Source organism: Arthrobacter sp. 05T410, assembly GCF_056396505.1.
Genome location: NZ_JBFTLP010000019.1, coordinates 1 through 55,722, shown reverse-complemented (window position 1 = coordinate 55,722; position 55,722 = coordinate 1). Strand labels below are relative to the sequence as shown.

Here is a 55,722-nt window from a genome sequence, read left to right as displayed (position 1 = left end):
GATCGTCGAAGAACCGCCGGAACACATCAAGTTCATCTTCGCCACCACGGAGCCGGACAAGGTCATCGGCACCATCCGTTCCCGCACGCACCACTACCCTTTCCGCTTGGTGCCGCCGGAGCCTCTCATGGCGTATCTGGAGCTGCTCTGCACCCAGGAGAACGTCCCCGTGGCACCCGGGGTGCTCTCGCTCGTCATCCGCGCGGGCGGCGGTTCGGTCCGCGACTCCCTCTCCGTGCTCGACCAGCTCATGGCCGGCGCCGGACCAAACGGACTGGACTACGAACTCGCGGTCGCCCTCCTGGGCTACACGCACGCCTCCCTGCTCGATGACGTCGTCGAAGCCGTCGCGGCGTCGGATGCCGCCACGGTGTTCCGCGCTGTGGACCGCGTCATCCAGACCGGGCACGATCCCCGGCGCTTCGTCGAGGACCTGCTGGAACGCTTCCGCGACCTCATCATCGTCCAGGCCATGCCCGAAAGCGCCCAGTCCATCCTCCGCGGCATGCCGGCGGACCAGATCGCCCGGCTACAGAACCAGGCGCACAACCTCGGGGCGGCCGAGCTCTCCCGCGCCGCTGACGTGACCAATACCGCGCTCACGGACATGACCGGGGCCACCTCTCCGCGCCTGCACCTGGAACTGCTGTGCGCCCGCATCCTGCTGCCCAGCTCCGAGCAGACCGAGCGCGGCATTGCGGCCCGGATCGACCGCGTCGAGCGGCGGTTGAACTACGCCGGGAACGACGTCTGGGCTCCCCTCGCCAGCGCCCCCGCACCTGCCACCGTTCCCCCTGCACGCACGGAGCAGGCAGCCGCGCCACAGTTGCCGGCAGCGCACGTGCCCGCCGCACCTTCGCACGCCGCGCCGGCTGCCACGACCACCACCCCCTCCGGCCCGCGTCAGGGCGAGCAGCCGCCGGCCACAGTCTCCGCGCCCGCCCGGCAGGACGAACCCGTCCGAGAACCGCTGACGGCACCACGGGTCAGCACCAGCGACTGGCCTGTGGACGAACCCGCGGCGGCCAGCCGGCCCGCCCCTGCCGCAGGTCCCGCCGCCGCGCCTCCGTCCCTGCCCGCGTCGGCGAATGCCCCAACGGTTGCCCCATCCGCCCCCGCACCCTCCGCCCCTGCACCGTCTGCCCCGGCGGCATCTACCCCAGCATCCTCCGTCCCCGCGCGTCCCGAGCCGGCCGAGCCCGGCCGGGCGCCTGCCGCTGTTCCCAGCCCCGCTCCCGGCTCCGCCGCCGGACCCGGAGCCGACGTGGAGGTTTTGCGCCGCGCCTGGCCCGAGATCCTGCAAACGCTCACCAAGATCAAACGCAGCACTTGGGCGCTGGTGGAACCCAACGCCCAGGTCGGCCACTTCGAAGACCACGTCCTGACCCTCGCGTTCACCACCGCCGGGCTGGCGGGCGCCTTCGGCCGGGCCGACCACGCCGAGAACCTCCGGCAGGCGATCCACAAGACCATCGGCATCGATTGCCAGATCCGGGCCGTGGCCGGCAGCAGCAACAGCCCAGCGAGCTCTGAGCCAAACCCAAAAGCGCCGCCGGCTAGCCCGGAGACCCCGGCATCGTCCGCAAGCCAGGCGACGTCGGCCGACGTCGCCTGGGGCCTGAGCCCGGCTCCCCAGCAGGCCCCATCTCCGGCCAACGATGCCGCTGAAGCCGTCCCCTCGCGGGTGGCCCAGGCGCACGTTCCCGCCGCCTCAATGCCTTCGACACAACCCACTCCGGCCCCCGCGGCCCCGGCTCAGGTCCGTGCCGCCGCGCCGGCAGCGGAACCGCAGGCGCCTGCCCCCGCGATCCAAACTCAGGTCCGCGCAGCCGAGCCAGCAGCCGAATCGGACGGCCCTTCGGAGCCTTCCGGGTCCTACGCCGACGCCGATGACGACTGGGGACCGCCCCGGGACGAGGACGCCCCTCCGCTGGACGAGGAACCACCAATGGATTGGGACCCCTCGCCCGTAGCCACGCCGCGCCGCCCCGAGCCCGCGGCTGCCGCTACCGCTCCGGCCCGCAAGTCCCCTGCCGCGCCGGCATCCAAAACTGCCGGCTCCCCGGCCCGGACACCGGGCGCAGACCCGGACGCGTCGGATGACGCGTGGGCCCGCGCCGTCGAGCAGTCACCCGGCGTCTGGACGGTCGGCACAGATTCGAACCTCGGCCGGTACACGAGCCCGGATGTCGAGCCCGCTGCGCCCGAGCCCGAGCCGAAGCCTGTGCACTACGAGCCGGCGGCGGCACAGATCCCGGAGTACGCGGGTGTCGTGTCCGCGCCGTCCGGACTGACCTCGGACCACCCGGCCCGGGCCGAAGTGGCTCCGGCGCCGGCGGTCGCGGAGTCTGTTGCGCCGCGTGTGGCCGCCGCTGCCGTAGCTGCCGTCGCGGAGGCTGTTGCGGTCACTGCCGTTCCCGAGGCCGCCGCCCCGGCAGGCCGGCAAAGCCTGTACCAGCGGCTGTCGAACAGTCCCGAGGCCGAGGCCGGGCGGGCGAAGGCCCCCACCCGAGCTGCCGCCGCGACCACCGTCTACGTACAGGACATCCCCAGCGCCGACGACGAAACGATCGAGGAATCGGGCGTCTTCGGCCGGGCCGCCGTCGAGCGTATTCTGGGCGGGAAACTGGTGGAGGAGCGCTCCCTGGATGGAAGCCCCCTGCCGCCCCGCTTCTAGCAGACCCCTGCCGGCTGGCCCCGGCCCCACTCCAAACGAACGAGGACATTGTGTACGAAGGCGCAGTTCAAGAGCTGATCGACGAGCTCGGACGCCTTCCCGGAGTGGGGCCTAAGTCCGCCCAGCGGCTGGCCTTCCACATCCTCGAGGCCGATCCCCAGGACATGAAGCGGCTTGTCGATGCCATCACCACAGTGAAGGAACGGGTCAAGTTCTGCACGGTTTGCGGGAACGTGACCGAGCAGGAACTGTGCAACATCTGCCGCGACCCGCGCCGGGACCCCACGGTGATCTGCGTCGTCGAAGAATCCAAGGACGTCCTGGCGGTGGAGCGCACGCGGTCCTTCCGCGGCAGGTACCACGTCCTGGGCGGCGCGATTAATCCGATCGCCGGGATCGGTCCGGAACAGCTCCGGATCCGTGAGCTGCTGACCCGGCTCAACGACGGCGCCATTCAGGAAATCATCATCGCCACCGACCCCAACCTCGAGGGCGAGGCCACGGCAACGTATCTGGCCCGGATGCTCAAGTCGATTGGCATCGCCGTCACCCGGCTGGCGTCCGGCCTGCCCGTGGGCGGGGACCTGGAATACGCCGACGAAGTCACGCTCGGCAGGGCCTTCGAGGGCCGCCGCAACGCCCTGAGCTGAGCTGACGGATTCGTGGCAACCACCGGCAGCGGCACCCCGGCGCCGCTCCTCACCGGGCGCTTGCTGTTGCGTCCGTTGACAGCGGACGACGCCGGCGCCCTGCTCCGGTTCCGGGCCCATCCGGCGGCCACGCGGTACCTGTCCCATGGTCCGCTCACCCCCGCGCAGAACAGCGCCCGGCTTGAGCAGACACTGTCCGCGGCGGCATCCTCCACGGCCGAGTGGTTTCACTTCGGCTGGGCGATCGAGCTCCGGGCCACCGGTGAAGTCGTTGGCGACGCCCGGACCTGGAACACGCAGGAACCCCCGGCGCCCGGCCGGATTCCCGCAGACTCAGCCAGCCTGGGCTACGTTCTTCACCCGGAGCACCACGGGCTCGGTCTCGGCCGGGAGGCCGCCGGCGCCCTGGTCGACTGGCTTTTCGGCGCCCGCGGCAGCGAGACCATTTTCGCGGGAGTCTACGAGCCCAATCTCCCGTCCCGAAGGCTGCTCGAGGGCCTGGGCTTCCGGAAGGACCGCTTCTTCCCCGTCGCCGAGGACACAGCGGGAAAACAGCTCCCGTCCTGGCGCTACCGGCTGGACCGCGGCTAGCGGACATGCCCCGCGCCCACGCCCACGCCCACGCCCACGCCCAGCGGACATGCCCCGCGCCCGCACCCAACAATGGACACAATGCCCTCACGCCCACTCCTGCCCGCCAAGAATGAGCATGTCCCACGGAACGGGAGAGCATGCCCGCTCCTGGCCCGAGCTCCCCCACCTTGCCCGGCGGACATGTCCAGCGCCCCTGCCCGGGAATGGACACAATGCCCTCATGCCCGCTCCAGGCCGCCAAGAATGAGCATGTCCCGCGGAACGGGAGAGCATGTCCACTCCTTGCCCGCAGCGCTGGGCATGTCCGGTGGAGACAAAACCCGGAGTGTCTGCCATTCGGTCACAATTCAACGGCGCGGGCGGCACGGCGATAAACTGGGGTGAGAAGTTACGCCGTCGCGCCGTTTGGTTGCCTGGCCCAGAACCCCGATGATCCAGTGAGGGTGCGCGAATGAGTTTGCCCACTACCGAAGTCCAGCCCGGATCGCAGACGTTGCCCGTCTCGGCCGCCGCCACCAAGCACCTTGTCGTGAAGAAATTTGGCGGTTCCTCGGTGGCTGACGCAGAAGGCATCAAGCGCGTCGCCCGGCGGGTCGTGGATGCCCAAAACGCCGGCGACGAGGTCGTCGTGGTGGTTTCCGCCATGGGCGACACCACCGATGAGCTCCTTGACCTCGCCGGCCAGGTCACCGATTCCGCGCCCGCCCGCGAAATGGACATGCTCCTCTCCGCCGGCGAACGAATCTCCATGGCGCTGCTGGCCATGGCCATCAACAAGTTCGGCGCCTCGGCCCAGTCTTTCACCGGGTCCCAGGCCGGCATGATCACCGACGGCATCCACGGCAAGGCCCGGATCATCGACGTCGACCCGCACCGCATCCGCACCGCCCTGGACAAGGGGCACATCGCGATCGTGGCCGGGTTCCAGGGCATGAGCCACACGACGAACGAGATCACGACGCTCGGGCGCGGCGGGTCGGACACGACGGCGGTGGCCCTCGCCGCGGCGCTCGACGCCGATGTCTGCGAGATCTTCACCGACGTCGACGGCGTGTACACGGCCGATCCGCGCGTGGTCGCGTCCGCCCGGAAGATCGACCGCATCTCCAGCGAGGAAATGCTGGAACTGGCCGCGTCCGGCGCTAAGATTCTGCACCTGCGCTGTGTTGAATACGCCCGCCGCTTTGGGGTGCCCCTGCACGTCCGTTCCTCATTCAGCCAGAACGAAGGCACCTGGGTTCTGCCCGGCGCCGACGACAAGATCACGACTCAAGAGGGAGTTGCCTTGGAGCAGCCAATCATCTCCGGTGTTGCACACGATCGGTCCGAAGCCAAGGTCACGGTTGTCGGCGTACCTGACATCCCCGGCAAGGCAGCGGCGATCTTCCAGGTCATCGCGGACGCCCACTCGAACATCGACATGATCGTCCAGAACGTGTCCACCCACGGCACGGGCCGGACCGATATCTCCTTCACCCTCCCGATCGTCGAAGGCGCCGAGGCCCTGGCCGCCCTGCACGCCGCGCAGGACCGGATCGGCTTTGAGAGCATCGAATATAACGAGAAGATCGGCAAGCTTTCGCTGATCGGCGCCGGCATGCGCTCGCACCCGGGTGTGTCCGCCCGCTTCTTCGCGGCCCTCTCCGAGGCCGGCATCAACATCAACATGATCTCCACCTCGGAGATCCGGATCTCCGTGGTCACCCACGCGGATCTGCTCGACGACGCCGTCCGCGCCATCCACAGGGCCTTTGACCTCGACAGCGAGGACGAGGCCACGGTCTACGGCGGCACCGGCCGCTAGCCGCACCTGCGCATCCGGGCGGACCCGGACCGCATAAAGACGGGGAAGGGAGCGGCACCTGCCGCTCCCTTCCCCGTCTCCGCCCGTCGTCGGCCGCTTCCCCACAACTCCGGCCGCGTACCACGCGGCCGCCCGGGACGCCCCCGGCACCCGGAACCGGCGAAGCGGGCCTCGTCAGACCTCTTCTTTCCCGAGATCCGTTTTCCGGACAGCGTAGTGGTGTCCGTGGTCGTCCGTCTCGACTTCGAAACCTGCCAGGTCGTCTTCCGAGGCGTGCTCGAAGTCGTCGTGCTTGTGAACTACAGGCGCCGCGGTGTCGCCTCGATTTGCGGGCCCGAACAGCAGCCTCAGCTTGTCGGTCTTTTCCATGAAAGCTCTGACAGCACGTGTCACTAGTCCCACCCCCTTTCCTCGTCCCGGATGGTTCAGGATGCTGCACAGCGGTGTGTCAGTGCCCTCATTTTACGCCCGGCAGCGGGAAATGGCCCGGGTGGGGTGGCGCTAAAAGGGACCTAGCGCAGGGATTTGTCGTCAGGGTTTCGGGGCACCACATAAGTGCTGCCGTCGGGCCGGTGCAAGGTCTCCCACTGTTCAGTTTCAGCCTGCCGCGCCGCCAGCAGCCGCCTGTTCTGGTCGGTCATCTCGTGGCCGAGTGAACTGCGGTTTGCCGGCCCGAACACCGCCCGGAACTTCCCGGTGGCCCGCATGAACCTCTCGACGGCGTTTTCCTTGGCCATGGCTATCCTTTCCTGGGAGCAAGACAATGCTCCCAGTGTACGCTAATCATTAGTGCACTAATCATTCGAAGGAGTCGGTGTGACCCAAGGAACCCCAGCAATTCAGGGCGGCCACGCCACGAACGGCCTGCCGGACGCCCAGGCAGCGCAGGACGACCTCCTGCTGGAACAGCAGCTCTGCTTCGCCCTGACGGTGGCCTCCCGCAGCGTCGTGGGCGCTTACAAGCCCGTCCTGGACAGGCTCGGCCTGACCCACCCGCAGTACCTCGTGATGTTGTGCCTGTGGGAAGCGAGCCCGCGGTCGGTCCGCGACATCAGCGACGCCCTGGCCCAGGAGCCGGCAACCATCTCGCCGCTGCTGCGCCGGCTCGAGACGGCCGGCTTCATCACCCGCCAGCGGATGGAAGGCAACGAGCGCACCCTGGATGTCCGGCTGACGCCGCGCGGCGCCGCCCTTCGGGAGCAGGCCACCGAAGTCCCGGGCATCATGATGGCCCGGCTGGGCCTGACCCGTGAACAGGTCGGCCAGCTGCACGCCACCATGATGGACCTGATCGCCGCCACACGGCCCGGCCCGGAGGACGCGCCCCGGCGGTAGACTGGGCAAAACAGAGGAGGACTGCTGATGCGCACGCAATCGGGCCGCCCGGCACTTGTCCTGGCGGCCGTCCTGGTGGCCGTGGCCGGACTGGCCGCCTGCACGCCGAACGGCGGGCCCACACCTTCTCCCTCCCCCAGCACGACGTCGGGCACCCCCTCCAGCCCGTCACCCACAGCGCCGTCGGGCTCGCCGTCGCCGGAGACGGAGACGACCTCGCCGGCACCGTCCCCCTCCGCCGTCCCGCTGCCGTCCGGACCGGGCAAGGGCAACGCCGAACTCGCCATCATGGTCAAGCCGAACGAAACCGGCACCGCGGCCAACTTCACGCTGGTGTGCCAAAACGGGGTTCCGGCGGCCGAAAGCCAGCACCCCAACGCCGCCGCCGCGTGCATCGCCATCAAGAACAACCCGGCCATCCTCAGCCCCGCCCCGCCCGCCAAGAACCAGACCTGCACCCAGCAGTACGGCGGCCCGCAGGTGGCCACAGTCACCGGCGTCGTGGATGGCAGGGCGGTTCAGGCGAGCTTCAGCCTGACAAACGGCTGTGAAATCGCCGCCTGGAACGCCGCCAAAGATGTTCTGGGCTCATCCGGCGGGGCGAGCTAAGCCCTTGCACCTCCAGCAGGAAGAATGGCTGCCGCGCCAGACCGCCCACGTCCAACATGTCCGCCGCTACGCGGACCCCTACCTCGAGCGGCGCTCCGCCGGCCGGAAGCACCCGGTGGAGGACTTCCTCTTCACCTACTACACCCAGAAGCCCGGTCAGCTGCTGCGCTGGCACCCGGGCGCCGGCGTCGTGCTCTCCGGCCCCGAGGCTGAGGCGCGGACCGGGTGGAAGTATTACCGCGCGGCCGACGCCGCAGAACTCGCGGCCGCCGGGCTGCCGGCGGAGTCGCCGGCGGTGACGGTCGACGTCGACGCCTTCCTGAGGGAGCGCCGGGAGGCACTGCAGTTCGCAGGGATCATCCTGGCCGGGACTGCCGCGCGGCCGGCCCAGTTCGGCTGCTTCGGGCTGCACGAGTGGGCCATGGTCTACCGGCAGGACAAGTTCGATCTCCGGCACGAGTACCTGCAGCTGCGGCTAGGGTCCGGGCGCACCGACGAGGTGGTGGAGGAGAACCGGATCCGGTGCTCGCACTTCGACGCCTTCCGCTTCTACACCCCGGACGCAGTTCCGCTGAACAGCATGGTTCCCAGCCGGGAGAACCAGCGCGCCATGGAGCAGCCGGGCTGCCTGCACGCCAACATGGACCTTTACAAGTGGGCCTACAAGCTGTCCCCGTTGCTGCCCAGCGAGCTCGTCATGGACTGTTTCGAACTCTCGTGGCGGATCCGGGCCATGGACATGCGGGCGTCGCCGTACGACTTGCAGGAGTGGGGCTATCCCGCCATCAGGATCGAAACGCCCGAGGGCAAAGCTGCGTACGTTGAGCACCAGCGGGCTTTTTCAGCCGAATCACAAGTACTGCGGCAGCGGCTGTTGCAGGAGCTCGCTCCCCTGCTCCAGTCGATGGGTTCCGGCCCTGCCCCCGAACACACGGAAGGACAGCAATGACCGCCGCCCACGAGCGTCACAGCCACCACGAGATCGATCTCACCGTCCGGCTGACGGAGGCCCCGGAAGCGCCGGAGTACACCTTCCGACTGGCGGTCGACGGCGGCAGCGTCGCCCCGGCGTCCACGCTGCCGGATTCGGCGGCCGCCCTCGCGGCGGTCACGCAGCACGGCGAGGCGATCTTCTTTCCCAAGCCGGGGCCGCCGAAGATGTGCACGCAGCAGTACGGGGGTCCGCAGGTCGCCGTGGTGACCGGCTGGTTCCTGGGCCGGGAAGTCCACAGCACGTTCAGCCGCACCGATGGCTGCGAGATCGCCCGCTGGCGGGCGATGGCGCCGCTGCTGGGCGGGGTTGCGGGATCCACCGGGGCAATCTGAGCCTTCACGGCACGGACGCCCGCGGCCCCTGGGCTCTCCCGGCTCCGCCGGCCGGCCCGGGACCGGGTCCGCCCCGACCTTTCCCGCGCGCTCGGCTCTCCCGGCTCCGCCCCCGGCGGATTAAACGGCAACGGCCGGCGGTGTGAGCCGCCGGCCGATGCCGTATTTTGGTGCCGTTTCTGCCTAGATGGCGTAGTTCGGGGCGAAGGACTGATCGCTGTTCTGCATCTTGCCCTGCTCCTCCTTCACCTTCTTGCCCTTGTCCTTCTTGTCCTTGTGGGAGTTGTCGCCATCGGCGTCGTCACCCGGACCGTCATTGGAATCCTGGTCCTCGGAGGTCGGCGGGACCACGACGGTCCCGGCCGGGGTCACCAGGACTGAGACGAACGTGGGATCGCTGGCGCCGGCGAAGGTGACCCGGCCGATGTACGAACCGACCTGAAGCCCATCCCAGCTCAGCGTGACCTTGCCGGCCTTGCCGTTGGCGAGCCGGAGCGGGTTCGGGCTCAGCGAGGCCTTGCCCTCGACCTTGCCGAGCACGGCGGCGTCGACCGAGGCCTTGGTGGCCTGGTTGTTCGGGCTGGCGTACAGGTTGGCGTAGATCGTGTACTTACCCGGGGTCGGGTTGGGGATGGACACCGATTCGCTGGCCGACGACGTCGCGACCGTCAGCGGACCGTTCGGGGTCATGACGTACATGTCGAAGTCAGCCTTCGGATCCGCGGAAATGACCGAGAACTTGGCCAGCGGGGAGCCGGCCACGACTGTGACGTCCTTGACTACGTTGGAGGCATCCGGGCCGCCGGTGAACGGACCCGGGACGAGCTCGACGGCCGTGGAGTCGGCCTTCGAAAGACCGTCGAGGGTCATGTTGGTCGGCGCGTTCGTGCCGGAGACCACCTTGATGGCACCGGAACCGCTGCCACCCTCGGAGGTGAAGGCGACGTCGGACAAGGCCACGACCGACTGCGGACGGACCGCGATCGGCGACGCCACATTCTTATTGGCGCCCTGCCAGGTCAGCGAACCGGTCGCGAACTTGCCCAGGGGCGCGCCCTGGTTCTCAAAGGAGACCTTGAACGTGCGCTTCTCGCCGGCGGTGCGGAAGTTCAGAACAGCCGGGGTCACGCTGACCTTGATGCCGGGAACGTTGAACTGGGCCTTGTAGACCCCCGGGGTCAGGGCGGTCAGCGTGCGGGTGACCTCGATCTTCCCGGCCAGGTTGCCGAGGGCGAAGGAGGGCAGGTTCATGTCCCGCGCCTTGGCGGTTCCGTGGATGAACTCCAGGTAGTCTGCCTCGCTGGCGTCGTAGACGAGGCCCGGATCCAGCACGCGGGCCGGGTCCACCTGGCCTGCGCCGGTGGCAAAGACATCGGTGTTCTTGGATCCGTCGGCGTTCTTGACGTCGCTAGTGGTGGTCATCATCGCGGATTTGACCGCCGCCGGGGACCACGTGGGCTTCATGGCCAGGATCAGCGCGCCGAAGCCGGCTACGTGCGGGGAGGCCATTGAGGTGCCGGAAAGGAAACCGAAGTTGTCGCCTCCGGTGCCGATCGGCGAAACGCCGGCCAGCACGGCCACGCCGGGCGCCGCGACGTCGGGCTTGAGGAGGTCGGAGCCTTCAGCGAGCAGCGGGCCGCGGGAAGAGAACCCGGCGATCTGCGGCTGCGCCTCGAGGGGCAGTCCGGTGGTGTCCTTGTTGACCAGGGAAACCGTGATGGCCGGATTGGCCGTGACCTTGGCCTTGATGGCTTCGGTGGCGGGCGGGTTCACGTGGACGGTGGGGACTGAGTGTTTGTCCGTGTCCAGTGAGGAGACGGACAGGTTCACGAGGATCATGCCGACGCCGCCTCCGCGCTTGACTTCGGCGCTCTTTGCGACGCGGTCCACGACGCCGCGGTCACAGACCACAACCTTGCCGGTGATTTTGGCCGGGTCCAGCGAATCGGGGCCGCACAGATTCGGGCTGGCTTTCCCGGCGGCTCCTGCGTTGGCTGCCAGCACGACGCCGGCATTGGAAACCTGGCCGTTCATGATGCTGGCGCCGCGGTATTTGCTGCCGTCGGAGAACTCGACCGTGCCCTGCAGTTCCTGCGAGAAGCTGGTGGCCGCGACCGTGGTCAGCCAGGGCGCGCCGTGGTTGACGGTGCTGGCGGTCGGGCCGGAGTTGCCGGCGGAGACCGCGACGAAGATCCCGGCCGAGGCGGCGGACAGGAATGCCAGGGAGACCGGATCGGTGGTGGTATCCGTGGCGCCGGAGATGGAGTAGTTCAGGACGTCCACGCCGTCCTCGATGGCCTTGTTGATGGCCTCGACGGACGCGGACGAGTAGCACCCACCGGAGTTGGGATCGTTGTCTTCCCAGCAGACCTTGTAAACGGAGAGCTTGGCGGCCGGCGCGATGCCGCTGGTCAGCCCGAAGCTCCTGCCGTCAACCATGGCCTCGACATTGGCGTTGCCGGCAGCCGTGCTGGCGGTGTGGGTTCCGTGGCTGGCGGCGTCGATCGGGGACAGCCGTTCGCCCGGAGCCCAGTCTTCCGGCGGGACAGTGGCCGCGAAGTCCTCGCCAAAGTAGCGGGCGCTCAGGACCTTGGAGTTGCAGGCGGTGCCGTCGAAGTCGGTGCCGACCTGGCATTCGCCCTTGAAGGTTTCGCCGTCGGCTTTGAGCATCGCGATCTTGCCGTCCGGGGTGCGGTACGGCACGCCGACGACGGGATTTCCGGTGAGGGGCTTGACCTCCTGGCCGGCAAAGTAGGCGCTGGAGGGGGTGTAGCCGGTGTCAATGACGCCGACCACGACGCCCTTGCCGGCCGCGTCCTGGCCGCCGAACTTGGTGTTCCACGTGCCGTTGGGCCCGCTGAGCTTCAGGAAGTCGGCGGTGGAGTAATCGGGTGCGTTCTCCGTGTCCGGCGCGACGACGAGGACCGACGGGTCCCGGGCCAGTTTCACGGCCTGGTCCGCGGTCAGCTTGGCGCTGAAGCCGTTGAGGGCTGCGGTGAACTGGCGCTGCATCTTGACGCCCTGCTGGCCGGCCACCTGGGCCTGCTTCTGTTCCAGGTGGGCCTTGTACTGCTTGACTTCGGCCTTGGTGGCATCCAGTTTCTTGCCGGAGGCAGGCTTGGTGGCCGGCAGGCCGGCCGTCCCGCCGTCGTAAGTCGCGGAAGGCTTCTCCGCCATGACCACTATGTAGCGGCCGTCCTTGTAGTTGTTCGGATCAATATTCTTCTGTGCGACGCCGGCTACGCCCGGGCCTTGCGCCGGGGCCGCATTGGCGGGGGCGATCGCGATGCTGGACAGAAGAACCGGCAAGCCCAGGGTCAGTGCCGCGGCCCTCCGGAGTCCCCCGCTTCGAAGGAAGCTCTTTCCTGGTGATGTCACGAGTGTTTGAACCTTTCGTAAAGGAACGGCCCGACTCCAACGCCGGGCCCAACGGACTGGCGGGAACTCACCGGGCGGTCGCCCGGCCCGCCCCCACGGATACCAGCCGATTCATACAGTACAGACCGAGAGCGAGATATGACATAGACCACAAGGAGGTATTTAAAATTTGTCACGCAATACGACACGATGCGATGGCGAGGATGCTGAACTGCGTCAATTGGACTCCGGCGGGCACAGTGCCTACGCCAGCATGCGCCGGCTCAGCGCCGGAGGCCGCGACGACTTACGATCTTCGGGCCCGCCGCCGGCCCGCTCGTGATCCGCCGGCCTATTTTCGGGGAGTCCGGACCACGTCGCTGATCCATGCGCGGGTCTTCTCATCCAGGGGGCCGGCCACCTTGGTCGCCTTCGCCGCACGGTCAGCCTTGATCTTCTGCAGAACCATCCGGCCCAGCCCGGCGAACACTGCGACGGCCACAACAGACAACACCACGGATTTCGGTTTCTCAGCCATGCGCACATCCTACTGACCCGCGGCAGCCCCGACCATAGGGCGCAGCCGCCCCCGCGACGCCATCTCCCCAGCTCAAGGACCTGCCGGGGAGGCCGCGTTCACACTCCCCGCCCGAATACGGCCGGACGCACGGTGGCCGGTAGAATGGGCATGCAAGCTCGCGGAGCGCCCTTTCACGCTGTATTCACCAGTCCAACACACAGCGGATCGGCGTGAGACGGCACCACTCCGCTGCGCCCTTACCCAACGCTCACGCACAGGAGTTACCGGATGCCCCGGATCGTTGTCGACGTCATGCCCAAGCCCGAGATTCTGGACCCGCAGGGGAAGGCCATCGTCGGTGCTCTGCCCCGGCTGGGCTTCACCGCTTTCAGCTCTGTCCGCCAGGGCAAGCGCTTTGAACTCACGGTCGACGGCGAGGTGACCGAGGAGATCCTGGCCCAGGCCCGCGACGCCGCGGAGACCCTGCTGTCCAACCCGGTCATCGAGGACGTCGTCAACGTCGAGGTCGTTGAGGCCTGAAATGACTGAACTCCCCCTGATCGGCGAGGCCGTCGCCGTCGCCGCCAACCCCCGGCTCGCGGGTGCGAAGATCGGCGTCGTCACCTTCCCCGGCACCCTGGACGACCGCGACGCCGCCCGTGCGGTCCGTCTGGCCGGCGCCACCCCGGTGGAGCTCTGGCACGCCGACACCACCCTGGGTGACGTTGACGCCGTCGTGATTCCCGGCGGGTTCTCGTACGGCGATTACCTCCGCGCCGGCGCGATCGCCCGCTTCGCGCCGCTGATGTCCAGGATCATCGACGCCGCCAATTCCGAGGCCAAGCTGCCCGTGCTGGGCATCTGCAACGGCTTCCAGATCCTGACCGAGTCGCACCTGCTGCCCGGTTCCATGATCAAGAACGACCACCTGAAGTTCATGTGCCGCGACCAGGTCCTGCGCGTGGAAAACAACACCACCGCCTGGACCGGGGACTACGCCGCCGGCCAGGAAATCACCGTGCCGCTGAAGAACCAGGACGGCCAGTACATCGCCGACGAGAAGACCCTGGACGCGCTCGAGGCCGAAGGCCGCGTTGTGTTCCGCTACGTCGGCTTCAACCCGAACGGCTCTCGGCGCGACATCGCCGGCATTTCCAACGCCGCGGGCAACGTGGTGGGCCTCATGCCGCACCCCGAGCACGCTGTGGAGGCCGGCTTCGGTCCCGAGCTCGGCTCCGGCACCGAGGGCCTCGGGTTCTTCACCTCTGTCCTGAACAAGATCGTGGGAGACAACAAATGACGGAGACACCCGCAGTGGCGGCACCCGCGGAGACCGCCCGGAAGTTCAACATCGACACCGTCGAGAACGCGGCCAAGACCCCGGACACCGAACTCCCCTGGGCCGAACTGGGCCTGAAGCAGAACGAGTTCGACGAGGTGGTCAAGGTCCTGGGCCGCCGCCCCACCGGCGCGGAACTGGCCATGTACTCGGTGATGTGGAGCGAACACTGCTCCTACAAGTCCTCGAAAAACCACCTGCGCCAGTTCGGCGACAAGGTGACCGAGGAAATGAAGAAGGACATGCTCGTGGGAATCGGCGAAAACGCCGGTGTCACCAACCTGGGCGACGGCTGGGCCGTGACGTTCAAGATTGAGTCCCACAACTCGCCGTCGTTCGTGGAGCCCTACCAGGGCGCCGCAACCGGCATCGGCGGCATTGTCCGCGACATCATCTCCATGGGCGCCCGCCCGGTAGCGGTGATGGATCCGCTGCGCTTCGGCGCCATTGACCACCCGGACACCGCCCGCGTCATGCACGGCGCCGTGGCAGGGATCGGCGGCTACGGCAACTCGCTGGGCCTGCCCAACATCGGCGGCGAAATGGTCTTCGACTCCGTGTACCAGGGCAACCCGCTGGTGAACGCGCTGGCCGTCGGCGTGATGCGCCACGAGGACATCCGCCTCGCGAACGCCTCCGGCAAGGGCAACAAGGTGGTGCTGTTCGGTGCCCGCACCGGCGGCGACGGCATCGGCGGCGCCTCCGTGCTGGCCTCGGAGTCCTTCGATGACACCAAGCCGTCCAAGCGCCCCGCGGTCCAGGTGGGCGACCCGTTCGCCGAGAAGGTCCTGATCGAGTGCTGCCTCGAGCTGTTCAAGGGATCCCTGGTGGAGGGCATCCAGGACCTCGGCGCCGCCGGCATTTCCTGCGCCACCTCCGAGCTTGCCTCGAACGGCGACGGCGGCATGGAAGTCGAGCTGACCTCCGTGCTGCTCCGCGACCCCACCCTGACCCCGGGCGAAATACTGATGTCCGAGTCGCAGGAACGCATGATGGCCGTGGTCACCCCGGAAAACATCGCCGCGTTTGAAGCGGTCATGGACAAGTGGGCGGTGGAGTACTCCTGGCTGGGCGAGGTGACCGACACCGGCCGCCTCATCATCACGTGGGAAGGCGAGGTCATTGTCGACGTCGACCCGCGCACCGTGGCCCACGACGGCCCGGTCTACGACCGACCGTATGCCCGCCCCGAATGGCAGGACGCCGTCCAGGCCGACTCCTTCACCGGGTCCGTGCAGGACGCCGGCCGTCCCTCCGCCCCGGCGGACCTGGCCGCCGCCATCACCGAGCTCGTCGCCTCCCCGAACATGTGCGACAAGTCCTGGATCACCAAGCAGTACGACCGCTACGTCGGCGGCAACACCGCCATGGCGTTCCCGGACGACGCCGGCGTGGTCCGGGTGGACGAGGAAACCGGCCTCGGCGTGGCCCTGGCCACCGACGCCAACGGCCGCTACACCTACCTGGACCCGTACCACGGCGCTCAGCTGGCCCTGGCCGAGGCCTACCGCAACGTCGCCACCTCAGGTGCCGTGCCGATGGCCGTCAGCGACTGCCTGAACTTCGGCTCCCCCGAGGACCCCGACGTCATGTGGCAGCTCGCCGAAGCCATCCGCGGCCTGTCCGACGCCTGCATGGTCCTCGGCATCCCGGTCACCGGCGGCAACGTCTCGCTGTACAACCAGACCGGGACCACCCCCATCCACCCCTCCCCCGTGGTGGCAGTGCTGGGCAAGTTCGACGACGTCGCCCGCCGCACGCCGTCGGGCTGGAAGGAAGACGGCCAGGCCATCTACCTGCTGGGCACGACGGCGGCAGAGCTGGACGGTTCGGAATGGTCGAACATGCGCGGACACCTGGGCGGCCTGCCGCCGAAGGTTGACCTCGACGCCGAGCGCGAACTGGGACAGATCCTGATCAACGCCTCCCGCGACGGCATGGTGGATTCCGCCCACGACCTCTCCGAAGGCGGCCTCGCCGCGGCCCTCGTGGAGTCGTCCCTGCGTTACGGCGTGGGCGCCCGAATCGCCCTGCAGGACGTCCTGGACCGCGACGGCGTGGACCTGTTCACGGCGCTGTTCTCCGAAACCCAGGGCCGCGCCGTCGTCGCTGTGCCCCGCTCGGAGGAAATCCGCTTCACGGACATGTGCACCGCCCGCGGCTTCGCGCACGTCCGGATCGGTGTGGTGGACGCCGAGGGCGGCACGCTGGAGATCAACGGTGTCGAGACCATGAGCCTCGACGCGCTCCGCGAAGCCCACGAGGCGACCCTGCCGAAGTACTTCGGCTAAGCCCCACCGCTCAAAGCAACGCGGGGTCACTTACCGCCCATAAATCCCCTCGGGATGGGCGCTAAGTGACCCCGCGATGTTTAATCGTCGCTGCGGAGCTCCCGTTGCCGTGCGCTGAGGAGTTCGAGTTCGGGCCGGGCCGCCACGAAGCGTTCGACGCCGGTCAGCACCTCCACGACGTGTGCCCGGTCTGCTGCCACCAAGCCGGCGCCCAACTGCGTGCGCCGGTGCTGCTCATGATCCCCGACCTCGGCCACGGAGACATCAAAGCGGCGCTTCAGCTCCGCAAGCAGCGGCCGCACCATGGAACGTTTCTCCTTCAGGCTGTGAACGTCGCCCAGAAGGATGTCGAATTCAATCCAGCCGATCCACATGCCATAAGCGTATCCATTGCCGGTTAGATGGTGAGCTCGCCCATCCGGTCCCAGCCGTCGCCGTCGAGCTGCCGGCTGATGATCCGGGGCGTCTCGGCCAGCGCCTGAGGCATGTCCGCCATAGCCTGCTTGAAGTGGGCGCTGTTCACGTGGGCCCCGGCGGCGTCATCCTTGAAGGCCTCAACCAGGACGAATTCATTGGGGTCCTCCACACTGCGGGACCAGTCGAACCACAGGTTGCCGGGCTCCTGGCGGGTGGCCTGGGTGAAATCGTTCACGAGTCCCAGCCAGCGCTCCGACCAGTCCGGCTTGACCTTGAATTTGACGACGATGAAGATCATGGGCTGAAGCCTTTCATTGGTTTTCCGGAGGTTCCATTCTTCCAGAATGACAATGCCGGGTCACATGGCCAGTTGGCGGGTCAACAGGCCTTGATGGCCTCGCGGGCCAGTTCCTGCTGCCGCGGGGTGCCGATCCGGTCGGCCCACTGTTCGGCGAGCTGGAACTCCACCATGGCCTCGGTGCACCGGCCAGCGTCATGCAGCGTCCAGCCGAGGTTGTTGTGCAGCGAAACCACCCACCGTTTGGTCCGCTCATCGTGAACCGTGGACGCGTACTCCAGGGCGCTCCGGATCCAGGTCTCGGCGTGGGCGGAGTCGGCAATGGCGAGCATGTGCAGCGCGTCCACGGCCAGGAATTCCTCGACCAGGTAGTCAGCCAGTTCGGCCGCCTGTTCAAACAGCGGCACGGCCATCTCGGGGTGGCCGCTGGAATTGAGCACCCGGCCGCGTTCCAGCAGCACCCGCACCGCGACTGTGGGCTCGTCGGCATCGACCGCATCCAGCAGGGCGTCGGCTTCCTCGTAGCGGCCCTGCAGCCCGATGGCCCGGCCCAGCTGGGTGGTGAGTTCGGCGCGTTCGTCGGCGTCGTAGCGTTCATCTGCGGCCGCCGCCCGGAACCGGGCTTCGGACCCGGCGGGGTCGTCGAAGTTCCACAATTGGTCAAGGGTTTTCTGTTCCAGCATCCATCTGCTCCTGATCAGCTTTCACCTGCGGCCAGTTCGTGTGCACTCCCAATGTAGCGGGAAGTGACATGCCTTTGTGCCCGTCCCGTGAGGGCGCGGCCGGCCGCGTAGAACCAGTTGGACGGCCGGCTGAAGGCCGTGATTTTCAGGAACACCCGGCCGGCGGCGTCGATCTCCACTTCGAAGGCCTCCTCGCCCCGCACGGGATGACCGGGCAGGGTGCCGTACCCGAACCCGGCTCGTTGCGGCCCGTCGCCGGGCACCGGCCGGCGCACCCACACCACCTCGCAGGGCGCGTTGATCCGGAAGGGTCCGACGCCGAATCCGCTCACCACGCGCGCGCCGGGCACGACGGCGTCGGAGTCGGTGCGGACGCGCAGCCCGGAGCGTCTCTGCAGCTGCCAGGTCAGAATCCCCTGCGCCACCCTCCGGTACAGTGCCGGGCCGTCGCCGAGGTACGCCCGGGACACCAGGCAGGGAAAGCCTGCCGGAGCCTGGCCATGCTCAGTGGAGCCAATGCCCGGATAGTTCAGCCCGTCCCGCGCGCCGGCACCAGGATCACCGCTCATGTGTCCTCGCCCCTGGCCAGTCCCGCCCAGCCCAGCTGTTCCCGCTGCTTCCGGCTGAACGAGGCGACCACCAGGTCATAGGAATCCTCCACCATGTCCCGGATCATGCCGTCCGGCAACGATCCGTCCAGCCGGACCCCGTTCCAGTGCGTCTTGTTCATATGCCAGGCGCCGGTGATTTCCGGGTGGATGGCCCGCAGCTGTTCGGCAAGGGCCGGCTCGCATTTGAGGCTCACGGACCAGTCGGCCGGGTCCATGGCCGATGCCGCGAACATCTTGGCGTCCTGCCTCGTGCCGCCGGCGATCCCCGCCCGCACCTTGAAAACCGATGTCTCCGGGCCGAAAGGAAAATCCTCAAACGCACCGGGGAAGCTCAGGCAGATCTCGCGGAGGGTGGCAACGTCCATGGCACGAGCCTATCCGGCTGCGGCCTGCCCGGCTGCGCGGGCTATCCGGCTGCGGCCCGCCTCACCCTGCCTGCGCGGCGGTGCGGGCGTCGCCGATGCTGTGCAGCCCTTCGGGAGTGGTGCCGTTGACTTCGTAGTCGCCCACGGTGCGGGCCTTGAACACAGCGGGGTTGTGGGTGGAAACGGTCCTGGCGTTGCGCCAGTGCCGGTCCAGCGATTTCGACTTCGACGTGGCGGACGCCCCGGTGACGTCGAAGAGCTGCTGGGCCGCGGACTGGACGAGTTCGGGCACCAGAAGCTGCGCCTTTTCCACCGCGATCTCGCCGCGGACGTAGCGTTGTTCCGGGGTGAGATCCAGGTTCTGGTCCGCGCCGGCGTCGAGCTCCCGGGCGGCGGCCAGCACCACGGATTCCGCCGCGAAGACCTTGGCCGAGAGCTGGCCGATGAGCTGCAGGATCAGCGGGTCGTGGCGGAACAGTTCGCCGGAGCCGGTGTTGAAGGTGCGCTTGCGGTCGCGGACCAGCGCCCTCGCGTCGGCCAGCGCCGCCCGGCCGATGCCCGCCAGGACGGCGAGCAGGACCAGCTGGAAGAAGGCCGGCTCGTGCGTGGTGGATTCCGAGCGCCGGATGATGTTGGTGTCCGGCACCACGGCGTCACGGAAAATCGTGGTGCCGGTGCCGGTCAGCTGCTGGCCGAACCCGTCCCAGTCGTCGAGGATTTCCACTCCGGGCTGGGTGGTGCTGACCACGGCGTACTGCCGGCCCTCCACGCCCGCGGTGCTGGCCATGACGGCAATCCACTCGGCGAAGATGGTGCCGGTGGTGTAGTACTTCCTGCCGTTCAAGAGCCAGTCCCCGCCGTGGCGGGTCAGCTTGGTTCCGGTGGTGCCGAGGACATTGCCGGATTTCTCCGTGGCGGCGTTTCCAAAGATCTCGCCGGCCACCACTTTCGGGTACCAGCGGTTCCGGAAGTCCTCGGATTCCAGGCCGACGGTTTCCACGAACGCGAAGTGCGAGCGGTAGAGGTGGGCCACGGAGGAATCCGCCTCGGCGAGTTCGATGAGCAGCCGGAAGAAGGGCTCAAAGCCGATGCCGTCGCCCCCGTGTTCCGTGGGCACCCGCAGCCGACCGAAGCCTTCCTCGTTCAGCCAGCGGACCTGTTCGAAGGGCAGGACCCTGTCCTGCTCGCGGGCCAGCGCGCCCTCCGCGATCCGGGCAAACACGGGCCGGAAACGCTGCGCCAGCCTCTCGTAGGCGGCTTCGGCCGACGGCGCTGATGGTGCTGAATGTGCTGCGGGGGCTGTGGTCTCTGGTGCGTAGGACATGCGTTCCCTTGGTTGCTGGTGGCCGGGCTAGAGCTTGGCGGCGTCGGCGGCGGGATCCTGGTCCCAGGGGGTGGGCAGGATGCCCTTCTGGTAGCTGGCAAACCAGGCCTTGACCTCCGGGGACTGGAAGGCGGCCTTGAGGGCCGCGGCCTTCTCCGACCCGGCAAAATCCTTCCGCCCGGCAACCACGATCCGGAACGGGACCTGGTCCGCATCCGTTTCGAAGGCCAGCGCGTCGTCCTTGCTGTGCCCGGCATCCGCGGCCATCCGGGCGACCAGGAAACCGGCGTCGACATCGGGAAGGGTCTTGGCGAGGGACTGCTGGTCCACTTCCACGAACTGCAGCTTCTTCGGGTTGGCCGTGATGTTCTTTTGCGAGGTGTGGATCACGGTGGCGTCAGACAGCTCCAGCAGGCCGGCGTCGCGCAGCATGAACAGGGCACGGCCGTTATTCGCCGGGTCCACGGGAATGCCGATCTTGGCGCCGTCCGGGAGCTCGTTCAGGGACTTGTACTTGTCAGACCAGATGCCGCCCGGGGCGCTGTAGACGTAGAACAGTCCCACGTTCTCCAGGCCCTTGTCCTGGTTGAACTGCTTCAGGTAGGCGTTGTGCTGGAAGAAGTTGGCGTCGAATTCGCCGTTGGCCACGGCCAGGTTGGGCTGGATGATGTCCGTGACGTATGTGGGCTCCAGAGTCCAGCCCTGGGCCGCGAGCAGCTTCTGGGCCAGCTTGGTCGGTTCCTGGTACGGGGCGGACTCGGTGACGATAATCTTGATCGTCTTGCCGCCGCTGGCGCCGGCACCGCCGGGGTTGGTGAGGCCGCAGCCGGTCAGTGCCGCGGCGGAGACAGCACCGGCACCGGCGAGGGCATATTTGAGGAAATTTCTACGCTGCATGGTCTTGGTCCTTTGTGGTGGTTCGCGCTGGGCTATGACTGGGCGGTAACGCTGGCGGGCTGGTTTTCGGCCGCCGCGGAGAATTCGGTGAAGGCTCCCCGGAAGGCCGCCGCGGGGTGGCGTCCGTTGAGCCGCGGCCCGGCGCGGAAGAGCTTCTCGCGCAGGGTTCCCGGCGCGTAGCCGGTCTGGGCGAGGCCGCGGCTGCGCAGTTCCGGCAGCACACCGTCGATGAAGTCGGTGTAGGAGCCGGGGATGGTCTGGTTGATGATGTTGATGCCGTCGATTCCGGCGTCCTGCCACTGCTCGAGACGGTCGGCAATCTGGTCCGGCGTTCCCACCACCCGGTTGGCCCGGCTGCGGTAGAGCGCAATGTCGCGGAGGGTGGGGTTGCCGCCGCGGACGGAGGCGCGGATAGCCGTGAGATGTCCCTGGCTGCCTTCCGTTTCAAGGTCCCCGAGCGGGGTGTCCAGCGGCAGGCCGCCGAGGTCGACGCCGAACCCGCCGCCCACGTGGGCCAGCAGGGCCTCAATGTCCAGGCTGTCCTCGAGCTCTTCGGCCTTGCGGTTCGCCTCGGCTTCGGTGCCGCCCACCACGAAGTGCATACCCTGGAGGAACTTCACGTCATCCGGACGGCGGCCGGCGGCAACGGCCTGTTCCCGGACGGCCGCAGTGTACTTCGCGGCCACCTCGGTGCTCGGCGCGAGGGTGAAGGTGGCCTCGGCGTTGGCGGCGCAGAACTGCTGGCCGCGGCCGGAGCTCCCGGCCTGGAAAAGCACCGGGGTGCGTTGCGGCGAAGGGGCCGCGAGGTGGGGTCCGTCGATCGAGTACCGGGGCCCGCGGTGGTAGATCTTGCTGACTTTCTCCGGGTCCGCGTGGACTCCGGTCGCCTTGTCCCGGAGCAGCGCATCGTCTTCCCAGGACCCTTCCCACAATTTGTAGGCGGCCTCGACGTATTCGTCCGCCCAGTCGTAGCGTTCGTCATGCTTGGTCAGCTCGGTGGCGTTGAAGTTCCGGTGCGCGTTTTCCAGCACACTGGTGACGATGTTCCAGGCCACGCGGCCGCCGCTGATATGGTCCAGGGTGGACATCTGCCGGGCGAACTGGAACGGATGGCTCTGAATCACCGACGACGTCGCGGCCAGCCCGATCTCCCGCGTTCCCGTGGCGAGCGCGGACAGCAGAATGAGGGGGTCGTTGGACGGCACCTGCAGGCCCTTTTTCAGCAGCGATGCCCACCCGCCGTCGTAGTCGCCGTAGAGACCGACGACGTCGGCGAAGAAGATCGCGTCAAACTTGGCGTCTTCGAGCTGGCGGGCCAGGTCGATCCAGAGCTGGAGTTCGTTGAACCGGTGCTGCTGGGCTTCCGGGCGCCGCCACTGGCCGCCCATGATGTGGCTGGACGTGTTCATCACGAAGGCGCTGATCAGCAGGCGCGGACGGGGTCCGTCGAAACGGATACTGGGTGTTGAAGTCATGGGATGCTTTCCGCTGTGGGAGGTGGGACGAGGGTGCTGCCGGCGCTCAGAGGCGCTTGTCCAGGCGCCGGGCAACATAGGATCCGCCCAGCTGAACGATGGTGACCAGCAGGATCATCAGGACAATGGCGGTGATCATGAGCGGCGTTTCGTAGCGGTAATAGCCGTACCGGATGGCGAAGTCGCCGATTCCGCCGCCGCCCACCAGTCCGGCCATCGCCGAGTAGGAGATGAAGCTGACGGTCATGATGGTGATGGAGCTGACGAGTCCGGGCTTCGCCTCCACAATCAGGACGTCCCGGACGATCTGGGACCGGCTGGCGCCCATGGACCGTGCCGCTTCGACCACTCCGCCGCCGAGCTGGCTCAGGTTCTGTTCCACGAAGCGGGCGAAATACGGAATGGCGTTGAGGGTCAGCGGGACAATGACGGCGGCCGTGCCGATGGTCGTGCCGACAATGAACCTGGTCACGGGAATGATCGCGATCAGCAGGATCAGGAACGGGAACGAGCGGAGCAGGTTGACCAGCCCGTCCAGGACCCGGTGCAGCTTTGGCCTGTGCTTGAGCCCGTTGGGACCGATGGTGTAGAGCAGGACACCCAGCGGTGTCCCGAGCAGCACCGCCAGCGGGATGGCCACCAGCAGCATGGTGAGGGTCTGTCCCATGGCGACGCCGATTTCGGGCAGGACTTCCAGGATGCGGTCAAACATTGATCAGGCCCTCCGACGCGGCTGTGGTGTGGGTGCCCCTCCCGGAGCGGTCCAGCTGGATCTCATCGGAGACCAGGTAGCGGCCGATCGACGTCGCCGGGTGGAAACCGGGGCGCTGGAGTTCGGCGAGGTCGAACTGCTCCACCACCCGGCCTTCTTCCATGACCGCGACGTTGTCCGCGATGGCCTTGATGACATTCATCTCGTGGGTGACCACCACGATTGTGATGCCGAATTCGGCGTTGACGTCGGCCAGGTATTGCAGGACCGATGACGTCGTCCGGGGATCCACGGCCGACGTCGGCTCGTCACAGAGCAGCACTTTGGGCCCGGTGGCAAGGGCGCGGGCGATCGCCACCCGCTGTTTCTGGCCCCCGGAGAGTTTGGCCGGATACGTTCCCGCTTTGTCGGCGAGGTCCACGATTTCCAGGGTTTCGGCGGCCCGCCGCCGGCGTTCCGCCTTCCCGACGCCGGCGAACTTCAGGGACAGCTCCACATTTTCCTGGGCTGTGAGGTTGTTGAGGAGATTGAAGTGCTGGAAAATCATGCCGATGTCATGCCGCTTGGTCCGGAGCTCGGCGTCGGACAGGGTCACCAGGTCCACGCCGTCCACCAGGACGCGGCCCGACGTCGGGCGCTCGAGGAGGTTGATGTTGCGCAGCAGCGTGGATTTGCCGGCGCCGGAGAACCCGATGATGCCCTGGATGGTGCCCCGCCTGATGTGCAGGCTGACGTCATCGACGGCCGTGAAAGGTCCCGCGGCCGAAGCGAATGACGTGCGGACGTTCTGGATCTCGATCACAGGCCCCCACCCGCTCGGGGCCGCGGCGCTGCCGCTGTCTGCGTGTTCATGATTTCCTCCGGGCTCGCCCGAGGAAAGCCCTGGGTCCTGGCTTCCGGGCAGCGCTGAGCGAAGCCGGGGAGCCTCAGAACACAGTGGTTCTCCATCGGTCCTGGCGGTAGCACCGTCCTCAAAGGAGGGGGTTGCTGCGGCGTCACGGAGCCAGATCTCTCAGCCGCTCGGGATGGTTACGAGTCCATCTCACACGGCAGGAGGCCGGATACAGAAAAAGCCGGTCACATTTTGTAACCGACTCTTCCCGATCTGTTGATCGTCATTCCCGGGCCGTTAGATGCCCACGCGCCAGCCTTCGCGGGCGGGGCACGCGTTCACGACGACGTCCAGCCCGGCGGCCTTGGCCCGGTCCGTCGCGGCGTCGTCGAAGACGCCCAGCTGCAGCCAGACGGCCTTGGCGCCTACTGCGATGGCCTCGTCTATGACTGCGCCCACCCTGTGGGAGTTGACGAAGCAGTCCACGACGTCGATCGGGTGCTTCTCCGCCGGGATGTCAGTCAGGGAACGGTACCCCTTCTCGCCGTGGACGTCGTCGCCCGGAAGGTTGACCGGAATGATGGTCATGCCCATCCGGTCCCGGACATAGAGGGAGACCTCATACGCCGAGCGCCATTCGTTGGTGGTGAGGCCGACCACCGCCCACGTGCCTTTGGTTCGCATGAGGCGGTCAATGACTGCCGGATCGTTAACATGGGCCATGCATCAACCTTACTCCTGCGACCTTTCCGGGCAATTGTCGAATAAATGAATGATTTGGGTCGGACCCACGCCGGGTGAACGAATATTACGGCGCTCCCGGACGCCGATTTTGCGGAATCGTGCATCTGAAGTTCTAGTAGGTAGTGACCATCCCGAGCGGCCGAGAGACCTGGATCGATGACGCCGCAGCAACCCCCCGGTGACGTGAGACGACCATTCCCACGCAACCGCTCCGCCCTCCTTCGGTGAAATTCGAGGGAGCCGGAGCAACAAAGGGTGCTACTGCCAGGACCGATGGAGTGCAGCAATGACCCCTGAGAATTCTTCCGCCCTGCCCACCTTTGCCCGGACTGCGTCCGAGGCATTCCCACAAACCACTTCGGACGCGACGGCGAACGAAGCAGGGCTGCGTGACGCGCCCGGCTCCTCTCGCGGCTCTTCGGGATGGTCCCTGAACGAGTCCACGGACGGCGCAGTGCACGGCGTCCCCGCCGATGGGCCGGCGCGTCACCGCAGCACCACCTTCGGAAACCACCTTCCCCGGCACGGCGGCGCCGCGACCGCGGGAACTGTCCAGGCAGAGACGGTTGCGTTCTGGGAAACCCAGGCTCTCCGCCTCGACTGGGCGGACCTGCCCGGCGGCGCGACGGAGCAAACCAAGCCCTGGCACACCGCGCACCGCCGGATCCCGGCCGACGTCGAGGCCGGCACCGGACCGCAGATCACCTGGTTCGAAGGGGGCAGGCTCAATGTCGCCTACAACTGCGTCGACCGCCACGTAGCGGCGGGGCGCGGAGACAAGGTGGCCCTGCACTTTGAGGGCGAGCCCGGCGACCGCCGTGCCGTCACCTACGCCGAACTCCAGCGCGAGGTCTCCAAAGCCGCCAATGCCCTCCTGGATCTCGGTATCACCAAGGGCGACCGGGTGGTCATCTACCTCCCCGTCATCCCCGAAACCGTGATCATCACCCTCGCGGTGGCCCGGATCGGTGCCATCCATTCCCTGGTCTTCGGCGGATTCTCCGCCGAGGCCCTGAAGTTCCGGGTGGAGGACACCGGCGCCAAGCTCCTGGTCACCACCGACGGCCAGTTCCGCCGCGGCACCGCCGTGCCGGTCAAGGACAACGCGGACGCCGCCGTCTCCGGCGACAACGCCATCGAACACGTCCTGGTGGTCAACCGGACCACTCCCGCGGACGAACTGGACACCGTTCCGATGACCGCCGGCCGCGATGTGTGGTGGCACGACGCCGTCGGCACCGCCTCCGAGACTCACGAAGCCGAGGCGTTCGACGCCGAGACGCCGCTGTTCATCATGTACACCTCCGGCACCACCGGCAAGCCCAAGGGCCTGGTCCACACCTCCGGCGGCTACCTCACACAGGCGTCATGGAGCTTCGAGCACCTGTTCAGCAACCCCGACCCCGCGCTGCGGGAGGAGGACGTGCACTGGTGCACGGCCGACCTCGCCTGGGTCACCGCGCACACCTATGAGCTCTACGGCCCGCTCTCCAACGGCGCCACGCAGGTCATCTTCGAGGGCACGCCCAACACCCCGCACCCGGGCCGGCACTTTGAGATCATCGAACGCTACGCGGTCACGCAGTATTACACCGCGCCCACCCTGGTCCGCTCCCTCATGGGCTGGTTCCCGGACGGCGTCCCGGACACGTACGACCTCTCCTCTATCCGTCTTCTCGGCACGGTAGGCGAGGCCATCAACCCCGAGGCCTGGCGCTGGTTCCGGACCAACATCGGCGCCGGCACCGCCCCCGTGGTGGACACGTGGTGGCAGTCCGAAACCGGCGCCACCATCCTCTCCCCGGCACCGACGGACGCCGCGTTCAAGCCCGGCTGCGCGGCCCGCCCGCTGCCCGGCGTCAGCACGCGCATCGTGGACGACGCCGGCAACACGGTGCCGCCCGGCGTCCAGGGTTTCATCGTGGTGGACTCCCCCGGCCCGGCGATCGCCCGGACGGTCTGGGGCAACCCGCGCCGCTACTTCGATTCGTACTGGCGCCAATACGCCGAGCAGGGCTGGTTCCTCGCCGGTGACGGCGCCAAGTATGACGACGACGGCGACATCTGGATCCTCGGGCGGGTGGACGACACCCTCAACGTCTCCGGACACCTGCTCTCCACCATCGAGGTCGAATCGGCGCTCGTCGCCCACCCGGACGTGGTGGAGGCCGGCGTCTGCCCGGTCGAGGACCCAAAGACCGGCCACGCGATCGTCGCGTTCGTGGTGCTGAAGGATTCGGCGGCCGCCCCCGACATCCAGGGTGTGCTGAAGGCGCACGTCGCGAAGCAGATCGGGCCGATCGCCAAGCCGCGGGACGTCGTCGTCGTTCCCGACGTGCCGAAAACCCGCAGCGGCAAGATCATGCGCCGGCTGCTGACCCAGCTGTTCGAAGGCACAACGCTCGGCGACACCACCTCGCTGCAGAACGAACCATCCATCGCGGGCATCCAGGATGTGCTGCGCGACCGCGCCGCGGAAATCCTGGCAACAGCAAGCCCCACCCGGAAGTAAAGGAACACCCATGACTGAGATCAGCAACGTCGCCCGTCTTTCCGAACCGCTCAAGTTCGCCTACTGGGTCCCCAACGTCTCCGGCGGCCTGGTGGTGTCCACCATCGAACAGCGCACCGGCTGGGACTTCGAATACAACAAGAAGCTGGCCAGGATCGCGGAGAACTCCGGCTTCGAATACGCCCTGACCCAGACCCGGTACGCCGCCTCCTACGGTGCGGACAAACAGCACGAGGCCACCTCGTTCAGTCTGGCGCTGCTGGCCGCCACCGAGCGCCTCAAGGTGATCTCCGCCGTCCATCCGGGCATGTGGCACCCCGGCGTGCTGGCGAAGTACATCATCACCGCGGACCACATCTCCAACGGCCGCGCCGCCGTGAACATCGTCTCCGGCTGGCTCAAGGACGAATTCACCAACTTCGGCCTCGAATGGCTCGAACACGACGAGCGCTACGTCCGCACCGAGGAATTTATCAAGGTCCTCCGCGGGCTCTGGACCGAGCAGGACTACAGCCAGTCCGGCAAGTACTACAACATCACCGACTTCACCCTGAACCCGGCACCGGTGGACGTGCCGGGCCGGGCGCACCCGGAGATCTTCTTCGGCGGCAACTCCACGGCCGCGCAGGCCACCGCCGGCCGGGTGGCTGACTGGTACTTCTCCAACGGCAAGGACCTCGACGGGTTCAAGGAGAACATCGCCGGCGTCGTGGCGGCGTCAGGTGCCGCCGGTCGCGGCACGGAAGGTGCGCTCCCCTCTCCCAAGTTTGGCCTCAACGGCTTCGTGATCGCCCGGGATTCCGAGAAAGAAGCCCGCGACACGCTCCGCGAGATCGTCGAGAAGGCGCACAAGCCCGCCGTCGAGGGGTTCCGCGCCGCCGTCCAGGAAGCCGGGGCGGCCACCAAGGACGGCAAGGGCATGTGGGCCGACTCGAGCTTCGAGGACCTGGTCCAGTACAACGACGGCTTCAAGACCCAGCTGATCGGCACCCCGGAACAGATCGCCGAGCGGATCGTGGAGTACAAGAAGATCGGCGTGAACCTGTTCCTGACCGGCTACCTGCACTTCCAGGAGGAAGTCGCCGCGTTCGGCCAGGACATCCTGCCGATCGTCCGCGAACTCGAGGCCGACCTCGCCCGCAAGAACGGCACCGAACTGGACCTGTCCCGGACCCCGGCGGCAAACGCCGGCACTACCAGCAAGCTGGTGAACGCGTAATGGCTGACCGCAAGTTCGGATTCCGCACCCGCGCGCTGCACGCCGGCGGCACCCCCGACGCCGAGCACGGCGCCCGCGCCGTGCCGATCTACCAGACCACCTCCTTCGTGTTCAAGGACACCCAGGACGCCGCGAACCTCTTCGCGCTGCAGAAATACGGCAACATCTATTCCCGGATCGGCAACCCCACCGTGGCCGCGTTCGAGGAGCGCATCGCCTCCCTGGAGGGCGGAATCGGCGCCGTGGCGACGTCGTCGGGCATGGCGGCGGAGTTCATCACCTTTGCCGCGCTGACCCAGGCCGGGGACCACATCGTGGCCGCCTCCCAGCTCTACGGCGGCACGGTGACCCAGCTGGACGTCACGCTGCGCCGCTTCGGCGTGGACACCACATTCGTCGCCGGCACCGACCCGGCGGACTACGCCGCCGCAGTCCGGGAAAACACGAAGGCGATCTTCGTGGAGGTGGTGGCCAACCCGTCCTCGGAGGTCCAGGACCTTGCGGCCCTCGCCAAGGTGGCGCACGACGCCGGCGTCCCGCTCGTCGTCGACGCCACCCTGAGCACGCCCTACCTCGTGCGGCCGATCGAGCACGGGGCGGACATCGTGATCCACTCCGCCACCAAATTCCTCGGCGGCCACGGCACCACCCTCGGCGGCGTGATCGTCGAAAGCGGCCGCTTCGACTGGGGCAACGGCAACTTCCCGACCATGACCGAGCCCGTGGCCTCCTACGGCAACGTCTCCTGGTGGGGGAACTTCGGCGAGTACGGGTTCCTCACCAAGCTGCGCTGCGAACAGCTGCGCGACATCGGACCCGCACTGTCCCCACAGTCGGCGTTCCAGCTGCTGCAGGGCGTGGAGACGCTCCCCCAGCGCCTCGACGAGCACCTGAAGAACGCCCAGGCCGTGGCCGAATGGCTCGAAGCGGACGAGCGCGTGGCCTACGTGAACTTCTCCGGCCTGCCCTCGCACCCGCACTTCGAGCGGGCGCAGAAGTACCTGCCGCTGGGTCCGGGCTCGGTGTTCTCCTTCGGCGTCAAGGGCGGCCGGGCCGCCGGGCAGAAGTTCATCGAGTCCCTGCAGCTGGCCTCACACCTGGCCAATGTGGGCGACTCCCGGACCCTGGTCATCCACCCCGGGTCCACCACCCACCAGCAACTGAGCCCCGAACAGCTCGAGGCGGCAGGTGTCCCCGAGGACCTGGTCCGCATCTCCGTGGGCCTCGAGGACATCGATGACATCCTCTGGGACCTGGACCAGGCACTGGACGCCGCCTCGGAAGCAGCAGCCCCGGATGCATCCGCAGAGGCTGAAGCCTGCACGATCGGAGCGAACTGATGAGTGTTGAAGAACGGACCTGGACCGGCCCCTCGGCGCCGGAGCGCCTGAACCTGCTGCGGCAGGCGAAGTCGATCGCGATTGTGGGCGCATCGGACAAGCCCTCGCGCGCGAGCTATTTCGTGGCCACCTATCTGCAGTCCTCCACCCGGTACAAGGTCTATTTCGTGAACCCGGTGGTGAAGGAAATCCTGGGTCAGCCGACGTATCCGTCGCTCGCGGACCTGCCGGAAAGCCCGGACATTGTGGACGTGTTCCGCAAGCACGGCGACTTGCCCGGCGTCCTGGACGAGGCCATTGCCGCCGGCGCCAAGACCCTCTGGCTGCAACTGGGCTCCTGGCACGAGGACGTTGCCAAGGAGGCCGAGGCCGCCGGACTCGACGTCGTGATGGACCGCTGCGTGAAGATTGAGCATGCCCGGTTCCACGGCGGCCTGCACCTTGCCGGATTCGACACCGGCGTCATCTCTTCGAAGCGGCAGGTCCTGGCCTAAACAGCAGGAACAGCCCAACTCGAGCCGCCGCGAACCAACCCCCCGCCAACCAACCCGTTGCGCTATCACTTTGGGTCGTTCTGAGCGCTCAGAACAGCCCTAAGTGATAGCGCAACCGGGTTAACAAAGTGCTTTAAGGGCGGCTTATGGCTGGCCGGGCGCCTTGGTCGGAACGACGCCCGGCAGGGTTGGCGTGATGTGGCCCGGAACGCGCGGCAGATCCTTGCCTGCGTTTCCGCCGCCGCCCGGAAGGTCGGGTGATCCGGGCAGCCCCGGCGCTCCGGGCCGCTGCCCGGGGGTCGGCAGGATGCCGTCGCGGCCGACGGCGGGCGGCGTGGCGGGGGGCGCGTGTCCGGCCGCCGGGGCGCCCGGGGCGCTGGAGCTGCTGGGCGTCGATGCACCGGGCGTGCCGGGCGCGCCGTGACCCGGCGTGGCGACAGGCGCGGGAAGGGCGGGGATGGTGGACGGCGAGGGCTGGACATGCTCGGGGGCCGGTGCGCCGCCGTGGCCCGGAGTCTGGAAGATGACCCCGACGGTGTGGCTGACGCTGTGCCGGAAGTCCTCGCTGGATGCCGCCACTGCGCCGGCACCAAGGGTCATGGCACCCACGACGGCGCCACCGACGATTGCCAGCCGGCGCTTCCGGCCGCGGCGCTCGGCCAGGCTGGTGACCCCGACCGGCAGCGATTCATCGGCATCATTCTTCGCGGACACGACGGTAGGCAGCGCCGTCGTCGTGGCTGTGTCAGGGGCGGCGGCAAGACCGGTTGCTCCGGCTGTTCCGGCCGCGAGCAGGGCCGCGAGGTCGGCGCGGGGCGCGGGAGCGGCATCCGGGACCACGGCGCGGAGCTGTTCCAGCGCGCTCCGAAGCTCGGCCGCGGATTCGAGGCCGGAATCGCCCAGCATCGCCTGGATGCTGCCATCCTGCTGGGGGTCGCGGGTGCCGGTCATGATGCTGCGTGGTCCTTTTCGGTTACGAGTTCGCGCAGGGCACTGAGCCCGCGGCGCTGAAGCTGCTTGATGGCACCCGGCGTCTTGTCCATGATGCCGGCCACCTGTTCGATGGAAAGGTCCGCGACGATCCGCAGGACCAGAACTTCGCGCTGCTCCTCATTGAGCCTCGCGAGGGTGTCCGAGATACCGCCCAGGGATCCGAGCGCTTCGTCCTCGGCGGATGCCGAGTACCGGGCGTCGTTCAGGGGATCGTATTCGGCCAAATGTGGAGTGCGTTCTGCCCGCCTCCTGTAGTCGACCAGCCGCGCGTGGGCGACGGAGAAAATGAAGGTCCTCAGACCTGCGTGACCGCCGCTGACGCCGGCCAGCTTTGGCAGGACGTCTACGAACACATCCTGGGTCAGGGCCTCGGCGTCGTCCACGCCCCGGGCCCGGAAGTAGCCCAGCACGGCCGGGGAAATAACCGTGTACACCGCGCTGAAACCTGAAGGGTCACCAGCTAAGGCGGCTGACAATTCGTCATCGCTTAGCTGCTGTGCCAAGAGGCTGTCCTTCCGTTACTGCTGGGGTGCGGCCCCCGCAAGTCTAGCGGCCGCACCCCGGAGCCCTCCAAAGTGAGGGCTCCCTCCTTGCTTTCAGACCCGTGCCGGGTCCAGGCTAAACAGCCGAAATTTACTTGTCGTGCTGGGGCAGCTCGACCGACGGCTGGGCCGGAACAGCCGGGGTTGCCGGAATAGCGGGGGTTGCCGGAACGCCCTTGGCACCGGGGACGGCCGGTGTCGCCGGGGTCGCCGGAACTGCGGCGTGGATGTTGGCGTTGGCGCGTGCCTCGCCGGCAGCACCCTTGACGCTGGCGTCGCCCTTGACGGTGGCTCCGTCCTGTGCGTCGGCGGAGCCGTCGACGGCACCCTCGGTGCCGTCCACGTCGGCTTCGGCGTCGCCCTTGGCCTTGCCGTCAGTCGACGGCGCGGCCGGAACTGCGGGGACGGCCGGCTTTGCCGGGAGCGTAGGCGTGGCCGGGACAGCCGGCGTGGCGGGCGTAGCGTGGCTCACTTCAGCCTGCTCGGTGCCGGACATCTGAGCGGCATTGGCCAGTCCGATGCCGGAGAAACCTCCGACTGCCAGAATGGCGGCGCCGACAGCGATCTTGGTGGTCTTGCTAACACTCTTCATTACAGACGTACATCCTTTGTTTTTTTGGTTTGAAGGCGGGCTGAGGCCTCATGGGGGCAGTTGACAGCCCACTCTCGCCAGAAAAGGCTGGCCGGCGCCCATGGGGGCAGGCGCCGGCCGGCACTTACGGTGGAAGGCCAGCCGGGGTCTGGTGGGGGGTCCAAGACTCCGGCGGCGCTTACAAAGGAGTAATCGCTGGGCGGGCCCGAAAGGTTACGCACCAATCGGAAATTTCTTGATTTCTTTTTTGAGCCGGCGCTGCAGGGGCTTAACGACGACGGTGGGCCCCCGCCAGGGAACCCGCCGCCGCAGGAGCTTAACGACGACGCCGCGTCAGGACCGGAAGAGCCCGCTGTAGGCATTCAGGGCGACCTGGCCACCCAGGTGGGCGTAGAGGACATTGCTGCCGGCCGGAATTTCCCGGCTTTTCACAAGGTCGATCAGCCCGGCCAGGGACTTGCCCTCGTAGACGGGGTCGGTGATCATGGCCTCGAGCGAGGCGCCCAGGCGGATGGCCTCCAGGGTGGAATCGACGGGAATCCCATAGAGGTCCCCGGCCCAGCCCTCCATGACGTTGATTTCCTCGTCCCGGAGTTCCCTGCCCAGGCCGATCAGCTCGGCGGTGTTCCGGGCGATGCGTTCCACCTGGTCACGGGTCTTCGCCAGGGTTGCCGACGCGTCGATGCCGATCACGCGGCGCGGTTTGTCCTGGCCGGCAAAACCTGCGATCATCCCGGCGTGGGTGGAGCCCGTGACGGTGCAGACGACAATCGTGTCGAAAAAGATGCCGAGCTCGCGCTCCTGCTCTTCCACCTCGTAGGCCCAGTTGGCGAAGCCCAGACCGCCCAGCCTGTGGTCTGACCCGCCGGCCGGGATCGCGTAGGGCTTGCCGCCGGCGGCCTTGACCTCTTCGATGGCGGTTTCCCAGCTGCTGCGGATGCCGATGTCGAAGCCCGCACTGTCCAGCCGCACGTCGGCGCCCATGATCCGCGAGAGCAGGATGTTGCCTACCCGGTCGGACAACGGATCGGGCCAGTCGACCCAGTTTTCCTGGACCAGGCGTGCTTTGAGACCGAGCTTCGCGGCCACCGCCGCGACCTGGCGGGTGTGGTTGGACTGGTAGCCGCCAATCGAGACGAGGGTGTCCGCACCCTGGGCCAAGGCCTCCGGGACGAAGTACTCCAGCTTGCGCGTCTTGTTGCCGCCAAACGCGAGGCCGCTGTTGACGTCCTCGCGTTTCGCCCAGATCTGCGCCCCGCCCAGGTGTGCGCTGAGCCGCGGCAGCGGATGGATGGGGCTCGGGCCAAACGTCAGGGGGTAGCGTTCGAAATCGGTGATGGCCATCGTCGGTCCTTCGCTCGCGGTGGGAAACGGTCACAGCAAATATGCAATATATTGCATTGTCGGATACGGGCTCCGGAAGGGCAAGAGGGATATACGATATGTTGCATGCCCGTACCCTCGCTCGCCGGAGTCCACAAGCGGCCGCTGCTGCGGGACAACGTCTTTGAATCGATCCGTAACGCGATCGTCGACGGCACCTTCGAGCCCGGCGAACGGCTGAAGGACGCCGAACTGGAAGCGTGGCTCGGCGTGAGCCGGACACCCATCCGCGAGGCGCTGCTGCGGCTGGAACGCGCCGGCCTGGTGGTTGCGCTGCCGGGCAAGGCGACCATCGTGGCCCCCTGCGACCCGGCGTCGACGCTCAGCACGCAGCAGGTGGTGGCGGGACTGCACGAGCTGGCCGCACGCCTGGCGGTCCCGCTCCTGGCGGAGGAGCACCTCGCCGCCATGGCCGGGGCCAACGCGCGCTTCGAACAGGCCCTGCAGGCGGCGGAGGTCGAGTCGGCACTGCGGGCCGATGACGATTTCCACGCCGTCTTTGTCACGGTCAGCGGCAACCCGGTGCTCCGGGAACTCCTGGAACAAACCACCCCCGTCCTGCGCCGGGTGGAGCGGATGCGTTTCGGCTCCTTTGCCGCCCGGGAATCGGTGGCTCAGCACGCTGAAATCATCCGGCTCGCCCGCCTTGGCGACGCCGAGGCGGCCGCCAGGGCGTGCCGGGAGAACTGGCTCTCGCTGCGGTTCACGTCCGCGGAAGACCCCGCTTAGGACCGTTGTGGTCCCGCCTGCGCCAGGCGTGACTGCGGCCTTAACCGCGACGGCGGCGGGCCGCCCCTGCAAGGGCGACCCGCCGCCGTCGTAAGCCGGTTGGTGACACGTCAGTCGGTGCCGGCCAGTGTCAGTCGTTGATGAGGTCGTTGACCACGATCGTCTGGTCGCGGTCCGGGCCGACGCCGATCGCGGAGAACCGCGTGCCCGAGAGCTTTTCCAGGGCCAGAACGTAGTTCCGGGCGTTCTCCGGCAGGTCCTCCAGGGTACGGGCGCCGGTGATGTCCTCGGTCCAGCCTTCGAAGTATTCGAAGATCGGCTTGGCGTGGTGGAACTCGGTCTGGGTCATGGGCATTTCGTCGTGCCGCACACCATCGACGTCGTAGGCAACGCAGACCGGGATCTGTTCGATGCCCGTCAGCACGTCCAGCTTCGTGACGAAGTAGTCCGTGAAGCCGTTGACCCGGGAGGCGTGGCGTGCCAGCACGGCGTCGTACCAGCCGCAGCGGCGGGGACGGCCGGTGTTGACGCCGAACTCGCCGCCGGTCTTCTGCAGGTACATGCCCATCTCATCGAACAGTTCCGTCGGGAACGGACCTGCGCCCACGCGGGTGGTGTAGGCCTTGATGATGCCGATGGAACGCGAGATCCGGGTGGGGCCGATGCCGGAGCCCACGGAGGCGCCGCCCGCGGTCGGGTTCGAGGACGTCACGAAGGGGTAGGTGCCGTGGTCAACGTCCAGGAAGGTGGCCTGGCCGCCCTCCATGAGGACCACCTTGCCCTCGTCCAGGGCGGTGTTCAGGACGTAGGTGCTGTCGATGACCAGCGGGCGGAGGCGCTCGGCGAAGGACAGGAAGTACTCCACGATCTCGTCCACCTCGATGTCCCGGCGGTTGTAGACCTTGACCAGGAGCTCGTTCTTCTGGCGCAGCGAACCCTCTACCTTCTGGCGCAGGATCGAGGCGTCAAAGACGTCCTGGACGCGGATGCCGAGGCGGGCCACCTTGTCCATGTAGGCCGGGCCGATGCCGCGGCCGGTGGTGCCGATGGCGCGGCTGCCGAGGAACCGCTCGGTGACCTTGTCCAGGACCTGGTGGTAGGGCGCCACGAGGTGCGCGTTGGCGGAGACGCGCAGCTTGGAGGTGTCCGCGCCGCGGGCCTCCAGTCCGTCGATCTCCTGGAACAGGGCTTCCAGGTTCACCACGCAGCCGTTGCCGATGATCGGAATCGCGTTCGGGCTCAGGATGCCGGCCGGAAGGAGCTTGAGCTCATACTTCTCACCGCCTACGACGACGGTGTGCCCGGCGTTGTTGCCGCCGTTGGGCTTGACGACATAGTCGACGCGGCCGCCAAGCAGGTCAGTGGCCTTACCTTTGCCTTCGTCGCCCCATTGGGCTCCGACGATCACGATTGCTGGCATGGGATCCTCCCCCATTCGTTCGGGCCGAACTGCGTTTAGTGACCAGGCGGTCACCGCAGTTCAGCGCCGTTCATGAGAATGCCCCGAATCTATCGCTGTGTTCGTATCCAACGCCAGAGTTCCGGGGCTCTTACCACCCAAGTTTAGCCGAAATCGGTGCCCGGCATCGCTTTGGGTCCTTGCTTGGACGCGCCGCCTAGGTGGTGAACGCCAGGGCGGCTTCCGCGAGGGGGGCCACGCGTCCGCCGCGGCGGACGAGCCGTTCTTTTTTCCTGGCGTTCGTCGTAGCTGCATCATCCACCAGCTCAGGCCCGACACATAGCGGGCACCACTTGCGGGACGGCGCGAGGTGGAATTGAGTGGGAGTGAGAATCCCGAGCGGCCGAAAGGAATCCGCGCCATGCCCCGGACCACTGACCACATCCGTGTGACCCATGCCGGCTCATTGCCCCGCACGCCGGAGCTGATCGCCGCAAACGAGGCCAAGGAAACCGACGGCATCACGCCCGAATTCCTGGACCTGCTCGAAACCTCGGTAGTGGACGTCGTCCAGCGCCAGAAGGAGCTGGGCATCGACATCCCCAATGACGGCGAGTACGGGCACACGATGTCCAGCTCCGTGGACTACGGTGCCTGGTGGAATTACTCCTTCTCACGGCTCGGCGGCCTGGAAGCGACCGACGTGGACCGCTGGGCCGACGCCACGGTGCACCGCTCCTCACCCGGCCACATCGTCCTGACCTCCTTCCCGGACCGCCGGGACCGGCAGAAGTTCGATGATGCCTACAACGACCCCTCCTCCGGGATCCTGGCCCACCGCAAGGCCGTCACGCAGCCCAAGGTCGCCGGGCCGCTGACGTACACGGGCCAGGAGCTCGTGGCCTCGGACGTTGCCAACCTCAAGACCGGTCTGGCCGCGGCCGGGCTCGCCGAGGGGTTCATCGCCTCCCTCTCGCCCGGTTCGTGCGCCCGGGTGGCCAACGAGTACTACGGCAGCGACGAGGAACTCCTCTACGCCTGCGCCGACGCGATGCGCGAGGAATACAAGGCCATCATCGACGCCGGCCTGACAGTCCAGCTCGACGACCCCTCCCTGGCCGAGAGCTGGGACCAGATCAACCCCGAGCCGAGCCTGGCGGACTACCTGAAGTTCATCCAACTCCGGGTCGAAGCAACGAACTGGGCGCTGCGCGGTCTTCCCCAGGAGCAGATCCGGCTGCATGTCTGTTGGGGTTCCTGGCACGGACCGCACACCACGGACATCCCGTTCGCGGACATCGTCGACTCAGTCCTGCAGGTCAATGCCGGCGGCTACTCCTTCGAGGCGGCCAACGTCCGGCACGAGCACGAATGGCGCGTCTGGGAGGATGCGAAGCTTCCCGAGGGGAAGGTCATCATCCCCGGCGTCGTCTCACACGCCACCAACGTCGTGGAGCATCCGGATCTCGTGGCCGACCGGATCGTGCGCTTCGCCGAGCTCGTGGGACGTGAAAACGTGATTGCGTCCACCGATTGCGGCCTGGGCGGCAGGGTGCATCCCCAAATCGCGTACGCCAAGCTGGAGGCCCTCGGCGAAGGCGCACGCCGCGCCACCCAGCGGCTCTGGTAGCAGCACCGGGCCGGCGGGGTCCAGGCCGGCGCCGCATTTCGCGGGGCTTGATAGACTGATAAGGATCGACCAGGAATCGGTCCACACCACATTTTCAAACCACACCATTGCTCCGCATGCCCGTATTCGGCGTGCCTGCATCCGGTGTGGCAGCTTTGCCAATCCCGCAGGAGACCCAGCAACATATGACAGCCCTGGCCACCGAAAATTTCCGCGAAGAGCTTCTGAGCCGCCGGTACGAACCTAACGTCGCCCCCGTCAACGAGCTCCTTGACGTCCTCCAGGCAACCAAAGCTGGCACCGCTGTCCCCTACGTGGACCCCATGCACGACGTCGACGAGTGCCGGATCATCAGCCTGTACTCCAACATCGGCACCGCTGACGCGTCAGGCTTCATCACCGCCGGCGACGACGAGGCCGCCACCCGCATGCTGGGCATCCAGTGGAAACTCGGCCTGCGCCCCGAATTCGTCATGCCCTGGAACGTCCACCCGTGGCACGTCCCCGGCGAGCCGAACGGCAAGTTCACGCCGGACCAGATTTCCGCGGGCCTGAAGCCGCTGCTGAAGTTCCTGGCCCTCGTTCCCCGCGCCTCCGTGATCGTCGCCCACGGCACCGAGGCCAACCGCCTGGCCAACCTGCTGCTCAAGACCGAAGTGCCCATGATCTGGCGCCGCGGCCTGAAGACCTACAAGGTCCGCTCGCTCAGCGGCCGGGCGTTCGCCGGCACCCCGGCCCGGCAGGAAGAGTACCTGGCAGAGATGCACACCGCGTACGCGGACGCCATGGCCCGCACGGGCCTGGCCAAGGCAAGCTGACCCACGCACGCACAAACGACGGCGGGCTCCCACCTCAAGGTGGGAGCCCGCCGTCGCACGTTAACGCGTTAATCCGTCGCTTAAACCGCAACGCGGGGTCACTTACGGCCCATCCACCGTGGTGGGATGGACCGTAAGTGACCCCGCGTTGCGTCGTTTGGTGGCGCCTCAGCCCTCGGCTTCGATGGCCGCCTTCGCGCCGGGATCGGAATCCTTCAGGAACTTTTCGATCCGCTCCGGCTCCTCGGGCTCGCCGATCGCCGCGGACGCACGGCCAAGCGAGTAGAGGGAGCGCAGGAAGCCGCGGTTGGGTTCGTGCTCCCACGGGATCGGCCCGACGCCGCGCCAACCGTTGCGGCGCAGCGAATCCAGGCCGCGGTGGTAGCCGACCCGCGAGTACGCGTAGGAATCGATGGTGCGGCCCTCGTTCCAGGCCTCCTCGGCGAGGATGGCCCACAGGAGCGAGGAGGTGGGGTGCTTCGCCACGAGGTCCACGGCTTCCTGGCCGAGCGCGAGATGCTGGTAGATCTCGCTCTCGGCAGGCAGGAGCGTGGGCTCGGGACCCATCAGGTTTTTCCGGAACTCGTCGGACATGGCTAGAAGGTCTTGCCGGTGGAGCCCAGCTGCTGGGCGGCCTCGACCACGCGGGCGGCCAGGCCGGCCTCCGCCGAAGCGCCCCAGACGCGGGGATCGTAGAGCTTCTTGTTGCCGACCTCGCCGTCGACCTTCAGCACGCCGTCGTAGTTGCGGAACATGTGGTCCACCACGGGGCGGGTGTAGGCGTACTGGGTGTCGGTGTCGATGTTCATCTTGATGACGCCGTAGGAGACGGCGTCCGCGATTTCCTTGTCCGAGGAGCCGGAGCCGCCGTGGAACACGAGGTCGAACGGGTTGGCTTTGCCGATCTTGGCGCCGACCTGTTCCTGGATGTCCTTGAGGATCTCGGGGCGGAGCTTGACGCCGCCCGGCTTGTAGACGCCGTGCACGTTGCCGAAGGTCAGCGCCGTGATGTAGCGGCCGTTTTCGCCGGAACCGAGCGCGTCGATGGTGGCCAGGGCGTCCTCGACCGTGGTGTAGAGCTTGTCGTTGATGGCGTTCTCGACGCCGTCTTCCTCGCCGCCCACGGTGCCGATCTCGACCTCGAGGATCATCTTGGCGGCCGCGGTGCGCTCGAGCAGTTCACGGGCGATCCGCAGGTTTTCCTGCAGGGTCTCGGCGGAGCCATCCCACATGTGCGAGTTGAAGAGGGGGTTGCGGCCTGCCTTGACCTCGGCCTCGGAGGCGGCGAGCAGCGGGAGCACAAAGCCGTCCAGCTTGTCCTTGGGGCAGTGGTCCGTGTGCAGGGCGATGTTCACGCCGTAGTTCTTCGCGACTTCGCGGGCGAACGCGGCAAAGCCGAGGGAGCCGGCAACCATGTCCTTGGTGGCGGCGCCGGACCAGTAAGCTGCACCACCGGTGGAGACCTGGACGATGCCGTCGGACTCGGCCTCGGCGAAGCCGCGCAGGGCGGCGTTCAGGGTCTGGGAGGACGTGACGTTGACCGCCGGGAAGGCGAAGCCGCCCGTCTTGGCGCGGTCGATCATCTCGGAGTAGATCTCTGGGGTTGCAATGGGCATGCTGACTCCTAATGTGAATTTCGTCTACGGGCTGGTGATCCTGGAGGGAACCTCGTCGGCTAGGAACCATCCTAGCCATTCCTGCGCCGGGGCCGTGTCTCCGGTCACGTGGCCCCTGTAACACTCGCGGCCGGGCGCTTCGGTCATGGTTCCGGGCTGCCGGAGGACTGGCCGGCGCCGGCCCCGCCGCCGGCATTGCGCCGGCCGCTGGCGGTACGCGTGGCTCTGGCTTTACGCGTGGCGCGGGCTTTCCGGATCCGCCACGTGATCACGGCGGCCACGACGACTACCGCGACCACCGCGGTGACGCCGCGTCCGGCAGATGTGGCTGCCGCTTCGTAGGAGTTCCCGGCCAGGTAACCGAGCAGGACAAATCCTGCACCCCACACCAGGCCGCCGGCGGCGTTGAAGGCCAGAAACTTCAGGTAGGGCATCCGTGAGCTGCCGGCCAGTGCGGGCATGACGGCGCGGAAAAATGCCACAAACCGGCCCAGAAACACCGCCGAACCGCCTCGGAGGCGCAGGAAATCCTGGGCCTTTTCAAGTCTCGCCAGACGCCTGTTCATGACTTTCAGACCCAGAAGTCTCGGTCCCAGGTGTTTGCCGACCTCGTATCCGGCCGAGTCCCCGATGATCGCGGCCAGCACGACCACGACCATCACGGACCACAGGGGCAGGACCCCGCGGCTGGCCACGACCCCGCCCAGAACCGCGGCGGTCTCCCCGGGGACAACGAAGCCGACGAAGAGGGCGTCCTCGGCGAAGACCAGCAGGCCCACGATGATCAGGGCCAGCAGCGGGTCTACATTCAGGACGCTGTCCACAAACCCGCTCACCGGGTTTCCGCTCCCCTGCCGAACGGGACGGCCTCATCCGACGCGCAACGGTGATGTCCTTGGTTATCGTCCACATCCTTCTCCTCGCACGTTCGCCTCGCACCGACAGCGTCTGCTGGTTTGCGACCCACGTCAACGGCTCGCTTGTCGGTACGGAACCCCCGGGGCCACGGACGCCTAAGAGTGGCTTTAGCCCGGGAGTTGGCCGAACACGTGGCGGCGGATCCAGGCGTGCATCGCGATCGCGGCGGCGGAGGCCGCGTTGATGGAGCGGGTGGAGCCGAACTGCTCAATCGACAAGGTGTCCAGCGCCGCTTCGTGGACTTCAGGGGTCAGGCCCGGGCCTTCCTGGCCGAAGACCAGGACGCAGTCCTTGGGCAGTTCGTAGGTCTCCAGCGGCACCGAGTCCGGGAAGATGTCGATCCCGATGATCGCCAGCCCCTCCCCCTGCGCCCAGGCCACGAAGTCCTCAACGGTGGGGTGGTGGCGGACGTGCTGGTAGCGGTCGGTGACCATGGCCCCGCGGCGGTTCCACCGGCGTCGTCCGATGATGTGGACTTCCTTGGCCAGGAACGCGTTGGCGGTCCGGACCACGGTGCCGATGTTGAGGTCGTGCTGCCAGTTCTCGATCGCGATGTGGAAGTTGTGCCGCTTGGAGTCCAGGTCGGCCACGATCGCCTCGTGCTTCCAGTAGCGGTATTTGTCCACCACGTTGCGCCGGTCGCCGTCCGCCAGCAGGTCCGGGTCCCAGTGCCCGCCCTGGGGAACTTCGCCTTCCCAGGGTCCGACGCCGACCTCCGCCTTCGGTTCCGACCCTTCCTCTGCGGCGGGGAGGGACGGGGCGGGGATCTCGGGTTCAGTCACGCCTCAACATTAGACTGGGTGACAGGAAGCGGCACACTTAGGCGGAGGACAGCATGGCAGATCAGCGCGAAGAGCATGGTACCGATTCAGACGAGGGCCGTTCGTACGCCTCGATGTACCGCAGCGGCCAGGAAATCGAGTGCTGGCTCACGGACATGGACGGCGTGCTGGTCCACGAGAACCAGCCCATCCCGGGCGCGGCGGAGCTGATCCAGCGCTGGGTGGACACCTCCAAGCGGTTCCTCGTGCTGACCAACAACTCGATCTTCACGCCCCGGGACCTCGCGGCCCGGCTGAGCTCTTCCGGGCTGGAAATCCCGGAGGAGAACATCTGGACCTCGGCCCTGGCCACGGCCCAGTTCCTCAAGGACCAGGTCCGCGGTTCGGAGTCGGGGAACCGCGCCTACACGATCGGCGAAGCAGGACTCACGACGGCGCTCCACGAGGCCGGCTTCATCCTCACCGACCAGAACCCCGACTTCGTGGTGCTCGGCGAGACCCGCACCTATTCGTTTGAAGCCATCACCATGGCCATCCGCCTGATCCTCGCCGGCGCGCGTTTCATCGCCACCAACCCGGACGCCACCGGGCCCTCGAAGGACGGACCCATGCCTGCCACCGGGGCCATCGCCGCCCTCATCACCAAGGCCACGGGGCGCGAACCGTACATTGTGGGCAAGCCCAACCCGATGATGTTCCGGTCGGCGATGAACCAGATCGACGCGCACTCGGAAACCACGGCCATGATCGGCGACCGCATGGACACCGACATCATCGCCGGCATGGAGGCGGGCCTGCACACGGTGCTGGTGCTCAGCGGCATCACCCACCGGGACGATATCGCCGCGTATCCGTTCCGGCCGAACCAGATCCTGAATTCCGTGGCGGACCTCAAGAACCAGATCTGAGCAACACCCCAGAACGCGATACCTCAGAACGCGGTCTTCTTCCCGCCGCCGCCCGGCAGCGGGAAGAGGTCGTCCTGGAGTTTTTCGATGATGGGCCGGTAGATGAACGGGCTCCAGCCAGGGCTCGCGTGCTCCGGCCTCGCCCCGTCGGTGCGCAGGTCATCCGAGACCATGTTGGTTTTGAAGGACAGTGACCAGGTGTCCCGGGCGGTCTCGTAATCCACCGTCTTGTCCCGGGGGTTGCCGATGAACGCCATCTTCGTTTCGCCCAGCTTCCCGACGAAACGGCTGGCCTCAAAGTGGAAGATATAGGCGGATTCGGACTGGATCAGCACGCTGGACGGCGCGATCGGGGACAGCTGTTCCAGTGTCTGGTCCACCACCTGACCCCAACTGCGTTCATTCTTGTGCAGCATCCTCTCGCCGAGCTCATAGCCGCCGCGCAGCACTGTGGGGAAGCGGAACCCGCTTTCGTAGAGCATCACCACACCCTCGAACCAGCTCTGGTCCAGCACGTCGTGCCGGCTTGCCGGGCTGGAGTCGAGCAGGATGAACGCCACTTCGACGCCGTGCAGTTCGCGCAGCCGGGCCGCCACCTGGGTTGCCACCATGCCGCCAAAACTATGGCCGTAGAAGTAGAGGGTGGTGAGATTGTGGGCGCGGACGTGCTCGATCACGGCGATGACCACCTCGTCGATGTCCAGGCCTTCGTTGGAATACCCGACGGCGGCGAGCTGGCCCCTCTTGTTCAGGGAGCCGCGCAGCGCGTTCAGGATCCACAGGGCTTCTTCCCAGCTCGTTTTGTAGCCGGGGAACAGGATCCAGCTGGCGTGGGGGTAATACCGTTCGGCAACGTCATCAGGTACTTCGAGGATCCGGCTGACACGCCGCTCGGCCTGCACGCGCTGAGTGAACAGCATGTCCGCCGCCAGCAGCGACGCGGACCCTGCGCCGATCAGGAACGATCGCCGGGAAACCCGTTTAAGCTCGACGGCGCGGCGGAGCATGCGGGCCTCGGAAGCACCGGGGCCTCGCGGATGGTTCGGATCCATCTCGGCCGGCACATCTCTACCGTATCCACGCTTCGGCGGGGATGAGAAACCGGACCATACAGCGGTCCCGAAGCTCAGCGTGGAAGCGCCGCTGGCACGCCACTGTCGCGGTTGGCGCCGCTGGCACGCCGTTGAAGCGCCGTTGCCGGTTACGCGGGTTCGGGCTCGCGGCCGACCTCGCGGCGGCTGATTTCCATGCCGATCTCGTCATAGGTCGCCAGGAGTTCCGAGCGGGCCATGTCAGCGGGATCATCGAGAAGGCCGAACACAGAGTCGCTCGCGGCGAAGAGTTCGTCGTCGGAGAACCGGTTCAGCTTCCGGGTGCCTGAGGGATCGATCGAGGCCGTAAATTCCCCGGCCATGTCCAGAGGTGGCAATGCAGCGGAATCGTCGCGGTGCGCGGTCAGTTCCAGGGAGACTCCACCGGGAGCCGGCATGCCGGCGACCTCCGAGCCGGAGGCCCCGCCGTCGATTGCGTTGAGGTCGTTGCGCAGGCCGGCCAGCGCCGCTGATTCCACGAATGCGGCCAGGCCGAGGTCGACGCGGATATGCGAGATGATCCCCATGCGGCGGATGCGCTGGATAATTTGCATCAGGGAGGGGCGGGAGGCTTGTGTGAGGCTCCCCCGGACACTAATCCGGACGACGTCGGAAACGACATCGAGTTTGACGTGGGCTTGCAGTGTTTGGTCCATAGGTACTCCAAATAAGGATGTCTATGGCCGACGGCTCAACCTCATTCAGCGTATCCGCGCTTGTGGTCGCACACAAGTCATAGGCCGCTGCCGGTTCAGCCAGCCTGCCGCCGGTTCGGCTCTTCGTAGTGCGTCCTGGTAGCCGTTCCGCCGACAGATTGCACCAGTGAGGCGGCGATGTCGCGGAGTTTAACGTTGCCGTTGCTGGAGGCATCGGTGAGGATCCGGACCGCGGTTTCCTGGTCGCAACGGTTCTGGGCCATGACGATCCCGATGGCCATGTCGATCACGGTCCGGGATTCGAGCGTGGCGCGCAGGTTCGTGGCGCTGTCCGTGTGCAGCGAGAAGCGGACTGCCAGCCGCAGCGCCTGGGAGATTTCACGGGTGTACCCGCGGGCCCGGACCGCGACGTCGCCGTCGAACTTGTGCGGGACATCGGAGTAGAGGTTCAGGGCCGCCTGGGCTTCGCCCTGGAGGTGGAAAGGCACCGACAACACCGAGCGCAGGCCGTGCGAGGCGACGGCGGAGGCGTAGTCAGGGCCCCAGCGGTCCTCGTCGAAGAGGTCCGGGACGTAGACTTCCCGTTCCTCCTTGGCGGCGGTCAGGCAGGGGCCCTGGGACAGTGAGTACTGGATCTCGTCCACTTCGCGGGCGGAGTCGCTGCTCCACCCGATCGTGGCGGCCTTACGGTCCCGGAGCAGGGTGATTCCGCACAGCGCGTCGTCGCCGGAGCCGGCCACTTGGTGCGCGGAAAAACGCGCGAGTTCGTTCAGGAACGCTTCGAAGTCTGCGCTGTCCAGGATCAGGTTCTGGATCTGGTCGACAGTGTTGACGGAGTCAGCGGTCAAGTCTTCAGGGGGCGGGAGCATGTCGCGTTTCTCCAGATGCGGGTACGGACGGGGGGTATTTAAGAAATGATAAGTCACCCCCTAGGCACCGTCCACCCGCGTCAGCTGAGGGAGAAACGCTAGTTGAGGCCCAGTTCGTCCTTGCCGAAGGCGAAGAGGTACGGAACGCCGGCTTCGGCCTCGATCTTTTCCTTGGCTCCGGTGTCGCGGTCCACGATCACGGCGACGGCCACCACGTTGCCGCCGGCCTTGCGGACGCCTTCGACGGCGGTCAGCGCGGACCCGCCGGTGGTTGAGGTGTCCTCCAGGACCAGGACCTTGCGGCCCTCGACCGAGGGGCCTTCCACCTGGCGTCCCATGCCGTAGGACTTCTGCGCCTTGCGGACCACGAACGCGTCCACCGGGCGGCCGGCGTCGACGGCGGCATGCATGACGGCGGTGCCTACCGGGTCCGCCCCCATGGTGAGTCCCCCGGCGCACTCGAAATCGATCCCGGCGTCCTCCATCAGCGAGAGCATGACCTGTCCGACGAGTTTGGACGCCTCGTGGTGCAGGGTGATGCGGCGCAGGTCGATGTAGTAGTCGGCCTCGGCGCCGCTGGAGAGGATGACCTTGCCGCGGACTACGGCCAGTTCCTTGATCAGTTCCAGGAGTCGGGCACGGGCAGCGGCAGCGTCGGATGCGAAGTCACGGGTGGCAGTCATGGCTTCCAGTTTAGTGGCTGGTCCGCCGCGGATTCCCAGCCGGGGTCTTGCACGTCGGTCCGGGACCTTTTGCTCTGGGCGGCACCGGCACACGGGAGTCGGATGGAACCATGACGGCAGGAACCGAACCATCCATCCGCTGGCCTGCGATCACCAAAGACATCGGCAGTTTCCGGGTCCGGCCGAACCTGGTGGATTATGACGCGGCGTGCGCGGCCTTCACCTGGGATGAGGCCCGGCGAGCCCTATCCGGACTCCCCGGTGGCCGCGGCCTCAACATCGCCTACGAGGCAGTGGACCGGCACGCGGCCGGCAGCACGGCAGGACATGAGGCCTTGCGGTTCGTCCGGGCCGATGGCAGCACCCACTCCTTGAGCTACGCCGAACTCGCCGAACAGACCAGCCGCTTCGCCGGCGTCCTGCGCAGCCTTGGCGTCGGCCGCGGGGAACGGGTCTTCTCCCTCACCGGCCGCGGCCCCGCCCTGTACATCGCGGTGCTCGGCACGTTCAAGAACGCGAGCGTGTTCTGCCCGCTGTTCTCCGCTTTCGGTCCCGAGCCGGTGCGGCAGCGCCTCACGCTGGGCTCCGGCCGGGCGCTGGTCACCACGCGGGCGCTGTACCGCAGGAAGATCGTCCAGCTGCGCGGGCAGCTCCCGGAGTTGCGCCACGTCCTGCTCATCGACGCCGACGGCGATCCCGAGCCCGGAACCCTCGACCTGGCCGCCCTCATGCGCCAAGCCCCGCCGGACGGGGAGATCGCGGCCACCCAGCCGGAGGACATGGCCCTGCTGCACTTCACGTCCGGCACCACCGGCACTCCCAAGGGCGCGATACACGTGCACGACGCCGTGACCGCCCACCACGCGACCGGAACCTTCGCCCTGGACCTGCAACCCGGAGACGTCTACTGGTGCACGGCCGACCCGGGCTGGGTCACGGGCACCTCGTACGGCGTGATCGCACCCCTGAGCCACGGCGTGACGGCCATCGTGGACGAGGAGGAAATGGACGCCGACCGGTGGTACCGGATCCTCGCCGAGCAAGGAGTCACGGTCTGGTACACAGCCCCGACGGCCTTGCGCATGCTCATGAAGGCCGGAGCCGACCGCGCCGCAGGACACGACCTCTCCGCCTTGCGCTTCGTCGCCAGCGTCGGCGAGCCGCTCAACCCGGAGGTTGTGGTGTGGGGGCAGGAGGCCTTCGGCCAGCCGGTGCACGACAACTGGTGGCAGACCGAAACAGGCGGCATCATGATCTCGAACTACGCCGCAACCGAGATCCGGCCCGGCTCGATGGGCCGTCCATTGCCCGGCGTCGAGGCCGCCGTCGTGGCCCGGGATGCGGACGGCAAGCCCGTCATCCGCGACGGCGAAGCGGTGCTGGTCACGGACCCCGACTCCATGGGGGAACTGGCCCTCCGGCCCGGCTGGCCCTCCATGTTCCGCGGCTATCTGCACGAAGAGGAGCGCTACCGCCGCTGCTTCGCCGGGGGCTGGTACCTGACCGGGGATCTCGCCAAACGCGACGCCGACGGCTACTACTGGTTTGTGGGCCGGGGCGACGACGTCATCAAGTCGTCGGGGCACCTGATCGGCCCGTTCGAGGTGGAGAGTTCCCTCATGGAGCACCCGGCCGTCGCCGAGGCCGGCGTGATCGGGGTCCCGGACCCGGTGGCCGGCGAGGTGGTCAAGGCCTTCGTTGAACTCCGGACCGGCTGGGAACCGTCCGGGGAGCTGGCCCTGGACATCATCGGCTTCGCCCGCAAGCGGCTGGGCCCCGCCGTCGCGCCGCGGCTGCTTGACTTCACCGCCGCACTGCCCAAGACCCGCAGCGGGAAGATCCTCCGGCGACTGCTCAAGGCCCGCGAGCTCGGCCTGCCCGAGGGCGACACCTCCACCATCGAGACGCCCCCGGTCCCGCCAAACCCGGCCCGCATAGAGCCGGCCAGCACCGAACAGGCACCGAAATGACCGGTACAGCGAGCCCACGCGGAGGCCCTTTGGACGCGGCCCACGGCCAGCACCTGCTGCTGCAGATGTTGCGCGTCCGCCAGCTCGAAGAGAAATGCGTCGAGCTGTACAGTGCAGCCAAGATCCGCGGCTTCCTGCACGTCTACATTGGCGAGGAGGCTGTCGCCGCCGGCGTCCTGGCGTCATTGGGACCGGAGGACGCCGTCGTCGCGACGTACCGGGAGCACGGGCACGCGCTGTTGCGGGGCGTCTCGGCCGAGGCGATCCTCGCCGAAATGTACGGCTACGTTGAGGGGTGCTGCCGTGGCCGGGGCGGGTCAATGCACCTGTTCGATGCCCCCACCCGCTTCTTCGGCGGCAACGCGATAGTCGCCGGGGGCCTACCTCTCGCCGTCGGCCTGGCACTGGCCGACAAGATGGCGGGGCGCTCCAATGTCACGGTGTGCTTCTTCGGCGAAGGCGCGGTGGCCGAAGGCGCATTCCACGAGAGCCTGAATCTGGCGGCCCTGTGGCAGCTGCCCGTGCTGTTCTGCTGCGAGAACAACCTCTATGCCATGGGTACCGCCCTGGCCCGTTCCGAATCGCAGACTGACATCGCCCTCAAAGCTGCCGGCTACGAGATCCCCGCGTGGGCCGTGGACGGCATGGACGTCCTGGCCGTCGAGGAGGGTGCACGCCGCGCGGTGGACGCCGTCCGCTCAGGAGGCGGTCCGCACTTCCTGGAGTTGCGGACCTACCGTTTCCGGGCCCACTCGATGTTCGATCCCGAACGCTACCGGACGAAGGAGGAGGTGGCGCGGTGGATGGAACGGGACCCGATCACGCTGCTGCGGACCGCGCTGGAGTCCGCGGGCCACCTCTCGGCCGCCGAGTGGGAGCAGCTGCAGGCGGACGCGCAGGCGGAGATCGCGGCCGCCGTCGAGTTCGCCGAGGCCGGAACCCCGGAACCGGTGGAGGAACTGACCCGCTTTGTCTACAGCGAGCGCGGCGCCGAAGACGGCGCGGGCACAGCCACTGGCGCGGGCACAGCCGGGCAGCCTGCCGGGAAGGCCGCAGACACGCCATGAAATCGAGCTACCGAGAGGCGCTACGGGCGGGCATCCGCGACGCCATGATCCGCGACGAACGCGTATTCCTGATGGGCGAGGACGTGGGCGCCTATGGCGGCTCGTTCGCGGTCAGCCTGGGCCTGCTGGAGGAGTTCGGCCCGGACCGGATCCGCGACACCCCGCTCTCGGAATCCGGGTTCGTCGGTGCCGGGATCGGCGCGGCCCTGGGCGGCATGCGCCCGATCGTGGAAATCATGACCGTCAACTTCAGCCTCCTGGCGCTCGACCAGATCGTGAATAATGCCGCCACCTTGCTGCACATGTCCGGCGGGCAGTTCCACGTCCCGCTCGTGATCCGTATGACCACCGGTGCGGGCCGCCAGCTCGGCGCCCAGCACTCGCACAGCCTCGAAGGCTGGTACGCGCACATCCCGGGGCTGCGGATCCTGGCCCCGGCCACCCTCGAAGACGCCCGCGGCATGCTCTGGACGGCGCTGCAGGACCCGGACCCCGTGCTGATCTTCGAGCACGGCTCGCTGTACAACGTCCCCGGGGAACTGGCCGACGACGCCGGCCCGGTGGACATCGGCACGGCAGCCATCCGGCGCACCGGCAACGACATCTCGCTGATCACCTACGGCGGGACCCTGCCCGTGGTGCTCGACGCCGCGGAACAGCTCGCCGCCGAAGGGATCGACGCCGAGGTCCTGGACCTGCGCACGCTCCGCCCGCTCGACGACGCCGCCATCCTCTCCTCCGTGACCAGGACGCACCGGGCCGTCGTGGTCGATGAAGGCTGGCGCAGCGGCAGCCTGTCGGCCGAGGTGAGTGCGCGGATCACCGAGCAGGCGTTTTTCGACCTCGATGCGCCGGTGGCCAGGGTCTGCAGCGCCGAGGTGCCGATCCCCTATGCCAAGCACCTGGAACTCGCCGCCCTGCCGTCCGCGGAACGGATCGTGGCCGCGGCCAAAGCAACAGTAGGCGCCGGTGGGTGACTTCCTGATGCCCTCGCTCGGGGCCGACATGGAGCACGGCAAGATCGTCGAATGGCTGGTCAAGCGTGGTGACTATGTGCGCCGCGGCGATCTCGTGGCGGTCGTGGACACGGACAAGACGGTCATGGACGTGGAGTCCTTCCAGGAAGGCGTCGTGGCGGACCTCCTGGTGGGCATCGGCGAAACCGTTCCGGTGGGAACCCCGCTGGCCGTGATCACCCAGACCCCTGCCGAGGTCGGGGCTCCAGTTCGTGCGGCTCCCCCGGCGGGGGCGCCGTCGAAACCCGCTGCTCTCACGCCGCGGCCCCCTGAGCCGGTCGGGCCGACGGCGGGTCCCCCGATCGCCCCTCCCGTGCGGCACCTGGCGCACCGGCTGGGCGTGGACACTGGCAGGATCCAGGGCACCGGCAAGGACGGCGCCATCACCCGCGCCGACGTCGAACACGCGGTGGCGGCCCGGACCGGCGGGACGGGCAGGGTGCGTTCGTCGCCGCGGGCGCGGCGGCTCGCCGCGGAACTCGGGATCGGGCTTTCCACCGTGACCGGCACCGGCCCGGACGGCGCCGTGACGGTGGCCGACGTGCAGCGCGCAGCAGCCAGAGTTCCAACGCCGGGTCCCCCGGAGCCCGGTCGGGTTGCATCCGCGACGGAATCCCCAGCTCCGGAACGCGTCGCGGCCGTACTGGAAGCGCCGGAGACACCAGCTAGAGGGAGGCCGACGTCGGAAGCCCGCGAGCGCGTGGCCAGCCTGCGTCGGGCCATCGGCGCCCTGATGACGCGCTCGAAGCAGACCATCCCGCACTACTACCTCAGCACCACGCTGGATCTGCGCACCGCCGTCGGGTGGATGCAGTCGGTCAATGCGCACCGGCCCGTCGCCGGCCGGCTGGTGCCGTCGGCGCTCCTGCTAAAAGCCGCGGCTCTGGCGGCACGGGACGTCCCCGAGGTCAACGGCTTCTACGTCGACGGCGGTTTCCGTCCCAGTGCGGCAGTGCACCTGGGCGTCGCGGTGGCCCTGCGCCAAGGCGGTCTGGTGGCCCCGGCAATCCACGACGCCGACACCCTGCCCCTGGACGTGCTCATGGAGCAGCTGCGGGATCTTGTCAGCCGGGCACGTGCGGGGCGTCTCCAGCGCGCCGAAATGGCCGATCCAACCTTGACCGTGACCAACCTCGGAGACCTCGGCGTAGACAGTGTCTACGGCGTGATCTATCCGCCCCAGGTGGCCATGGTGGGCTTCGGCCGGGTGATGGAACAGCCCTGGGCCCAGGACGGGCTCCTCGGGGTCCGGCATGCCGCCATCGCTACGCTGTCCGCGGACCACCGGGTCAGCGACGGCCTGCGCGGCGCCCGTTACCTCGCCCGGATCAACGAGCTGTTGCAGGAACCGGAGCACCTGTGACACCCAAAGCCAGGAAACCGGAGGAACCATGAACGAACAGGACGCCCGCGCGGCGGTGCACGCCGCGATCGGCGCGGTGGCCCCTGACGTCGAACTCGACGACGTCGACGAGGACGCCCGGCTGCGCCAGGATTTGGAACTCGATTCGCTTGATTTCCTGCGGCTCGTGGAAACGATCGACACGGCCACCGGCGTGGACATTCCGGAGCGCGACTACCCGGCGGTGGCTACCGTCAAGGGCCTGATCGGCTACCTCACGGCGCACGGCTAACCGCATCGGTTAGGGCTGCGGCTGGGGTTCGGCCCGCCGCGCGAAGGCCGGTGCGTGCTCGGGGCGCGGGCCAAAGGCGATGAAGCGGGGAATGATGGTGCGGAACACCGGAACGTGCCGGGCAAAGAACAATGCCGCGGCCGGAGCCTTCGACCGCTTCCCGGTCAGGATCGGGCCGAAGACTGCCCTCTGCATGAGCCGTTGGACGCTCTGCACAATGACGGTGGGCAGCCGGCGCCGCCGCTCGACTTTCTCCAGGTCTGCCGTGTTCACCCGGCCCCGGAGCAGTGCGGGGGCAAGGTACTCGGCGGCGGCGGCCGCGTCCTGGATGGCGAGGTTGATTCCGACGCCGCCGGCCGGGGACATCGCGTGCGCGGCGTCCCCGATGAACAGCAGCCCGTTGATGTGCCACGAGTGCAGCCGGTTCAGCCGCACGTCGAGCCAGTGGAGGTCATCAAGGGATTCGATGGCGTCAACCCGGTCCGCAAGATCCGGGCGGAGGGCCGCCACCCGCCTTCGGAAGCCCTCGACGCCTTCCGCGCGGATCCGGGCGTCGGCGCCCTTGGCGGCGAGGTAGCCCATTTGGTAGTAGTCGTTGCGGAACAGGGCCAGCAGCGCCTCGCCGGGGCCGAACGCCGGCACGAGCCCGGCCACCTCACCCGTTTCGGAGGGATAGCGGGGCAGCCGGAACCACCACGTGTCGAAGGGCACCGGGAACTCCTTTGGCGCCAGCCCGGCCGCGGTGCGCAGCACGGAATGGCGGCCGTCCGTGGCAACCACCAGGTCCGCCAGGAGCTCGTCCTGTGTGCCGTCGGCGGTCCGGAAGCGGACTCCGCGGACACGGCCTCCGTTGCGGACCAAGCCCGTGGCGGTGTGGCTCATGAGCAGCGTAAACCCCGGCTCCTGGGCTGCGGCCTCGGCGAGGAAGCTCAGGAAATCCCATTGCGGCATCATGGCAATGTAGTTGTACGGCGGCGGCAGGGCGTCAAAGTCGCCCATGGTCACGGGCGCCCCGCCCGGGACCGGGAAAACGACATTCTTCAGGCGGCTCTGCGGCAACCGGCGAAACTCCCGGCCAAGTCCGAGTTCGTCAATGAGCCGGATCGTGGACGGGTGCACCGTGTCGCCGCGGAAGTCGCGCAGAAAATCGGCGTGCTTCTCCAACACCGTCACCCGCACCCCGGCCCGTGCCAGGAGCAAGCCCAGCATCATCCCCGCAGGTCCACCGCCCACCACCGCGCATCCGGTCTTCTCCATGGCCCCACGCTACGCCTGCGCGGGGTGCCGCGGGAGGGGTTTTTCGCGCAGGTTTCGGGCGCGCGCTGCGGCGTCGGACCGGCGCGGCGGGGATCCGCGTAGCGCCGGTCCGAAACCGCGCCGCGTCAGGTCAAGAACGCAGCGTGGCTTAGAGCCGGGTGTCGAAGGAGTCGCAGAAGACGTTCTCGTTGAACGTGCCCTGGAACTCCGACTTGCCCTGGATCTTCTCGATGGCGGCCCGGATGGCTGCCGGCGTGCCCGCGTGGGCGTGGATGGCGGTCTTGACCATCGGCACGTCAATGAGGTGGTTGGGCTGGTTGAGCGAGACGAACACCGTGGGGACCTCGGTGGTGTACCAGGGGATCTCGGCGGCCATCGGCGTGGACCACTTGATCCGGATTGCCGCCTCCTGCGCGAAACCCTTTACATTGGCGAACACGAACGCGGCGTCATACTTGTCCGCGTAGTCCCCGGTGGCTTCCTCGGAGATGACGGACATGAAGTTCACGCCTTCCTCCCCTGCCGCCTTGCGCTGCGCCGCCGTCTTGAAGGGGTGCACCTCAAAACCAGCCCGCTCCAGTTCCCCGGCCACCACATCGAGGTAGGCCAGAGGATCCGCCATGGTGAAGTCCGAGCCGCCGGAAATGCCGTACAGCCGGATCCGCTTGTGCGTCCGCGGTGTGATGGGCAGGTTCTGCGCAGTGTCCTTCACCAGGGTAACGGTCTTGTCCGCAATTTCGGCGGCGATGGCCAGGTGCGCCTCGCTGCCGATCCGGGCCAGAGCCTCCGCCGGCGGAACCAGTGCCCCTCGGGACTTCAGGTGCAGTCCGAGCGAGGCCTTGAGGGCCAGGATCCGGCGCAGCGCATCATGCAGCCTCGCCTCGGTGATGACGCCGGACTTGTAGCCGTCCAGCATGTACCCGAAATCCTCGGCCGGGTTCCGGAAGAACAGGAACATGTCGCACCCGGCCGCAATGGTGGCCGGGACCAGCTCGCTGCGCTTCATGGCCTGGGTGAGGCCGATCATCTGGGACGCGTCGGTGAGGATCAGTCCGTTGAAGCCGAGCTCGCCGCGCAGCAGGTCCTGGAGGAGTTCCGGCGCCAGGGTCGCGGGCAGAATGTCGCCCGCCGCGAGGCCCGGGCGGAAATGCCGTGACAGGTCCGGCGCACCGATGTGCCCGACCATGATGGACTGCACGCCGTGGCCGATCATCTCCCGGTATACGTGCCCGTAGGTCTCGTTCCACTGCTCGTAGCCGAACGTGTTGTAGGACGTGACCACGTGCTGGTCGCGCTCGTCCAGGCCGTCACCGGGGAAGTGCTTCATGGCGCACACCGTGGGCGATTCGCTGATGCCGTCGAAGTACTCCTTGGCCCGTTCCACCACGATCTCCGGGGTGTTGCCGAAGGCCCGGGTGGAGATGACGGTGTTGCGCCAGTTGTAGTGGATGTCCACGATCGGCGCGAAGGCCCAGTTGCAGCCCAGCGCGGCGGTCTCCACCCCGGCAACGCGCCCCATCTGGCGGGCGATGCCCTTGTCCGGGTGCGAGCCGGCCTGCAGGTGGGTCGAGACGAACGTCCCGTCGTCGCAACTGCCGGCGCCGCCCATTTCCGGATTCGATGCGATCAGCAGCGGCACCCGTGTCTTGGACTGCGCGTACCGGATGTGCTCCTGCACCTCGGCCGACGGCCCCGGCCGGTACCGCATGCCGCCCACGTGATACTGCTCCAGGACACCGTCGAGGTATTCCGGGGAGTAGTCGTTGTTGTGGTTGATGAACAGCTGCCCGATCTTTTCCTCGTCCGACATGGAGCCGATGGTGGACTCCACCCACGCAATCGCGGCATCGTCGAGGTTGAACGGCGCGGCCTTCAGGTCCACCAGCAACCGGGTGGCTCCGCCCTGCAGCCCGTCAAGGGCCGCAACAGTGTCGTCAACGATCTGGTTCACTGGCGTGGCGATATCCACTACAACACTCGCTTCATCGGTTTGGAGTTCTTCCAGGGTTTCGAGCTGCGAATCCAGCAGCGAGAGCGGCATGAAATGGCCCGGACGCGCTGCCATGCGGCTGCCGAGCAGTTCCCGGGTCCCGTGCAGGTGCACGAACACCACGGAGGAGTCCCCGCTGCGGATGATGTCGCGGTAGGAACGCTTGAGCGCGCTGCACGCGATGACCAGCCCGGAATCCGACGCCGCGAAGCGCCTGCCGACCTCGGCCAGCCAGGGTGCCCGGTCGTCGTCGTCCAGCGGGGTACCCGAGGCCATCTTGTCGATGTTGGACTGCGGGTGCAGCGCGTCGCCGTCGAGGAATTCCGCCCCCAGGCGGTCGGCGATGGCCGCGCCCACGGTGCTTTTGCCGCAACTGGTCACGCCCATCACCACGATGTGGCGGCGGGCGGGACCCGCGGCCTTCAGTTCACCGGTCTTGCCCGGGTTGCCGGTCGTGGACGGTTTACCGGTCGTGGTCGGGTTACCAGTCATGGACGGTGCCGTCGACGAGGCGGTTGTAGGGCAGGTAGGCCTGCTGGTAGGGGAACGCGGCGGCGGCTTCTTCGTTGAATTCGACGCCGATGCCGGGCGCCTCGCCCGGGTGCAGGTAGCCGTCGACGAAGGTCATGGATTGTTCGAAGACCTCGTTGGTCGCATCCGAGTGCTGCATGTATTCCTGGATGCCGTAGTTGTGGATCGCCAGGCCCACGTGCAGCTGCGCGGCGAACCCGACCGGGGAGATGTCGGTGGGGCC

The 55,722-nt window shown here is 67.6% G+C and carries 55 protein-coding genes and 1 riboswitch (1 of these 56 only partly in view); of the genes, 24 read left to right on the top strand and 31 right to left on the bottom strand.

Going from position 1 to position 55,722, the window contains the following annotated elements:
• The 4 genes from AC1DFR_RS18070 to AC1DFR_RS18055 all read left to right on the top strand — a co-directional run.
• Positions 1–2,677 carry the 3' portion of a DNA polymerase III subunit gamma and tau gene (locus AC1DFR_RS18070; RefSeq protein ID WP_476874080.1) on the top strand. The gene continues 431 nt to the left of window position 1, outside the view, so 2,677 of the gene's 3,108 nt are visible here — the last part of the coding sequence; its start codon lies beyond the left edge, outside the window; its stop codon occupies positions 2,675–2,677.
• Between the two features lie 50 nt (positions 2,678–2,727).
• Positions 2,728–3,327 carry a recombination mediator RecR gene (gene recR / locus AC1DFR_RS18065; protein WP_018774392.1) on the top strand — a complete coding sequence of 200 codons (600 nt, stop codon included), beginning with the start codon at positions 2,728–2,730 and terminating at the stop codon, positions 3,325–3,327.
• 12 nt (positions 3,328–3,339) lie between these two features.
• Positions 3,340–3,918, top strand: coding sequence for a GNAT family N-acetyltransferase (locus tag AC1DFR_RS18060; RefSeq protein ID WP_476850515.1), 579 nt, complete (start codon positions 3,340–3,342; stop codon positions 3,916–3,918).
• Positions 3,919–4,372: 454 nt separating this feature from the next.
• Positions 4,373–5,725: an aspartate kinase gene (locus AC1DFR_RS18055; RefSeq protein ID WP_018774393.1), complete on the top strand. Its 1,353-nt coding sequence runs from the start codon at positions 4,373–4,375 to the stop codon at positions 5,723–5,725.
• Positions 5,726–5,899: 174 nt separating this feature from the next.
• On the opposite strand, the gene AC1DFR_RS18050 is transcribed toward AC1DFR_RS18055, so the two are convergent.
• Positions 5,900–6,094 carry a hypothetical protein gene (locus AC1DFR_RS18050; protein ID WP_043436631.1) on the bottom strand — a complete coding sequence of 65 codons (195 nt, stop codon included), beginning with the start codon at positions 6,092–6,094 and terminating at the stop codon, positions 5,900–5,902.
• Between the two features lie 143 nt (positions 6,095–6,237).
• Entirely contained in the window at positions 6,238–6,462 is a 225-nt protein-coding gene (locus tag AC1DFR_RS18045) for a hypothetical protein (RefSeq protein ID WP_028278007.1), read from the bottom strand.
• Between the two features lie 127 nt (positions 6,463–6,589).
• Here AC1DFR_RS18045 and AC1DFR_RS18040 point away from each other — a divergent pair, with 127 nt between their 5' ends.
• From AC1DFR_RS18040 to AC1DFR_RS18025, 4 genes are read left to right on the top strand one after another with little or no spacing between them, the layout of a single operon-like run.
• Positions 6,590–7,060 carry a MarR family winged helix-turn-helix transcriptional regulator gene (locus AC1DFR_RS18040; RefSeq protein WP_476850579.1) on the top strand — a complete coding sequence of 157 codons (471 nt, stop codon included), beginning with the start codon at positions 6,590–6,592 and terminating at the stop codon, positions 7,058–7,060.
• Between the two features lie 27 nt (positions 7,061–7,087).
• Positions 7,088–7,669: an SSI family serine proteinase inhibitor gene (locus AC1DFR_RS18035; protein ID WP_476871035.1), complete on the top strand. Its 582-nt coding sequence runs from the start codon at positions 7,088–7,090 to the stop codon at positions 7,667–7,669.
• Complete coding sequence (locus tag AC1DFR_RS18030) at positions 7,638–8,618, top strand: 3-methyladenine DNA glycosylase (protein WP_476874079.1); 981 nt, start codon at positions 7,638–7,640, stop codon at positions 8,616–8,618. The genes AC1DFR_RS18035 and AC1DFR_RS18030 overlap by 32 nt, the downstream gene beginning before the upstream one ends.
• Entirely contained in the window at positions 8,615–8,995 is a 381-nt protein-coding gene (locus AC1DFR_RS18025; protein ID WP_476874078.1) for a serine protease inhibitor, read from the top strand. Before AC1DFR_RS18030 ends, AC1DFR_RS18025 begins: the two co-directional genes overlap by 4 nt.
• Positions 8,996–9,178: 183 nt before the next feature.
• Here AC1DFR_RS18025 and AC1DFR_RS18020 read toward each other — a convergent pair whose 3' ends face one another.
• Together AC1DFR_RS18020 and AC1DFR_RS18015 are read right to left on the bottom strand one after the other, a co-directional pair.
• Positions 9,179–12,373 carry a S8 family serine peptidase gene (locus tag AC1DFR_RS18020; RefSeq protein WP_476874077.1) on the bottom strand — a complete coding sequence of 1,065 codons (3,195 nt, stop codon included), beginning with the start codon at positions 12,371–12,373 and terminating at the stop codon, positions 9,179–9,181.
• Between the two features lie 331 nt (positions 12,374–12,704).
• Positions 12,705–12,890 (bottom strand): hypothetical protein, encoded by a 186-nt coding sequence (locus AC1DFR_RS18015; RefSeq protein WP_028278002.1) that lies wholly within the window; start codon positions 12,888–12,890, stop codon positions 12,705–12,707.
• A 270-nt stretch (positions 12,891–13,160) separates the two neighbouring features.
• Between AC1DFR_RS18015 and purS the strand changes: the two genes are divergently transcribed.
• Genes purS through purL form a run of 3 tightly spaced genes read left to right on the top strand, consistent with a single transcriptional unit; the run spans position 13,161 to position 16,502 of the window.
• Entirely contained in the window at positions 13,161–13,412 is a 252-nt protein-coding gene (gene purS / locus AC1DFR_RS18010) for a phosphoribosylformylglycinamidine synthase subunit PurS (protein ID WP_018776110.1), read from the top strand.
• 1 nt (position 13,413) lies between these two features.
• Positions 13,414–14,172, top strand: coding sequence for a phosphoribosylformylglycinamidine synthase subunit PurQ (gene purQ, locus AC1DFR_RS18005; protein WP_476874076.1), 759 nt, complete (start codon positions 13,414–13,416; stop codon positions 14,170–14,172).
• Complete coding sequence (gene purL, locus AC1DFR_RS18000) at positions 14,169–16,502, top strand: phosphoribosylformylglycinamidine synthase subunit PurL (protein ID WP_243181452.1); 2,334 nt, start codon at positions 14,169–14,171, stop codon at positions 16,500–16,502. The genes purQ and purL overlap by 4 nt, the downstream gene beginning before the upstream one ends.
• Before the next feature lie 80 nt (positions 16,503–16,582).
• Here the strand turns inward: purL and AC1DFR_RS17995 are convergent, their stop codons facing one another.
• The 11 genes from AC1DFR_RS17995 to AC1DFR_RS17945 form a co-directional block, all read right to left on the bottom strand.
• Complete coding sequence (locus AC1DFR_RS17995; RefSeq protein ID WP_230010476.1) at positions 16,583–16,876, bottom strand: DUF503 domain-containing protein; 294 nt, start codon at positions 16,874–16,876, stop codon at positions 16,583–16,585.
• A 23-nt stretch (positions 16,877–16,899) separates the two neighbouring features.
• Positions 16,900–17,217, bottom strand: coding sequence for a putative quinol monooxygenase (locus AC1DFR_RS17990; RefSeq protein WP_079555298.1), 318 nt, complete (start codon positions 17,215–17,217; stop codon positions 16,900–16,902).
• An 80-nt stretch (positions 17,218–17,297) separates the two neighbouring features.
• Positions 17,298–17,900: a hypothetical protein gene (locus tag AC1DFR_RS17985; protein WP_476874075.1), complete on the bottom strand. Its 603-nt coding sequence runs from the start codon at positions 17,898–17,900 to the stop codon at positions 17,298–17,300.
• A 14-nt stretch (positions 17,901–17,914) separates the two neighbouring features.
• Positions 17,915–18,469 carry a DUF1990 family protein gene (locus AC1DFR_RS17980; protein WP_476860042.1) on the bottom strand — a complete coding sequence of 185 codons (555 nt, stop codon included), beginning with the start codon at positions 18,467–18,469 and terminating at the stop codon, positions 17,915–17,917.
• Complete coding sequence (locus tag AC1DFR_RS17975) at positions 18,466–18,876, bottom strand: MmcQ/YjbR family DNA-binding protein (RefSeq protein WP_476850505.1); 411 nt, start codon at positions 18,874–18,876, stop codon at positions 18,466–18,468. The genes AC1DFR_RS17980 and AC1DFR_RS17975 overlap by 4 nt, the downstream gene beginning before the upstream one ends.
• 61 nt (positions 18,877–18,937) lie before the next feature.
• Positions 18,938–20,200 carry an acyl-CoA dehydrogenase family protein gene (locus AC1DFR_RS17970; RefSeq protein ID WP_476874074.1) on the bottom strand — a complete coding sequence of 421 codons (1,263 nt, stop codon included), beginning with the start codon at positions 20,198–20,200 and terminating at the stop codon, positions 18,938–18,940.
• A gap of 27 nt (positions 20,201–20,227) precedes the next feature.
• Entirely contained in the window at positions 20,228–21,097 is an 870-nt protein-coding gene (locus AC1DFR_RS17965; protein WP_223914529.1) for a MetQ/NlpA family ABC transporter substrate-binding protein, read from the bottom strand.
• 32 nt (positions 21,098–21,129) lie between these two features.
• On the bottom strand, positions 21,130–22,572 hold the full coding sequence (locus AC1DFR_RS17960) for an LLM class flavin-dependent oxidoreductase (protein WP_476874073.1): 1,443 nt from the start codon (positions 22,570–22,572) through the stop codon (positions 21,130–21,132).
• A gap of 46 nt (positions 22,573–22,618) precedes the next feature.
• Positions 22,619–23,284, bottom strand: a complete 666-nt coding sequence (locus tag AC1DFR_RS17955; protein WP_018776122.1) for a methionine ABC transporter permease — start codon at positions 23,282–23,284, stop codon at positions 22,619–22,621.
• Positions 23,277–24,086, bottom strand: a complete 810-nt coding sequence (locus AC1DFR_RS17950) for a methionine ABC transporter ATP-binding protein (protein ID WP_476874072.1) — start codon at positions 24,084–24,086, stop codon at positions 23,277–23,279. Before AC1DFR_RS17950 ends, AC1DFR_RS17955 begins: the two co-directional genes overlap by 8 nt.
• 139 nt (positions 24,087–24,225) lie before the next feature.
• Positions 24,226–24,316: riboswitch (SAM riboswitch) on the bottom strand.
• A 97-nt stretch (positions 24,317–24,413) separates the two neighbouring features.
• The gene (locus tag AC1DFR_RS17945; protein ID WP_223914530.1) at positions 24,414–24,839 is read right to left on the bottom strand and encodes a CoA-binding protein; all 426 of its coding nucleotides are present in this window, start codon (positions 24,837–24,839) and stop codon (positions 24,414–24,416) included.
• Between the two features lie 307 nt (positions 24,840–25,146).
• On the opposite strand from AC1DFR_RS17945, the gene acs reads away from it, so the two are divergent.
• From acs to AC1DFR_RS17925, 4 genes are read left to right on the top strand one after another with little or no spacing between them, the layout of a single operon-like run.
• Entirely contained in the window at positions 25,147–27,372 is a 2,226-nt protein-coding gene (gene acs / locus AC1DFR_RS17940; RefSeq protein ID WP_476874071.1) for an acetate--CoA ligase, read from the top strand.
• A 10-nt stretch (positions 27,373–27,382) separates the two neighbouring features.
• Positions 27,383–28,591, top strand: a complete 1,209-nt coding sequence (sfnG, locus tag AC1DFR_RS17935) for a dimethylsulfone monooxygenase SfnG (RefSeq protein ID WP_476857654.1) — start codon at positions 27,383–27,385, stop codon at positions 28,589–28,591.
• Positions 28,591–29,931, top strand: a complete 1,341-nt coding sequence (locus AC1DFR_RS17930; RefSeq protein WP_476857653.1) for an O-acetylhomoserine aminocarboxypropyltransferase/cysteine synthase family protein — start codon at positions 28,591–28,593, stop codon at positions 29,929–29,931. Before sfnG ends, AC1DFR_RS17930 begins: the two co-directional genes overlap by 1 nt.
• Positions 29,931–30,425, top strand: a complete 495-nt coding sequence (locus AC1DFR_RS17925; protein ID WP_230011882.1) for a CoA-binding protein — start codon at positions 29,931–29,933, stop codon at positions 30,423–30,425. Before AC1DFR_RS17930 ends, AC1DFR_RS17925 begins: the two co-directional genes overlap by 1 nt.
• 144 nt (positions 30,426–30,569) lie before the next feature.
• Here AC1DFR_RS17925 and AC1DFR_RS17920 read toward each other — a convergent pair whose 3' ends face one another.
• From AC1DFR_RS17920 to AC1DFR_RS17905, 4 genes are all read right to left on the bottom strand, one after another.
• The gene (locus tag AC1DFR_RS17920; protein ID WP_476874070.1) at positions 30,570–31,376 is read right to left on the bottom strand and encodes a hypothetical protein; all 807 of its coding nucleotides are present in this window, start codon (positions 31,374–31,376) and stop codon (positions 30,570–30,572) included.
• Positions 31,373–31,921, bottom strand: a complete 549-nt coding sequence (locus tag AC1DFR_RS17915; protein ID WP_476850495.1) for an RNA polymerase sigma factor — start codon at positions 31,919–31,921, stop codon at positions 31,373–31,375. The genes AC1DFR_RS17920 and AC1DFR_RS17915 overlap by 4 nt, the downstream gene beginning before the upstream one ends.
• A gap of 130 nt (positions 31,922–32,051) precedes the next feature.
• Positions 32,052–32,552 (bottom strand): hypothetical protein, encoded by a 501-nt coding sequence (locus AC1DFR_RS17910; protein ID WP_476874069.1) that lies wholly within the window; start codon positions 32,550–32,552, stop codon positions 32,052–32,054.
• 333 nt (positions 32,553–32,885) lie between these two features.
• Positions 32,886–33,896: a 1-aminocyclopropane-1-carboxylate deaminase gene (locus AC1DFR_RS17905; protein WP_476857650.1), complete on the bottom strand. Its 1,011-nt coding sequence runs from the start codon at positions 33,894–33,896 to the stop codon at positions 32,886–32,888.
• A gap of 105 nt (positions 33,897–34,001) precedes the next feature.
• Here AC1DFR_RS17905 and AC1DFR_RS17900 point away from each other — a divergent pair, with 105 nt between their 5' ends.
• Entirely contained in the window at positions 34,002–34,664 is a 663-nt protein-coding gene (locus AC1DFR_RS17900; RefSeq protein ID WP_230009254.1) for a GntR family transcriptional regulator, read from the top strand.
• A 130-nt stretch (positions 34,665–34,794) separates the two neighbouring features.
• Here AC1DFR_RS17900 and AC1DFR_RS17895 read toward each other — a convergent pair whose 3' ends face one another.
• A complete protein-coding gene (locus AC1DFR_RS17895) occupies positions 34,795–36,084 on the bottom strand; it encodes an adenylosuccinate synthase (RefSeq protein WP_018776133.1) in 1,290 nt (429 codons plus the stop codon).
• 400 nt (positions 36,085–36,484) lie between these two features.
• On the opposite strand from AC1DFR_RS17895, the gene AC1DFR_RS17890 reads away from it, so the two are divergent.
• Positions 36,485–37,693: a cobalamin-independent methionine synthase II family protein gene (locus AC1DFR_RS17890; protein WP_476874068.1), complete on the top strand. Its 1,209-nt coding sequence runs from the start codon at positions 36,485–36,487 to the stop codon at positions 37,691–37,693.
• A gap of 185 nt (positions 37,694–37,878) precedes the next feature.
• Complete coding sequence (locus AC1DFR_RS17885; protein ID WP_028277428.1) at positions 37,879–38,511, top strand: uracil-DNA glycosylase family protein; 633 nt, start codon at positions 37,879–37,881, stop codon at positions 38,509–38,511.
• 168 nt (positions 38,512–38,679) lie between these two features.
• On the opposite strand, the gene AC1DFR_RS17880 is transcribed toward AC1DFR_RS17885, so the two are convergent.
• The 4 genes from AC1DFR_RS17880 to AC1DFR_RS17865 all read right to left on the bottom strand — a co-directional run bounded on the left by AC1DFR_RS17880 (position 38,680) and on the right by AC1DFR_RS17865 (position 41,827).
• On the bottom strand, positions 38,680–39,105 hold the full coding sequence (locus tag AC1DFR_RS17880) for a DUF3151 domain-containing protein (RefSeq protein ID WP_476850490.1): 426 nt from the start codon (positions 39,103–39,105) through the stop codon (positions 38,680–38,682).
• Between the two features lie 2 nt (positions 39,106–39,107).
• Positions 39,108–40,127 (bottom strand): class II fructose-bisphosphate aldolase, encoded by a 1,020-nt coding sequence (fbaA, locus tag AC1DFR_RS17875; RefSeq protein WP_018776137.1) that lies wholly within the window; start codon positions 40,125–40,127, stop codon positions 39,108–39,110.
• Between the two features lie 143 nt (positions 40,128–40,270).
• Positions 40,271–40,963 (bottom strand): DedA family protein, encoded by a 693-nt coding sequence (locus tag AC1DFR_RS17870; protein ID WP_476874067.1) that lies wholly within the window; start codon positions 40,961–40,963, stop codon positions 40,271–40,273.
• 189 nt (positions 40,964–41,152) lie between these two features.
• On the bottom strand, positions 41,153–41,827 hold the full coding sequence (locus tag AC1DFR_RS17865; RefSeq protein WP_476874066.1) for a TrmH family RNA methyltransferase: 675 nt from the start codon (positions 41,825–41,827) through the stop codon (positions 41,153–41,155).
• 53 nt (positions 41,828–41,880) lie between these two features.
• On the opposite strand from AC1DFR_RS17865, the gene AC1DFR_RS17860 reads away from it, so the two are divergent.
• Positions 41,881–42,735, top strand: a complete 855-nt coding sequence (locus AC1DFR_RS17860; RefSeq protein WP_476850487.1) for an HAD-IIA family hydrolase — start codon at positions 41,881–41,883, stop codon at positions 42,733–42,735.
• Positions 42,736–42,758: 23 nt separating this feature from the next.
• Here the strand turns inward: AC1DFR_RS17860 and AC1DFR_RS17855 are convergent, their stop codons facing one another.
• From AC1DFR_RS17855 to pyrE, 4 genes are all read right to left on the bottom strand, one after another.
• Entirely contained in the window at positions 42,759–43,787 is a 1,029-nt protein-coding gene (locus AC1DFR_RS17855) for a thioesterase domain-containing protein (RefSeq protein ID WP_476857681.1), read from the bottom strand.
• Between the two features lie 149 nt (positions 43,788–43,936).
• The gene (locus AC1DFR_RS17850) at positions 43,937–44,482 is read right to left on the bottom strand and encodes a hypothetical protein (protein ID WP_223914539.1); all 546 of its coding nucleotides are present in this window, start codon (positions 44,480–44,482) and stop codon (positions 43,937–43,939) included.
• A gap of 95 nt (positions 44,483–44,577) precedes the next feature.
• Complete coding sequence (locus tag AC1DFR_RS17845) at positions 44,578–45,351, bottom strand: GAF and ANTAR domain-containing protein (protein WP_230012582.1); 774 nt, start codon at positions 45,349–45,351, stop codon at positions 44,578–44,580.
• A 98-nt stretch (positions 45,352–45,449) separates the two neighbouring features.
• A complete protein-coding gene (gene pyrE / locus AC1DFR_RS17840) occupies positions 45,450–46,034 on the bottom strand; it encodes an orotate phosphoribosyltransferase (RefSeq protein WP_476874065.1) in 585 nt (194 codons plus the stop codon).
• 110 nt (positions 46,035–46,144) lie between these two features.
• Between pyrE and acsA the strand changes: the two genes are divergently transcribed.
• From acsA to AC1DFR_RS17815, 5 genes are read left to right on the top strand one after another with little or no spacing between them, the layout of a single operon-like run.
• Entirely contained in the window at positions 46,145–48,004 is a 1,860-nt protein-coding gene (gene acsA / locus AC1DFR_RS17835) for an acetate--CoA ligase (RefSeq protein WP_476857642.1), read from the top strand.
• Positions 48,001–49,071, top strand: coding sequence for a pyruvate dehydrogenase (acetyl-transferring) E1 component subunit alpha (pdhA, locus tag AC1DFR_RS17830; protein WP_476857641.1), 1,071 nt, complete (start codon positions 48,001–48,003; stop codon positions 49,069–49,071). The genes acsA and pdhA overlap by 4 nt, the downstream gene beginning before the upstream one ends.
• Positions 49,068–50,048: an alpha-ketoacid dehydrogenase subunit beta gene (locus tag AC1DFR_RS17825; RefSeq protein ID WP_476850483.1), complete on the top strand. Its 981-nt coding sequence runs from the start codon at positions 49,068–49,070 to the stop codon at positions 50,046–50,048. Before pdhA ends, AC1DFR_RS17825 begins: the two co-directional genes overlap by 4 nt.
• Positions 50,041–51,450 carry a 2-oxo acid dehydrogenase subunit E2 gene (locus AC1DFR_RS17820; protein WP_476874064.1) on the top strand — a complete coding sequence of 470 codons (1,410 nt, stop codon included), beginning with the start codon at positions 50,041–50,043 and terminating at the stop codon, positions 51,448–51,450. Before AC1DFR_RS17825 ends, AC1DFR_RS17820 begins: the two co-directional genes overlap by 8 nt.
• Positions 51,451–51,478: 28 nt before the next feature.
• On the top strand, positions 51,479–51,721 hold the full coding sequence (locus AC1DFR_RS17815) for an acyl carrier protein (RefSeq protein WP_223914546.1): 243 nt from the start codon (positions 51,479–51,481) through the stop codon (positions 51,719–51,721).
• 9 nt (positions 51,722–51,730) lie between these two features.
• Here AC1DFR_RS17815 and AC1DFR_RS17810 read toward each other — a convergent pair whose 3' ends face one another.
• The 3 genes from AC1DFR_RS17810 to AC1DFR_RS17800 form a co-directional block, all read right to left on the bottom strand.
• Positions 51,731–52,978, bottom strand: a complete 1,248-nt coding sequence (locus AC1DFR_RS17810; RefSeq protein ID WP_476874063.1) for an FAD-dependent oxidoreductase — start codon at positions 52,976–52,978, stop codon at positions 51,731–51,733.
• Positions 52,979–53,126: 148 nt separating this feature from the next.
• Positions 53,127–55,460 (bottom strand): gluconokinase, GntK/IdnK-type, encoded by a 2,334-nt coding sequence (locus AC1DFR_RS17805; protein WP_476874062.1) that lies wholly within the window; start codon positions 55,458–55,460, stop codon positions 53,127–53,129.
• A partial coding sequence (locus AC1DFR_RS17800) for an enolase C-terminal domain-like protein (RefSeq protein ID WP_476872833.1) occupies positions 55,450–55,722 on the bottom strand: 273 nt, incomplete at its 5' end. The genes AC1DFR_RS17805 and AC1DFR_RS17800, both read right to left, overlap by 11 nt.

Bases quoted from the DNA above. Each gene is read 5' to 3' on its own strand.
- AC1DFR_RS17980 (WP_476860042.1), bottom strand. From the start codon at position 18,469: ATGAGCGGTGATCCTGGTGCCGGCGCGCGGGACGGGCTGAACTATCCG.
- AC1DFR_RS18050 (WP_043436631.1), bottom strand. From the start codon at position 6,094: ATGGAAAAGACCGACAAGCTGAGGCTGCTGTTCGGGCCCGCAAATCGA.
- AC1DFR_RS17960 (WP_476874073.1), bottom strand. From the start codon at position 22,572: ATGACTTCAACACCCAGTATCCGTTTCGACGGACCCCGTCCGCGCCTG.
- AC1DFR_RS17860 (WP_476850487.1), top strand. From the start codon at position 41,881: ATGGCAGATCAGCGCGAAGAGCATGGTACCGATTCAGACGAGGGCCGT.
- AC1DFR_RS17975 (WP_476850505.1), bottom strand. From the start codon at position 18,876: ATGGACGTTGCCACCCTCCGCGAGATCTGCCTGAGCTTCCCCGGTGCG.
- AC1DFR_RS17945 (WP_223914530.1), bottom strand. From the start codon at position 24,839: ATGGCCCATGTTAACGATCCGGCAGTCATTGACCGCCTCATGCGAACC.
- AC1DFR_RS17930 (WP_476857653.1), top strand. From the start codon at position 28,591: ATGGCTGACCGCAAGTTCGGATTCCGCACCCGCGCGCTGCACGCCGGC.
- AC1DFR_RS17920 (WP_476874070.1), bottom strand. From the start codon at position 31,376: ATGACCGGCACCCGCGACCCCCAGCAGGATGGCAGCATCCAGGCGATG.
- AC1DFR_RS17955 (WP_018776122.1), bottom strand. From the start codon at position 23,284: ATGTTTGACCGCATCCTGGAAGTCCTGCCCGAAATCGGCGTCGCCATG.
- AC1DFR_RS17985 (WP_476874075.1), bottom strand. From the start codon at position 17,900: ATGCTGGAACAGAAAACCCTTGACCAATTGTGGAACTTCGACGACCCC.
- AC1DFR_RS17900 (WP_230009254.1), top strand. From the start codon at position 34,002: ATGCCCGTACCCTCGCTCGCCGGAGTCCACAAGCGGCCGCTGCTGCGG.
- AC1DFR_RS17850 (WP_223914539.1), bottom strand. From the start codon at position 44,482: ATGGACCAAACACTGCAAGCCCACGTCAAACTCGATGTCGTTTCCGAC.
- pyrE (WP_476874065.1), bottom strand. From the start codon at position 46,034: ATGACTGCCACCCGTGACTTCGCATCCGACGCTGCCGCTGCCCGTGCC.
- AC1DFR_RS17925 (WP_230011882.1), top strand. From the start codon at position 29,931: ATGAGTGTTGAAGAACGGACCTGGACCGGCCCCTCGGCGCCGGAGCGC.
- acsA (WP_476857642.1), top strand. From the start codon at position 46,145: ATGACGGCAGGAACCGAACCATCCATCCGCTGGCCTGCGATCACCAAA.
- AC1DFR_RS17995 (WP_230010476.1), bottom strand. From the start codon at position 16,876: ATGTGGATCGGCTGGATTGAATTCGACATCCTTCTGGGCGACGTTCAC.
- acs (WP_476874071.1), top strand. From the start codon at position 25,147: ATGACCCCTGAGAATTCTTCCGCCCTGCCCACCTTTGCCCGGACTGCG.
- AC1DFR_RS17965 (WP_223914529.1), bottom strand. From the start codon at position 21,097: ATGCAGCGTAGAAATTTCCTCAAATATGCCCTCGCCGGTGCCGGTGCT.
- purQ (WP_476874076.1), top strand. From the start codon at position 13,414: ATGACTGAACTCCCCCTGATCGGCGAGGCCGTCGCCGTCGCCGCCAAC.
- purS (WP_018776110.1), top strand. From the start codon at position 13,161: ATGCCCCGGATCGTTGTCGACGTCATGCCCAAGCCCGAGATTCTGGAC.
- AC1DFR_RS17855 (WP_476857681.1), bottom strand. From the start codon at position 43,787: ATGGATCCGAACCATCCGCGAGGCCCCGGTGCTTCCGAGGCCCGCATG.
- AC1DFR_RS17895 (WP_018776133.1), bottom strand. From the start codon at position 36,084: ATGCCAGCAATCGTGATCGTCGGAGCCCAATGGGGCGACGAAGGCAAA.
- AC1DFR_RS17970 (WP_476874074.1), bottom strand. From the start codon at position 20,200: ATGTCCTACGCACCAGAGACCACAGCCCCCGCAGCACATTCAGCACCA.
- fbaA (WP_018776137.1), bottom strand. From the start codon at position 40,127: ATGCCCATTGCAACCCCAGAGATCTACTCCGAGATGATCGACCGCGCC.
- AC1DFR_RS17885 (WP_028277428.1), top strand. From the start codon at position 37,879: ATGACAGCCCTGGCCACCGAAAATTTCCGCGAAGAGCTTCTGAGCCGC.
- AC1DFR_RS17825 (WP_476850483.1), top strand. From the start codon at position 49,068: ATGAAATCGAGCTACCGAGAGGCGCTACGGGCGGGCATCCGCGACGCC.
- AC1DFR_RS17810 (WP_476874063.1), bottom strand. From the start codon at position 52,978: ATGGAGAAGACCGGATGCGCGGTGGTGGGCGGTGGACCTGCGGGGATG.
- AC1DFR_RS17815 (WP_223914546.1), top strand. From the start codon at position 51,479: ATGAACGAACAGGACGCCCGCGCGGCGGTGCACGCCGCGATCGGCGCG.
- AC1DFR_RS17845 (WP_230012582.1), bottom strand. From the start codon at position 45,351: ATGCTCCCGCCCCCTGAAGACTTGACCGCTGACTCCGTCAACACTGTC.
- AC1DFR_RS18030 (WP_476874079.1), top strand. From the start codon at position 7,638: ATGTTCTGGGCTCATCCGGCGGGGCGAGCTAAGCCCTTGCACCTCCAG.
- sfnG (WP_476857654.1), top strand. From the start codon at position 27,383: ATGACTGAGATCAGCAACGTCGCCCGTCTTTCCGAACCGCTCAAGTTC.
- AC1DFR_RS18015 (WP_028278002.1), bottom strand. From the start codon at position 12,890: ATGGCTGAGAAACCGAAATCCGTGGTGTTGTCTGTTGTGGCCGTCGCA.
- AC1DFR_RS17990 (WP_079555298.1), bottom strand. From the start codon at position 17,217: ATGATCTTCATCGTCGTCAAATTCAAGGTCAAGCCGGACTGGTCGGAG.
- AC1DFR_RS18055 (WP_018774393.1), top strand. From the start codon at position 4,373: ATGAGTTTGCCCACTACCGAAGTCCAGCCCGGATCGCAGACGTTGCCC.
- AC1DFR_RS17805 (WP_476874062.1), bottom strand. From the start codon at position 55,460: ATGACTGGTAACCCGACCACGACCGGTAAACCGTCCACGACCGGCAAC.
- pdhA (WP_476857641.1), top strand. From the start codon at position 48,001: ATGACCGGTACAGCGAGCCCACGCGGAGGCCCTTTGGACGCGGCCCAC.
- purL (WP_243181452.1), top strand. From the start codon at position 14,169: ATGACGGAGACACCCGCAGTGGCGGCACCCGCGGAGACCGCCCGGAAG.
- AC1DFR_RS17890 (WP_476874068.1), top strand. From the start codon at position 36,485: ATGCCCCGGACCACTGACCACATCCGTGTGACCCATGCCGGCTCATTG.
- AC1DFR_RS17905 (WP_476857650.1), bottom strand. From the start codon at position 33,896: ATGGCCATCACCGATTTCGAACGCTACCCCCTGACGTTTGGCCCGAGC.
- AC1DFR_RS18035 (WP_476871035.1), top strand. From the start codon at position 7,088: ATGCGCACGCAATCGGGCCGCCCGGCACTTGTCCTGGCGGCCGTCCTG.
- AC1DFR_RS18045 (WP_028278007.1), bottom strand. From the start codon at position 6,462: ATGGCCAAGGAAAACGCCGTCGAGAGGTTCATGCGGGCCACCGGGAAG.
- AC1DFR_RS18025 (WP_476874078.1), top strand. From the start codon at position 8,615: ATGACCGCCGCCCACGAGCGTCACAGCCACCACGAGATCGATCTCACC.
- AC1DFR_RS17910 (WP_476874069.1), bottom strand. From the start codon at position 32,552: ATGAAGAGTGTTAGCAAGACCACCAAGATCGCTGTCGGCGCCGCCATT.
- AC1DFR_RS17880 (WP_476850490.1), bottom strand. From the start codon at position 39,105: ATGTCCGACGAGTTCCGGAAAAACCTGATGGGTCCCGAGCCCACGCTC.